Below are 56,742 nucleotides of genomic sequence, written 5' to 3'. Positions count from 1 at the left end.
TTAGGAGCGTTTTCCCAACCCGTTTTACCATATAGCGCCCAATATTCTCCCCGCTCCATTAGAACGATTTCGCGAACGCTCTTCTGAACCGACTGGGGGAACAGCAATGCCCCCTGAGCCAACTTAGCAAGAAAACGAGTTTGCTCCACAGCACTGATTTTGAGTGGGCCATTCAGCCAAAAGGTATCGATGGAAGTACCTATTTCTCCATTTCCGAAATCAAGCCGTGAAAGATTCTCGCTCATACGCGTTAAGCCGATACGCCGAGCCAAACTTTGGTAGATCTGGACATTGGACAGAGTAATCGCATCGCGCAATCCCATATCCTTCTCCCAAGTTTTGAACGGCTGTGGTTGGCCGCCATAAGGCAGAACCTCGTCAACACTTTCTACCGCACCAACTGAAAGTCCGATCAGCGAGTGGGGAATCTTGAACGTTGAAGCCGGAATATAGCGTGTTTCAGCGCGAGCTTTGTCGTAGCCAATTAGCCGTTGCTCAGTGACATCATAGAGAACGAACGTGCCGTTCACGTCGGAGCCTTTAAATATGGCAGCTACTTTGTCGCTTTCTTCCCAATCAACGGCATAGGCTCGAAATGTAAACAGTACAAATACCACAGCGAGTAGGTGCTTCATAATTTCCTTCTGCCTAACAAGTTAATATCCAGGTCGGTATATTTACGCCGAAACTGAGTCAACCACAAGCACAAGCACAAGTTTAAAAATAGCTTGAAACGCTTAAACACTAGGCGGGATAGCGCTCTTTTTGACGTGATAAACAGATCGGGATAATTCCAAAAACCACATATCGAATGACCGAAATATTAGCCTGAACGGACATTTGAAAGACACAATGAATAGACCGGTTAGGATTGGGAACAGCTATTCAATAATTCCCATATTGGCTCATCGCCAGTGTCCGCTTTGCTTATACCGAAACCGGGCAACCATTCAATCCAGTCATTTTTCACGTACCTACCACTTTTACCTTTATTCAAGAGTTTGATAATACGTTCGTTTTATCAAACCCGGGCCTGCACGTCCTGCTGAACTCTAAGCCATTGATTCTGTGGCTTCTTATTGCGGTTTCATAAAACAAAGTTTAAGATATAGTTTCACAATGAGATAATCAAACTTTTTAAAGATTCAGTTGCAGGCAATGCGTGACCAGTGATTCAAAGAAAATAATAGACTCTGGACGTTGGTGAGATTCACCGATTAATGTAATGCTGTTTGGCGTCATACCTTGCACTATCTAGCCCGAATATTTCATAAATTCGCGTGATGATCACGCAGGATTTTGATTAATAGGGAAGTTTTGAGAAGGAATGATGTAGTGATTCATACATCCGACTGAGCAAAATCTTTCTTATTAATCAAAAGGCAAGTGAGGACACGTGCCAATTTATGAAATATTCTGGCTAGTTATAAACAATAGTTGCATTGACTGGTAATGAAGCAAAGAGAATAATTGTAACGAAACAACGCGGCCACATAATCCCGCCTAAATAGGAAATACCATCCATTTAACAATCCTAAAAGCTATTCATTTGGAATTGGAATTTATTCTGTCGTATATTTGCAAATAAAAAAACATTCAAGCGACAAGAAACAAAGACGATTAAAAGTTATTGATTTATAGATATATCCAGCTAGATTACCATTCACTTCTTAAACCACTAATAGGGCGTCCCCATGAACAAGACTGAACTGATTGAAGCCGTTGCTGCTCATTCAAATACCACCAAAGCCCAAACAACTACCCTATTGAACGGATTGCTGGAAGTTATTCAAGATGCCATAGCAAGCGGCAACGATGTTCAGTTAGTGGGTTTTGGCACTTTCTCGATTACAGAGCGTGCAAGTCGTGAAGGCCGCAATCCAGCGACGGGTGTAACCATGACAATTCCCGCCAAAAAGGTCGTTAAATTCAAGCCAGGTAAAGCATTGTCTGACGCTGCAGCATCTGTAAAGAAATCCAATACATCTAAATCAGTAAAGTCCAAGAAAACTGAAAAAAAGAAATAATACGATCAGATAAGTTTTGATTAAAAGAATCCAAGGGATCATTCAGGAAGAACAATTCCCAGGTGAAGGTAATATAAAAAATCACACTGTAGGCTCTGTTAACGGCTACAGTTATTTTATCGAGCAAGCCAAATAAAACCTGAACGACTATTGATCCGTCAATCGAACCAATCTCGGCCAGCGGTCATACATCCAGGCATATTCAAGTGGCGTGCTGATAGTCACCACATAAACCCGGATTTCTTCCTCTCTTGTGGCCAATAATCCTTGAATCGCCATCCGCTTACCCAGTTCTATCCAGTGGGATTGATTGTCAGGGTCTTTTTCCATAAACTGGTCAGCGGTAATTAAAACCGGTCTCGGGCGCCAGGGCTTCCATTTGCCGCTTTTGATGGAATTCAGCCGCGCCCAGCCGCCATTGGGAAATTTACCGATGGCTTCATCCTTGCGCCTGCCCCACGTTACCCAAGTCACATTGCCATCTCGCAAACGCACCGGCAAGCGCGCATCCAGTTGCGGGAAATAAATCTTCTGATCCTGGTATTCAATACCACCGCACATAGGTGCCCCTGCTGCGTAAGTACATAGATTGCTGCAAGAGAAGGAAATTAACCCATTCAGACGACAGCTTCCAGACCGCGCTTTTGCACAAGATGTAACAACTTAAGAGCAGTACCTGTTGGCCGTTTCTGTCCGATCTCCCATTTTTGTACTGTCGAAACACTTGTATTTAGTATGGCAGCAAACACCGCCTGACTAACTCGTGTAGCTTCGCGAATTTGTTTTATCTGTTCCGGTCCCAACGGTTCAATAGGCGGCAAACACAATCGGTCGAATTCGCGCAGCGTAACCTGATCCAACACGCCGGCCTTGTGTAAACCCTTGGCCGTGTCATGTACAGCCTCAAGAATGGTTGATTTGGTTTTGCGCATTGCAATTAACCTCCATTAATTCTCCCGCATGTTGTGCTTGATCGAGCGCCTGTTCTGTCAGTGACAGCAGGTGAACAGCCAACAGCTTTAGCGCTACCTCTTCATCTTTGTCAATGTTGCTACGTTCGTTCTTTGGGAAACCAAATAAGAATATCCAACGGTTTCCTTTGTTGGTGGCGACCAATGTGCGAAAGCCGCTTCTCTTTCCTTGGCCTGGCCGCGCAATTCGTTTTTTCAGCAGCCCATTGCCGAGGTCGGCATCATACAGTCCCTCAGTCATCTCACGCACGGCGGCGCAAAGACTGGGCGAGGTTAATCCTTGTTTGTTTGCCCAACGATCAAACCATCGTGTCTTGTAAATTATCATCCTGTATCTGCCTTAAATATAATATAGCACTCAGTGATATATATAGCAAGCCGAAATCTATAACACAAATCATTTTGAGTGCCTTCGTATATTCAATGAGGATGTCACCTAAAGAAATAACAGCGGATTTATATTACCTGACCAGTGCCCGTTTCTGCTTGATTTCCTGCCGCTTAGGTTCAATAGGCGTTTGTAACTTCGCTAAACTGACCTGTTTAGCTTGCTGAGTTACTTTCTCTACAACCGATCCCACTTGTCGTTTAACGGCCTCAATACCCAGCGCGCTTTTATTGGCCAGATCATTAAAATCATTTAATTTCTGTGCGTCCTGTTCCTCAGGTGCAAAAGTTGGAAATACTGCAGACCCATTCACTAATGCCGCCGCTTCCAATGCTTTTTCCTTACCTGGGTTTTTGCCTAGGGTGGATTCCAGGTGATGATCATCGTCTCCCGCGATAATGATGGGCTTATGTGGATATCGATCATGCAAATCCTGCGCGACTTTTTGCAGGTTACCTGAATCAAACGCAGCGATGACAGGATAATCCAGCGCCTGGGATAGCGTATCTGCGGTGGCATAGCCTTCAGCAATCACAATGGCAGGGAGCGCGTTGATGGCTGCGTCCAATCCCTGGTTTTTATTGCCCACGACATGAAAGTTATTCTCCTTTCTACTACCCGCTGCAAAAAGCTTGGCTCCACCTGCTTGTATCGTTTGCACACTCCAGATTTGTCCGTGAACATCTTGGGCAGCCAGCAATAAATCACCGGCCGTCAGTACAATACTGTCTGGATTTTCCTCGCGCAAAGCCTTGACTTCCTGCCAGTCCTGACCAATTTTAATGATTGAACCGACCGATAAATCATCCGTATTCTGTGGCACGATCTTTAAATCCCCCGGTCTTGCCTGCTTGTCCAGCAAGTAAGGATGCCCGGAATTGGCAGCAGGTGCGTTTGCCAGCAATTCTTTAAGCGCATCAGCAACTTTAATTTGCTGCGCATGTTGTTCGGCTTTTCTGTTCTGCTGCTTGATGGCGGCCTGCGCCACAAGCTCTGCTTTTTGTGCATCCGTTAGGGAATATCCCTTGGCCTTCCAGCGTGTCTCGAAGCTTGTGCGATTGTTCTTGAAATATCCGGCAGGATGTCCATCCAGATGCGCCACATAAAAACCCGATTTCTCACCGGGCTTATCGCCTTCAATTTTAATTCTGTGTTTGTTGCCATCCATCAGCGGATGATTGCCATCAACCAGACAACCTTGAGCTTGCAGTAATTCAGCAAATTCCATGTGAGGATCCATGGCCGGTTCCTGCTGTCTGGAAATATTCTCCGGTAGCCAGCGTTGCAATGTACGAATATCCGCTTTGGGCCCGATATACCAAGCCTTGGCCGTTTTGTCCCAACGCGCGCCCGCGGCCTTTGCCAGGTCTTTTTCTGGATAAGGAACCATCAGGTATTGACGCGTATTGTCATGGTTTTGTTGGCTTGCTCGTTGACGGGTTTGTTGGTTTTGATGCGCTGAAGCGCCTTGCTCGGACCTATCGGCCCTATGTATTTGTTTGCTCTCCCTGTCTTTAATCTGTATTTGATAATCCTGCTCCTTTTGCATTGCAATGGATTCAGCGGATTTGCGTTGTTCCTTAGCTGCTGATATCGTTTCTTCAGTACGATGCGGGTCATGCCGAACACGGTTTTCATGGATGTTGGCGAGCTTGACGGCCTTTTCATACTCGTTTTTTTCAGCAGCGGCATCAATGAGTGCGAGCAGATCCGTCAAATCTCGCGCCTCTCGCTCAGAATCGCAGTCTTTGAGCCATTGGAATGTTCCATCTTCCTGCCTCGCATAAACACCCCAGAATTGCGGCTCGGTATTCAGTGAATGGGCGGATACGATCGACTCATTATCATTTTCATCGGTTTGAATCGTATTACCCTGCACCTGTATCTGTCCATTCCATTCAGCCGCAATTCTAAACCCTAGCCTGTCTTGAGCGACCGCTTCAAACTCCAGATTATCAATGCTGCCGCCTCTCAAAAATTTGAGTTCATCGGCAACCAGCGTGAGGGTATCCTGCTGCTTGCTTGGCATATCTTGTGTCAGATCATTAAACCATTTGATATTGCGAGTAACGATGGTTGCCAATTCAGGTGAGAGGCTCTGTATATCAGTGGCGTTGTTTTGCTGGATTTGATTCATCTTGATTGTCTCCTGCGCATCGATTTCCTGTTGTTGTGAGAATGCCAGTACATAATCCTGGATTTTTTCAGCATCAGCGGCTGCACGAAATATCTCTATGGGATCTTCCTGTAGCACTTTTATCCATGCCTTCACATAAGCGACATGCTGTCCTGGATCATGACCAATCCCCAGCTCACCGCTGAGCAGCATGCTGGCAATCTCGGCGCGCAATTCTTCTTTTGCATAACCTTCGCTACCGAATGGATGCGACAGGTCACGATTGAGGCGCGCTTCATGTCCTGTCCAGTGGCCCAGTTCATGCAGTGCGGTTGCGTAGTAGCGATCCGGTGTTGGAAACTGATGCTTGTGCGGCAGGTGGATACTGTCTGTTGATGGCCGGTAAAATGCATTGTCTGCCTCACCATGGCGAATCACGACATTGGATACTTGTAATATGTGTTCAGCCCGCTCCTGTGGGTCCCAGTCAGGGGCTTTGATAGTGAGTTCTGGCAGATTATCCATCTGTTCGGCATTAAATACGGATGCGTAGAACACTCTGGGGCGCTCCAGCCTGACCTGCTCTTTAATGGGGTTGCCTTCGCTATTTAGAACAGGATTTCCGTTATCATCGGTTTTGATGCGCTCATCAGTAAATTTCCAGTATTGCACGAGCGTGCTTTTTTCACCTTTACGCACCTGTGCGTTAAGAGCTGCTGCTTGCTTATACGTCAGCCAGCGCGGATCAATATGCGATCGACTCATCAAGTTCAGGCTATTAATTCCCCGATAGCGCTTACCCGTAGTTGGATTGACAGGTAATGCGGCCAGCAGATCACCGGGCTTCCACGGCTTTTGCCAGGGTGCGACGCCTTGCTTGAGTTGCTCAATCAGATGCTCGGCGACTTGTTCATGAAAAGCTTTTTTAGCCTCTTTCATCTTCAGCCTCCGCTGGATGATCGATCGTGCTATCCAGCGCATCTTGTTCACTCAAGGCGTCTTCCTTGAATGCGCCCAGCCTTTCCGCTTCTATCGGATCAAACTCAGCCTGGAAGCCCGGTATTTCTGCATCGAGCAGCTTTTCCTGTATGACGGAATCTTTTATGTCAGGATTGTTTGATTCAGCATCCATCTGCGGTCTATTCATGGCGTTGACTCCTTTAATGAGTGATCCCAGGTAAAAACTGGGCGGACAACCTGTTGAATCTGATGACGCTGAATCAGTCCGAAATAGCGTGCATCAAAGGATTGCGGATTCAAATCGGACAGAAGCAGGTACTCAGCATCATCCAGCACGGCTTTAAGCCTGTATTGCGGTAATGGCTGTCCTTCAGCATCTGCTGTTAACTGGGTGCTATGAGGTAACTGTTCACCATTAACTAGAATGCCCGCTTGATCGATGGAAACCGTATCTCCAGATAGCGCAAAGACACGTTTCAGCAGTAACCCATAGCCACCCGGGCAATTCCCTTGATGGATGTAGGATCTATCCTTGGCCATATCAAAAACCGCATGCTGCGGTGGGCAGAAGGCGACATAAGCGCCACTTACAATCGGTTCATCAACGACCCTGTAAAAACCCAATGGCAAGCTTGGCGTAGTATTGATATAAATCCCGCTGACTTTTGCACCCATACTCAGCACAAACAAGCCTACGCTCATTGCCAGAACAGAAACAGCCAGGATTTTGATGGGTTTTTTCATGAAGTTGACTCTCATGCGTTTGGGGTATCTCGCAATCCGGTTAATTGATCGCTGGCGCTGGGCGGGTTAACCTTTGCACGCGCAGTAAATGTTTCATCCTGGAAATACAACGGTTGCGTGCCATAGATGGCAGGAAAACCGGCCACATAAATAATCATGTCGCCAGGGTGGGTGATCTTGCCTTCAGCATCTTTCATGGGGCCGGGCAATCGCATACACTCATCGGGTGTTAATAACGCGCGCTGCGTCTCCTGCAGGGTGCGGGTGATATGTCCATGCATCATCGATGAGCGGCGACCGCTGGTAGTAATCTGCTCTTTGATGACCGTGGTCTGGCCGGTCAGCTTGGATAAATGCTCTGCCGTTTCAATCCGGTTAGGTGCAAATGCGCTCTGGATGTGACAGTTGGAAGTGATCGCTTCATCATGCCCGTAGCCGGTTTCACGGCTTTTGAGCTGATTCAGGTCCTGACAGATCAGATAGGCTTTCATGCCATAGCTTGCGATAAACGCAAGCGATTCCTGAAAGATTTCAAGCTTCCCAAGACTTGGGAATTCATCCAGCATCAACAAAAGCTTGTGTTTGTAATGCGCAGCTGGTTGACTCTCTTTAAACGTTATTCTATCGGCCAATTTTCTGATGATCATATTGATCAAAATGCGGATTAAAGGACGCAATCGCGATTTGTCATTGGGGTGCGACACAATATACAAACTGACGGGATTCTCGTGGTGCATGAGATCACGGATTTTAAAGTCCGATTTGCTGATATTGCTGGCGACGATCGGATCGCGATACAAGGACAAATACGATTTGGCCGTCGACAACACGGAACCCGCTTCTTCTTCAGGGCGATCCAGCATGTCGCGCGCACTCGCTGCGATCACGGGATGACTCTTGCCATCCAGGTAATCCTGCATGGCCATTTCCATCCACAGCTCCCTGATATCGCGATCAGGATCAGAAAGCATCGAGTCGACCGTGGATAATGTGGCGGGAGTTCCTTCTCGCTGCGATTTGTACAGAATATGCAAAATGACACCCACCAGCAATGCCTGGCTGGTCTTCTGCCAGTGAGTTTGTAATCCCTTGCCATCCGGATCAACGATTAAGGTGGTCAGATTTTGAACATCGGCCACTTCCATGCCGCTGCCAATCTGGATTTCATCCAGTGGATTCCAATGCGCGCTCAGCAAAGATGCCGGATCAAAACGCAGCACCTTGTTTTTAGCATGATGCTTTCTCCAACCGGAAGTCAAGGCCCATAATTCGCCTTTGAGATCAGTGATGACCGCGCTCTGAGTCCAGGAAAGCAGGGTCGGTATGACCAGACTGACCCCTTTGCCAGAGCGGGTCGGGGCATAACACAACACATGTTCCGGGCCGCTGTGTTTCAGATAGTGGGTTTTGCCGGAATTATCCCGCCAGCCACCGACATACACCGCATCGCTTTTGTGATTCTTGCCCGTTGCCAACAGTCCTGCGGCCACAATGTCCTGCTTATTCGCCCATCTGGCCGAGCCATGTAACCCCTGATTAGTCCTGGAGGAATTAGCCAGCACCATTTTAATGACCAGCACCAGGATCAAACCGATGCTGGAAAATAAAATACCGAAACCTGCCGCCAAATCAACGATGCTTGAGTACTGGGCATACCATTTATTCGCCCATAGCAGAATTGCCCAAGGTTCATAAATATGAAAAAGGTGTGCGCCTAATTGCGGCTGATAGTTGAACTGGTAGGCAAAATACTGGGTAGCTACCTGGAATCCGCCCGCCAGACACACTACGGATAATAGCCGAACGATGAGCGCGTCCTTCTTAACATTCCTACTGTTTTGAGATAAAAGACTGTTTTTGTTCATCAAAGACCCCTTCTGGGAGTTAAGGCTTGAGATCGTATCCCACCGAGCGGTTGCGTTCTATTTGCCCTGTGCTGTTTCATTAACTGCTGACGGTTTTGTTCCAGTGCCTTGTCATCAAAAGTAATGCGCATTTGGTTTTGTGCTGCCACTTCGGCGATCTGAAGGCGAAACGGTTCCGTTCCATTGATCGCCAGGTGGCTGCCGTACTTATTCATCGCCACTTGTAAAATATCCACCAAGGCATCTTGTGGGGTATCCGGCAGGACGATGAGCCGTTTGCCGTCATCACGGATAGTGGTCGATCCTGCTTTATAAGTGACTGTGCCGATTTTGCTGATCGATTCCACCAAGCCACTCTTGAAGTGGCCATCAACGATAGAACCCTCATCGCTTTGCCTGGCCGATATCTGGTTCCCCTTGAATTGACCGGTTCTTCTCGATCGCAAAATAACCAATGCTTCAGCATGACCATTTTTTGCTTCTTTGGCTAACCAATCCAACCACCCCATTCTGGAATGATTAGCTTTAGAGCGCTGATAGGCTCTTTGGTAATCGTTTTTAATGACTTCGATTCTTGTTTTGAACTGCTGATGCGCGATTGCATACAGTGCTTTCTTTGCCAATCTCCCGGCTTTGATGCTTTTAATGAGGTAGCGCTTGAGTTGGGCTTCCCGTTTGGCGAGTGTGACTAATCGATCTCTGCTGTGTCGCAACAGAGCCCATTGGTTGGTGCGCTGTCTGGCGGAGTCGCTTTGTTCTTGCTGGTATCTTGCATAGAGACTTGAAGACTCCATCCGGTTTTGTAATGGCCTCGGCTGATAGTGTTTGGTGTGATGCAGTAACGATTGCGCAGAGTGTTCACTCGGCACAAAAGCACCCAGTCTTTGGGTCAAATTTCCTTTGGACAAAGATCGATCAACAGAACTGGCTTTAACGGCCACATTATTACTGGCAATCAATACCAACCCATTGCCACGTTCTTTAATTGCAAGGCCATGTCTGGCTAAAACCTGATGTAAATCCTGCCAGCTATCCGATCGCTTGATTTCAGTGAGCGCCTCTCGCTTGATCCAGCCCAATAAACTCTCCACACCCGTTCTGGATTCAATTTCCTGCGCTACTCTGGAAGCTTTATCGTTTAGGGTTTCATGATTAACTGTGGTTAAGCCATATTCCTGTTCGATTTGCTCACAAAGCTTCGCTACCTTGATGTAGTCATAGTAGGGGTTGTGAATGGTGAGGGTTTTGGGGTGAATCTTATTGATTGCGATATGCATGTGCAGGTTATGGGTGTCATCGTGCACCACGCTGAACCGTTGATGACCAGTAAAACCCAAAGCATCGCAAAACCGCTCTTCAATGGCATTCAGATCCGCGTGTAGCAATCGCTCGCCTTCCGGGAAACTCAGCACCAAATGACAGGTCTTATCTGATTTGGCGCGCGTGTTCATTTTCTGGGTGTTTTGTATCTCAATGAGTGCCGCTGTCAGATCATCTGTGTAACAGTTTGCTGCTTGTATTTGACTGATGCGTTCACTCTTGCCTTGAGGATCCGTCAGATACTGTATCAGTGCAGCATAGTTGCTTTTGCGCACACATTTGATGGGTATGATTTTAGCGATCATCGTAATAATTAACCGTTAAGTATGGGTCTTTTTGTTGCTGAGTTCCAGAATCGCATTCAGCATCGCGCTTTGCGTTGTGCGTATGGCAACCAGGGTTGCCTCAATTTCTGCCTTGCTGGTTATTTTTGTCCGGACATCATTGGTCAGCCACATCTTTAATAACCCCCCTGCCCTACCCAGATCGCCGTTAATTGTTAATAGTTTTTCTACTTGCTGATTATCAATGGTGCTCGGCACAAGGTATCCCAGACTCACCTGACGCATGTATTTAGCCACTGACAAACCCGTGTCACGTGCTCTTGTTCTAATTCCCTGCTCTTCATCCCACGTTACAGGCACTCGAAGATGTAACAGCCGCTTTTGAACCATGACCCACCTCAAAAATTATTCTGGCGTTGATAGCCTCGCAGAGCAAGATTCGTTGAGCACAGTCATGTGCGAATAAGACCCGTGTGATGTGAGTTAACTTTTTTAAAAGTTAGCTAACTTCACATATCTTGCCCGGTAGAGTTTGTTTATACGATCCATATTATCATTAAACAAATACATTGCAAACGCATAATATATGGATATACTAATACTTTAATAATACTGTAAAGGGCCTGTAATTTGTCCTTATAGGCATTAAATACAAACAGTTATCAGCAGGAACAAACCAAACAGGAAGTAAATGAATACTCAATAGATACTGTAATAAATTTGAATATTTTTACGCCAAATAACCGTCAGGAATTTGCCATGAGCCCATCGTTATCCGAACGAATCTCTTTGAGAGAGCAGAAAAATCCAGGTCGTAGGAATTTATATGAACCGGCTTTCCTGGCCCTGAAAACAGAAATCAGCCAGGCACTTCATGACGGATGGTCAATGCGACAGATATGGTCGACGCTAAAAGATGAGAAGAAAATCGGTTGTTCCTATCTGTGGTTCAGGAATCTTGTCAAAAGGCACATTTTTGATAAACCGGATGATTTATCTGCAAGGAAGAAGCACAGGCAGCCGGTATCCGGCATGACTCAGGAACGAGAAAGCAATGGCTTTAACTATCGTTCGTCCATTGATAAAGAGGAGTTAATCTGATGGCTAAAATACATATGATTTTGCAAGGCAAAGGCGGTGTCGGTAAATCTTTCATCGCATCGACACTGGCTCAGCACAAGCAGGCCAAAGGAAAAAAGCTGCTTTGTGTGGATACTGATCCCGTGAACGCAACATTCCATGGGTTCAAAAAGCTAAACGTGCGAAAGATCAACGTAATGTCCGGTGATGAAATTGATCCGAGAAAGTTCGACGACTTGATTGAACTTATCAGTAAATCAGAAAGTGACGTCATTATTGACAACGGCGCCAGCACCTTTGTGCCCATGTCGCATTATCTCATCAGCAACCAGATCCCTGCCCTGCTTCCAGACATGGGCCATGAACTGGTTATTCATACGGTCATTACAGGCAGCCAGGCACTGCTCGACACCCTGACAGGTTTTGCGAATTTAATCGGATCCTTTCCAATTGATACGCTGTTTGTCGTTTGGTTGAACCCCTACTGGGGCGAAATAGAAATGGATGGTAAAAGATTCGAGGAAATGAAAACTTATTTGGATAACAAAAACCGCGTGTCGGCCATTATCAGAATCCCTCATTATAAGGCGGATACCTTCGGCAAGGATTTGAGCGAGATATTGCAATCCAAATTAACCTTCAGTGAAGCTCTGGAGAGCAAATCCCTGCCTATCATGGTGCGTCAGCGGCTAAATATCATAAGGAAACAGCTCTTCGCGAACATTGAGAGTGTGGCCGCTGTTTTAACATGACAACGATAGAACGGGATCATTGCAGCAAGATCATTGAGAGGGTCGCTGCCAAACACGGCATTGCCCTCACGAAGGATGATCCGATATTAATGATTCACACCCTCAATGAAATCCTGCTTGAGGAAAATAATAAAGCGCACCAGGTGCTTTTAAATAATTTCCGCTCGACATTGGAAGAAAATATCAGCCTATGGTCGCAGGCTACGGAAAATAAAGCCAATACGCTGCTCCAGGCAAGCTCTCGAAACACCCATCTATTAACCGAGCAAATAATCAATGCTTGTTTTGAGTCAATCGATCAAAAAATCGAATCCGGTTTTAACGAGAAAATAAAAGAGGTATCCACTCTCGCCCAAAGTACCAGGCAAGCAGTCATCCTCAATTTATTGGCCACAGGCCTGTTCTTCATTGCTGTCCTGGTTATGGTACTTGTTTTCTAGGGCTTATCTCATGAGGGTAAAAATTTCAGAGGTTCTGATATGAGTGACACACAGATAATTAATAGTACAATTACGCATGCATCTGCAAGTAAATGTGTACTCCCTCATGCACAATATAAGCTAGTGAAAAAACCACCAGAAAAGTACATCAAAAGCTTTCAGCTTGATCTATTCTCACAATTTGTCACCAATGACAAAAGTGAGGTTTCAAATACCATTGAAATATGGGAAAGCATTCCGAAATATTTTCTGACACCTGCCCAGGTAAAAAAATTAAGAACAGAGACAGGCCATGCTGACCCCTATGAATGGAACTATACGGAGAAAGGCAGCAATTTTACTGTCCGCATTCAACCCGCCTTAATAAAACAAGGGAATAATAAATATCAAGCGTTCTTCCCTGGTATAACTGAAGAACTTGTAGAAGAAGCTTTAAAAAAAATTCTCACTATACAAAATCATGGTATTCATGATGTCAACAAAATCGAAACATGGGTACGGTTTTCTTTAAGAATGGTTTTGAAAGAACTCGCATCCAGAGGTCGTGACCGAAATATTAACCAGATAAAACATGCTATAGAAGTAATGAGTTCTTGTGTAATCACGCTCTCTAAAGATAAAAAAGAAATCTGGAAGGGTTCCATTCTACAAGATCTGGTAACCGTTGGTCGTGAAGAGTATCTGGCCGATACCGACGCACAACATATCGGTAGATTGCCTCTGTTTATTAGCCATGCAATAAATCAGCTTGAATACAGACAGTTTAACTATGATCGTTTGATGAGCTGCGATGAGCAATTAACTCGTTTAATTTACAAGAAATTAATCAATCGTTACCGGCACGCCAATTTTATCAATAACTATCATTTCATGTATTCAGATTTGAAAAGCACCGGGTTATTGCAGCAAAGCAGAGAAATTGATAACAGAAAAAAAGTGCTCTCCGCGTTAGACGAACTTAAAGAAAAGAATATCATAGCAAGCTATGAAACAGACGAACGTAAAAAAAGCCGCGCAATTACAGATGTTAAATACATAATTTATCCATCAAATGAGTTTATTAGTGAACAAAAGGCCGCCAATAAACGCAACAGCGATTCAGATAAACATATCATCGACTCAAACCTAATATCTGTGAATAATTCTTAATAATGTAGTGGTTATGACTCACATTTTGTGGTGGCTATAAGTCACACTTCATTCAAAAAGTGGTGGTCATAACTCACACTATGTGGTGGTTACAATTCACACAACGATTTTTCTAACAAATTCTTACCCATTTCAGCATAAAAAATTCACATTTTTCTGTTCAGAATGGAGGTTATAGCTCACACTTCAACTAAAAAGTGGTGGTTATGACTCACACATTTGGTGGTTATAACTCACACTTATAACAAAATGAGGTGGTTATGACTCACACTACGTAAAAGATGGAGGTTATAGCTCACAATTCGCATATAAAAAGATTGTGTATCTTTATGTTTTAATTACATATTAAATATCGGTAAAAACCACTATTCTTTTCTTCTTTTAATCTTTTATATATTAATCTTTACTTAATCATAGCTGTGAATATGTGGATAACATTTTGGATAACTACAATCCACTAACTGTAAAAATAAATAATTTGAGCAAACATAAAACAAAGAGATAAATCTACACTAATACCCAGCCTATTTCGCACCAGATCGAATCGTATTCGCTCCAATTAAATTAGTTAACCCCCTTCTTCCCCTGCTCTAATATTTAACACCCCAGGGAAAGGTTAAAACGCTTTATTAAACACTTATTAATAATAAACAGCGTATCGTGAGCGCTTTCACTCACAAAAATATTGGGACTGTCTGTCCCAACCCCCGAGAATCTTTAAAAAACGGTGATGTTCCTGTGTGGATTAACATTTCTATTCAATCCATTACAATCAGCTGTTCATTTTCAACGTAAACATCACAAGGAAGCGGACACTTTAATGATTACAAAACGTCCTTTCAGCAAAGGACAATCTTCTACCATCCTCATCGTCAAGCTTGACTACCAAATCGATACCTACATCACGGCTATCCATATTTTGTTGGTTCGCCCAGTCAGCATACGTCCATACATCTGAAAAATTGAGGGAGTAGGTTAGGTCATGTTTGAGGAAGTATTTGATTAACAGCACAAAGTAATTGCTTTTTTCCTCTCGGTGCGTGACGCATTGCGATAGCTCTTGAGCAACTCATGTAAATCTGTCATGTATTCCTCTTCTAAATAATTATTACTGGATTTTATTGAAATTTGACTTGGGGATATTCAATATTTGAATCCGCGATTCATTTAGCACTGCATAAACAAATTTATTCAGAATTTCCAAACAGTTTCTTAAAAATATTCTTTCCATCAAGAGTTTTATTACTCACTTCTGCATAATATATTTTCTAAAGTTTATCTATTTCGATTAAATCATCCTTGTTCCATACATCTATTATTATCCCAGTATCACATTAATATTTAATAGCAACATTATTCATCTAACGACCTTGATATGTACCAGCTTCTAATTTATCATGAAAATATAATTGGAGCTTTTATTCACATATAGAGGGATCTTCATGAGGAATTACGGAGTTAAATCGCGCTTTGCTCAGGAATTCGTTGGTTTTTCCGGATCAAACAAAGCTTTTCGGAATTTGTTTGGCGATCGCGACAGCAACGGTGAACCTTATCATCGCCTTTATACTGCCGAACAGATCAGACAAGCACGACTGAAGCTTTTATCAGCATCCCCTGAAATACCGCACAGTCTTTCTATTCCACCAATCATCAATTGCCGCATGTCAAAGGGAGGAACTGGGAAGACAACTATTGCCGCAAATATCTCCTCCGCTTTAGCATTATTTGGTCATAGAGTATTGATGATTGATGGTGATCCCCAAGCTTCATTGACCAGCATGTTTGGCATTAATTGGGTGACCGAAGAGATTGTTCACATTGGCGAATTGATGCGCCGCCAATACCGCCGAGAGCATGTCAATCTACAGAGCGCTATGCGTCAGATTTACGCAGGAGGCATGTTGGATTTGATTGCATCTGATATTACCTTGGCAGATGCAGACAGCTGGCTTATGGGCGCAACAAATCGTGAAGCAGCTTTTAAGCGCTTACTAGACTCTCAGATGGAGATCCTGACTAATTACGATGTAATCGTTATAGATTCAGCACCAGGAACTACTTTATTGACCAATACGCTAATGTTTGCCAGTAAAACGATTCTAGCCGTAGTCTGGTTAGATGGACAGTCTCTAAAAGCCATGGAAGTCCTTGCTTCAAATATCACAGAACTTAATCGTGCGTTTGCTGGACAGGGTTTTGAGCTCAATGTACATATCGTCGCCAATGGCTATCATCCTAGCTATGGACCACCGAAAGATGCTCTTTCAACTCTTATGACGAAATACCCGAATGAGCTTGACGACAATATCATTCCACACTCTGCTGGTTTTATGCGACAAATGGACTTATTTCAGGAACAAAAAAGTGGGCCTTTAATCGAGCGCGAGCCCTCTTCCGTTGGAGCGCGTGCTATTATCGATTTGACCAAGTCGTTAATTAAGCACTATGGCATTAAATTAAACGGCATTCCCGCTATTCCTATTACAGTAAAAGCCCTATGAACATGAAAAAGAAAGTTCCTCCCAAAGTTAGTGGCCTTGTTCAGAAAGGGAAAATTAATTTCGTTGATCAGTCAATAACAGAACGCCTGCCAGACTTTGTAAACATTGATTCTTTCGATGAAACATCATTTCCTACGGCTTTTTCTGGAAATGTGACGCAAACTAATGTCACTCAAGAAACTGATATCAGTGCACATTCTCTTCACAACGATAATGACTTGGCGTCACAAACAAAATCTAACCAGGATTTTATATTGCGCCCAGATGAAATTGTTCAACAACTATCAATTGATAAAATAAAACGTAGCCCCTACCAACCAAAAAATCGACTTGATGAAGCGCATGTCGCAGATCTTGCTGAAAATATGCGCAATGATGGTCTTCACCAACCGATCTTAGTTCGCCCTATTAGAAATGGTGAATATGAACTCATTGCTGGAGAACATCGCCTAGAAGCTTGTAAGCTTAATGGACTTCAAGCTATTTCGTGCATCGTTCGAAAAATGGACGATAACCAGGCAGCCAGAGCACTACTTTTTGAGAACTTATTTCATCGCGCTCTCTCCGATTTTCAAATTTATCAAGGATTTAAATTATTGCTGAAGATGGGTGCCATACAATCAGTACGAGCGCTAGCAAGAGAGACAGGGTACTCTACTACCCAAATTCAACGTCTTCTGAGTTTTGATCACTTTTCAGAAAAAATTCATGATCTGCTCAATAATCATCATAATCTTATCGGTGCAAATGCTGCGGAAGCTCTTGCAAAACACTGTAAAAATGGACGGGGGGATTTGGTTTTTGATGCCTTATCACTGATTCGAGATGGAAAACTTACTCAAGTACGGGCCTCAGCTTGGATAGAAACGCGCTTTACTACTAAACCGCCACGAACAAGCAGGGTACTTACCCGTGGCTACCATGGCCAAGAATTCTGCACACTTACACGTGATGGCAATCAAATAAAAATTCGTATTGCTCCTGATATCGATTCGTCAGAGCTTGAAGAAGCACTATACGAGACACTACGGCTTAAAGCAGCGCAAGTAGCATCTGAAAAAAGAGAGCAATAATGTGTGGTATGAAAAATCTAGAGGTGTTCCTACTAGGAACACCCCTATCGTTTCTTATCCCTACTTTGAGTCATCACTGTATTAAAACCTATACTTACAGAGGCTCTGTTGCAAAAAAGTATGACGGTTAAAGCCAACTCTCTGGTAGGTTTGATTTATTTTGTGTAAATGCCAAATTATCTTCCAAAGAGACGGATTCCACCTATGAGCCCTTGTCCATATTTGCAGGCATTCACCAGTCCTTTTTTAAACATCTGCATCAGCTCAAACCCTGATGTATCCCCACGAATTTACTCTCTCTCCAATGAATCGAAGTAATCTACTAAAAGGGCTTGCGCCTGCTCCAACATTGAGGCGGATAATTCAAAAACGACATAGCAGCAAGCTATTCTGGCGAGAAAAATAACTGAATAGGGTGAACGACCTTGGCCGCTGTTGACCTTAATGTGTCGCTCGATATCAGTCCCTTTTAAACATATCCCCGTAAGCCAAAGCGCAAAAATGATGAGCGCGGCAATTAATAACAGGTTGGCTCGTCGCAGTGGACGTAAGTTGGTCACGTTGCCCAATGGCGAAACTGCAAAGGCTCGACCCTGGGATACGGCGGTGACACCTTTGCAGTTGGCTCTGGCCAGAGGGCACCGCTGGCTTGCTATGTTGGAATCGGGTGAGGCTAAATCCCTGAAAGAGATAGCTCTCGTGAAGTTATCGACAGTAGTTACGTGAGCCGTATGGTTAACCTGACCACGCTTGCGCCGGATATTGTTACTGCAATCATGGATGATACTTTGCCAGATAACATTATTTTGCTCAATCTGGTGGTTGATCCGCCGGCGTTGTGGGAGGAACAGAGAGAACGGATCAAATGCAGTTCGTTTACATGAATTCTTGTGGCTTACTTTTTATTCCATAAATTTGGTAAAAACTACTGTCTTTAGACTGTGACCTAGACTTTAAATTTGTTGACTCATGCGCGCTTAGCTTGATGCAAGTAGACGGCTTTAGTCGTCGACCCCTAAGTTGCGCTAACCAGTCTACTTTCAGTAGGTGGTAGTTTAGTTCTCCTTCTCAACCTTCCCACGTAACGACTTTCTTTGACTTTGAATGGCTTTATGTTCCAAACGCTTTATCTTGGAAGCTTTGGATGGTTTAGTAGGTTTTCGTGGTTTTATCTGGACAGTGGCGCTTTTGATAATCTCTCGTAGTCGATTGAATGCATCTTCTCTGTTCTTAATCTGACTGCTATACCGCTGAGCCTAAGTGATGAAGCCTTTATATCGAACCGCAAATGAACTGCAGTAGCTACTTTATTTACATTCTGCCCGCCAGAGCCCTGGGCGCGTACCGCCTGAATTTCGATCTCAGTCAAGGGTATGGATATATTGCTTGATATTCTCAACATAATTAATGACTGAATTACCATTTTTTTGGGCGAAGTCAACCGTAACGCCGCGCTCCCGCATTATTTCTTCCAATTGTCAACAGCTGATCGGATAAGCCACATATTAACGGACACATCCAAAGGAGGATACCCCGCTCGAATTGGCTGCTTTTGAATCTATCATCATCGCTTCACTATCTGATTACCTCTAGGAAGGAGATCCAATTTCGGCAGAATTTCAAACTTTGCGACAGAATCACTTAAACATACAATCCTAAAGAATTCCTCTCACTTATCTCGATTCATGGCTATATTGAGAAATTGCAGTAACCGATCGCCATGCGCTTGAATGGCCTCCACCGAGTCGTGAGCCACACCAGGAATGACCCAAAGTTGCACAGCGTCGCTGTAACGGTGGGCGTAGAGGGTTTCGGCAGCGGCTACCGGCACGGTGCGATCCCGGTCTCCGTGTACCAACAATACCGGGCAATGGATAGCTTGGAGAGTATAGAGGGGAGCAATATCGTCCAGCCGATGGCCAATGGTGCGCTCCACGTAACCTATAACCCAGCGGCCAATAGGCCAGTAAGGGATATGATGGACGGCCATTACCTGGCGCATCATTTCGGCGGGATGCACAAAGGCAGCGATGCTGATCACCGCGGCCAGTCCGCGACGATGCGAAGCAACCAGTAGACAGGCAGCAGCGCCTACTGAGTGACCCAGAATCGCCAAGCGTGCCGGATCCGCCTCGGGCTGCTCGATTAGCCAATCCAGGGCATGCTGGAGATCTTCGGCAAAACGCGGCATGGAGGAGAAGGTATCGGAGTCACTGCGACCGTGATTGCGTGCATCCACCAGCAACACACCCAAGCCAGCGCGATGCAGCAGCGGAGCGAAAGGCAACATGTCCTCAGCGTTGCCACCCCAGCCGTGCAGCGCTGCTACTACCGGTTGGGGTCCGGATAACGGAGCCGGGATCAACCAGCCGAATAACTGCTTGCCGCGGGCGGTGGGGATGCGTATCTCACGATAGGCGAGTCCGAGTTCGGCAGGACTGCTCTGCTCGAGCCGGCGCGGAGCACGAAAGCCACGGCGCACCAAGGCCGGAGCAGCGAACCAAGCCAGCAGTATCAAGCTGAACATAAGGGTAAGAGCGATAATCAGAGACACGGTAACTAGGATGCGGCGACAAGGAGATTCATTATTAAAACACAAGCGTGACAATCATCGAAGAGATTACGCAGGATGGGACAACTGCTCTCCTCTTCCAACGCGTCTACACTGTCGCCGGGTTCCATCACGATCATATAACTAGGCAGGTCGTTCAATAGTTCGACCTCACCCTGGCACTGGGACGAGAACGGGTATTTCGCAGAGCATTAATATTTATGTAGACGAAACATTTATCTTCTCGTTTAACTTTAACGAGCAACGTCGACATCTTCCATACGTGGGTGGCGCAGGACTTTTTGCCCAAACTCTTGCCCGCTTGCGTGATCGTCAAGGATAACGCGGTATTCCACAAACGGCAGGATATCAAAACCGCCGTTGCCGATGCTGGGCATACACATGAATATCTTCCATCTTATTCTCCAGACTTTAATGATATTGAACCAAGATAGGCTCAGGCTAAAGCCATCAGAAAAAGAGAAGGTTGCTCCATCGAGCAGCTCTTTGCCGCCTATATAATTTAAATCATTATATATGGGATCAACTATATCAGTGTAAATAAGCGTAAAAATATAAAGCATATGTCTGAAATAATAGCGTTACGTGTTAACGTAACCCCCACTCTGATACTACTTGTGTGTTAATCGAAGCAGTACCCGGGATAGTAAAGCAGGGTCCTATTGAGGAAGTCTAACATGCGGCCACTTGTCTATTTTATATGGGTTTCTCCCGAATAAAGTCAAGTACGGCTTCTTCGATCGGACCAAATTTATTGGGATTGATTATTGAGCGTCATTCTATGGTTTAATTGTTAAATATTTTGTTCATTACGACAAATCAATTATTGGGAGTCTGTCAATGACAAGAATTTTTTCTACATGTAAGTATTTAACTATGCTCCAGAAAATGTTCATTGATAACTCGCTTCTAAAAATGGGCAAGCTATTATTACTGCTGCTGTTATTAATGGGTTTAGTAGGATGTACCAGTTTTGGTAAAGGTGCTATGCAGGCCGTGCTGGAAAAAACTGAGGAAGAAGATACAAGGCGATGCGATGTACGAGGAAAAGCATTCGCAGGTATTGATGCCAGTATCACTAGAACACATGAAGAAACCAGGGGAAAAACTAAAGTGTTGATGACCCATGGCGTGGGTGATCATTTAGCAGGATATTCAACTGAATTTCTTGAAAAATTAGCCAGAGAATTAAAATTAAATGCAACTTCAGCCAACTATATTGATATTAAGCTATCTGCTGCTCTAATTGAAAACCCTAAAGATCTGGGTAATTTACGCATATCGCATTTATTCAATGAGGATAAGAGCAGAGAGTTGATTTTCTATGAACTCACCTGGTCGGATATTACCCGTGGGGAGAAATCGCTGCTATCCTATGATAATTCAGGGGAATATAGTTTTCGTAGAGCCATGCTTAACAGTATGCTGAAAACGTTCAGCAATGACACGGGTCCTGATCCAATCATTTATTTGGGAAAAAGCAGGGAACTGATTCTTGCAGCTTTTGCCCAGGCATTCTGTTGGATGGCGACGCGAGACTGGGAAGATTTGCCTGCAAGCGGTCAGCATATTTGTTTCGGATTAGACGAATCCAGTACGAACCATATCATGTATGATGATTATATATTTGTTTCGCATAGTTTGGGAAGCCGGATCACCATTGATGGTCTGCAACGGATTGCGGCATTATTTGCCAATCCTGAAGAATTTGCAAAGGGTGGTATAAAAGTTACCATGAACCCTGACGGGGGATTCAAAGCGATGATGCCTGATGGTCAAAATGTGAGCGTTTCCTCTACATCGATACAGGCGTTCAAGAATAAACACATTCCAATATTTATGATGTCTAATCAACTTCCAATGCTCCAAATGGGTAGAGAATTGCCGAAAGTGACCGGCCAAATCGCAGAGTATTGTAACCCCTCGGGGTCTAATTACGCTTCTCGAATGTTGAGGGAGACATCAATTATTGCTTTTAGTGATCCTAATGATTTATTAAGTTATGACGTGCACCCCGATTTCAAAGATAAATATTTGGATTCCAGATTATGTCCCACTGTCACCAGCATTATTATCAATATCGCCAAAGTGATCAGTGTCTACGACGTCAAAGGTCTGGCTAATCCCTTTAAAGCTCATGTTGGTTACGATACTGATGATCGGGTTGTCGCTATGATAGCTAATGGGATAGGGGGTCCGAATACATCAGACGTAACTAAGAAAAGATGTGAATGGAGAAAAATGATTGATTAATCGCAATTTCCTGATAAAAAAAGGAGGGTGTCCAACCAAGCTAATATAAACATTGCACTTCTAACTTGAATACACCTTCTACTTGTCAGTTCAGTTTTCAAATCTATCTTTTGGAGCGCATCAGTATCAAGTTGAAACAATAATAACCCAGTTACTAGATTCGTCCGTCCATAGAAATCTGTTGTGGTCAATTAAACCCGGACACTTTATTAACGTGAGTTCGACATAAGGATCACACTACCACAGCTGGAAGAGCTTGAGGAAGTCTGATATTAAGGGAGGGTTTCTTCTCGCGAAAGGTATAAGCCACCAGCCCGGCTATTAGATTAACAAAGAAGTTAACTCGACTGCGATGACGGGAATGCTCGATTTGCGAGATATTTTTCAATTGGTCATTGACACTCTCAATGATCGAGCGTTCACGTAACAGAATTTTGTCAAATAGCGGCAACAGCTTGTTTTTCATGTTCTTGCGTGCCTTGGTAACCAGCTGCACGCCCTGTTCCCAGAGGTGATCAAAGAGCGGCTGCGAGATGTAGCCCCGGCCACCAAAGAGTTTCCCAGACAAGGAGCGCGCCAACTCTGGTACTGGATCACGGTCATCCACATTGCCCGCCGTGATTTTTACCCCTAGCAATTCTCCCTGGTCATTGATGACCAGGTGCAGCTTGAACCCATAAAACCAACCCATGCTGGTCTTTCTCCGGGCAGCAAACTCTGCCATTACTTTATGCGACCCAATGCGGCGATTGTGGCACACACTGATTTTGGTCGAATCAATGAAGCTGATCCCACTACATTGCCCAAAGCGGCTGGTCAGAAAACAGCACAAAGGTACCAGGCTGCCTTGTATCAACTCAACAAAGCGGTTGTAACTCACCAACCCTGGAAAATAACTCCGCTGATAATTCAACACGTCATTCAGGTAATAGTATTTAAACGTCCCGTAACCGGATAGATGAAACCCCACCATGATTGTCATGACTTCACTTAGACACAGCTCCCTTCGGCGACGACGCCGTTTTAGCGATGACCCCGACAAGCGTTGCTCCCACAGCGGCTCAAACTCTTTACAAAAATCGTCAATTGCACAAAAAGATCAATAGTATAGTATCCATCGGAATCTGAATTCCTTTTGCTGCTTTTCTTATCCCGAACTCACGTTTTATTAAGTCTTTTTTTCAAATTCTACTGGTGACATATTACTGATCGTTGTATGAATACGATGAGCGTTATAGTAGACGATATTAGTTGAGTATCCGTCATAGCAATTTGCCTTTCTGCTTATTGAGCTGTATAAGATTGGATTTAATCAGACTATTATCGCCTACCCAGTTAATAATGATCCAGAATGTAGAGGATTTGAAGAACATATCGACAATTTGGTCTCGTTGTTTAGGCCATACTTTGGTCTACGCCCATTTGTATTTTGATGGAACAATGAGAACACTCTTTATATCATTCCTAACTGGTTTAGCTATACGATTCACCGTTTACTGCTTCTTTGTTCATGATGACCGTTTGATGATCCTTCTTTTGATACATTAATGTTACTCACCAATAGCCGCTGAGGCCGATAAACGGGCCGTTCAAGGTTGCTCTGGTCTCCAGTGAGCCTCCCTTATCGACGTTATAGTGCAGGGCTTTATAGCCGACCTCCACAGACATGGGAAGGTTGAAGAGAGTCGTTCGGTAGCCCACTGCTCCCAAGATTGAAGCGGTTAAGGTGACATTCTGTGCCCCAAAACCACCGATATTACCATCCACGAGAACAAACCATTTTGGCGTGAAACTGACCATAAAGCGTCCACCGATCACCGGACTGGTAAACGATTTGCTGGCCGAGAAGTTGCGTTGATCACTCAGCGGACCGGCTTGTTTAATGCTGTTATCCAGCCAAAGGGTACGCCCGCCAGCGTAAACTTCCAGCCAATTGGTTTTCATTTTTCCCATCGAACTGAGTATTTCCGCAGCTGATGGCCCGAGAATCCTGTACGCTATTCCATAATCCATCAAACCCATCTCAGAATCAAGGCCGTTGCTTAATCGATCTAACCGTGGTTTGAGCTGCAAATTCATGTAATTGCCATCTAGGTAAAATCCCAAACGATTGTAGTGCGCCTCCAGTCTTCCCAAGAAGCCCAGTGGAAATCTCCTTGACTCATCGCTGATATCAATGAAGCTTACATCGACCGACCGGCTGGCACGCTCTGCAGAGAAATCACCGTTCACACCCGGGAACCACATGTACTGTGTGAGATTGAAAGTCCACGGATTTATGTAGGCAGAGTCCCTAGCAGGAGGAATTGTTGATATTTGTTCTGCCCGCCCGAAAGTAGAGAACAGAATAGCGCCGAAGAACACGATGACCAGGCGTCGGTCGAATGCTCTTAAAGGATGTGGCATCATTAGCGTTCTCGAAGCTACTTGTAACAAGGGCCTGAGAAAATATGAAGTAGATAAAAGCATGGCCTTGCCAGAATACTGCATCTGTCCGATCCTTTTCACTATTTTGATTCTCTGCATCTTTATTACATTATGTCAGAGAACTGTAAAAATAATGGCATGAAGTATATGAGCTCCTGCATTTTGTGTAAGTTTTTTGTGAGGTATACTGAATTTCACTGAGTCCGAAGTTTTATAAATGAAGAGACTTAAAATGGAGGATATAGATTGAACAATTATTCCGAACACGATATAACCAGAAATTTCGTGAGCAATAGGTCAAGTTTTTTTAAGGAAGTGGATTAACGCTGGTTGAAGTAGCGAAACGACTATCTTTACTCAGAGGAACACTAAAGAATTGGGTTTATGTTGGCAGTCACGGCAAACTTACTGCAGCAGGTAAACAACAGAAGCTACTGATTGAACTTGAACTAGAGGAGTTATCTAGGGGCAAACGTGTACTAGCAGAAATTAAGATGGAGCGAGATTTCATAAAAAAAGTGTGCGGCCTATTTTGCGAAGGAGTCGCGGGGAATACGGCATGATTGGCGCTCTGCGACAACTAATGTTTCTGAGAGCGGCTTTCATTCTTGGGATACTCGTCTGTCTCATATGCGTGAACGGGAGAATATTCGGCTGTAAATAGAAATAATTGTTGCGCACCGACAGTCTATGAAAATAGTATCAATAATATCCCGCACTGCTTGCATATCGGAAAGATTTGAGTTGGGTGATTGTATAACAAGAGCCGTATGTATCGAGAAGTTCACATACAGTTTCGTGAGCAACTGAAGGGTGCGCGGTTCCCTTTCGGCTAACTCGAACTCCTATATAAAACTTCTGGGTGATCTTGATCTTTATAAAACCGAATTAATACATCATCGAAAATTCAAAATACGACTGCAAAAAAATAGGAAATTACGAAATAAATCGAGATTTTTTATTTTTATAGTCAGCAGCGAAAACACGAAAGACTAGACTGCTTATCACCAGTAGAATTTACGGCTCATCCGGTAAATATCAATATTGGTCTAAGAAAATCACTGGCAGTTGCAGTTTCTAAGTTTATTTGATACTAAAATTGGTCAAGTCAAACCCAGGAAACAAAACCGCGTGAATCGCTTCATCACCTCTCTTCTTTTCATAATAAAGTTTTTGGTGTTGCAACGCATCGAAAACCCAGGTGGTTGGTCCCGCTGTTGATCTCACCTTTGCTGCGTAAACCTACCATGTAACGCGAACAATACTGATCTGTGCACAAGAAGGAACCACCGCGATGCACACGTTTTGCCGCACCGGGTTCATTCGGATCCCATGCACTGTCATGGCCCGTCGGATTGTGAGCAATACCACCGGTTTGTGCGAGTTGCGCATAATAATCAGGACGATACCAGTCGCTGACCCATTCCCAAACATTACCAGATACGTCATACAGTCCATAGCCATTTGCCGGGAACTGCGCAACCGGTGCCGTGGAAAGGTAGCCATCGGCGCCGCTGTTATGGCTAGGGAAGCTACCTTGAAAGCTGTTGGTCATCCAACGCCCCTTAATCATAAAATCATCGCCCCAAGGGTAAACCTTTCCGGCAAGACCGCCGCGTGCTGCGAATTCCCATTCGGCTTCGGTTGGAAGTCGCTTTCCGGCCCATCGCGCATAAGCTTCAGCATCTGCAAAGGACACATGCACTACAGGGTGATTTTCGCGTCCTTTGATGGAGCTGCCTGGCCCTTCTGGATGGCGCCAGTTGGCGCCCCTTCACCCAGGCCCACCACCGCAGATGGTTGTCTAAACGAAGCGGTTTGTTTGGCGGTGTGAACAAAATAGAACCAGGCACGAGCATGTCCGAAGGTGCATCAGGAAACTCCTCGGTACTTGGCGCTTTCTCGGCAATAGTCACATAACCGGTGGCTGCCACAAAGCGTGTGAACTGTGCATTGGTCACCTCTGTGCGATCCATCCAGAATCCATCGACGTAAACGCGATGTACGGGGAGGGAATCGTGTGTGGTATGCATGCCAACTTGGTTGTGGTTCATGCTGTTAGGTACCGCCGCACCCATAGAAAATTCGCCACCTGGAATCCACACCATGCCATTAGGAGTGAGGCCAGGTTCCAGATTTGTATTCGGTACGGTTGATCTAAATACCGGTTCTGTTAGCGCCGGCCTGTCAGCGAGCGTTTGATGGAGGAAAGAGAGAATTATTAGACTAAAAGTGGATATAAATATTCTGCGCGCTATCTTTTTTATAGTATGCCGGATAGTAGAAATTTATTTTTTTAGTACATTAACTGCATAGTTAAAGGAAAACCACCAGTTTCTAACAGTGTCAACAACACATCCTTTGCTTGAACAGAGAAGGTGCAGTGCAAAAAATTGAACTAATATTATGGTAGCCTTTCGCTTAACTTGGTATTTCTTCCCTGATATCGTTTGGATAATTTCAATCACAATCAGATACCGGTAGTACAACAAATACTGACAGACCGGAGCCATGAGTTCCAGGCAAAGTTTTATGGGCATGTCGAAGACCTTGGAATTCAGCATGTTTATATCAAACCTCGATCTTCGTAACTAAATGGAAAAGTTGAAGGCTCTCATCGTTCTGATTAGGATGAATTTTATCCACTACATACCTACAAAGAGGATGTTGATCTGGAAAAAAACATGTCGAATGGGAAAAGTTTGATAATTTCTCGCGTCCTCATGACGCTCATCGGGGGGGCTCCCTATGTGAGATCTTGAAAGATAAATTATTATGCTGCTATGATCTGTACAATAGATCTTTGTGCATCACAAAAGGGAAAGACCTTCGGCTCTTATTTATTAAGCTGATTAAGGCTTCAAATCCCACTCTTTTAGTTTCTTCGTAGCTGTCCCAAATTGGCCTAGCTGGTAAACGGCCGCGCCCGCTGGCGAAAAGGTAAACGGCTCAAACGGTTCAGCCAGCATTTGGTCGAGGTATATCTGGGGCGCGAGTCCAGTGCTGACATGTGGATTGAAATGTGTGCCGGAGCTTTTTGGAACAAAGGTCGAGACATATTGAATCAGGGACGGGTCAATGATCGGATCATCGAGCGTGGTGAAGAATGAGGATGAATCCCCGGTTTCCACCGTGAACGGGGATACAGCGGCAATTATGTCTTCTTGCAGCTTGAGCAATTCCGGGGTCGGCCTTACAACGATGCCCGAGAGGCCAAGATCCTTGATCGGGATGTAGTAATATTTGAATGCTTCCAGTTTCATGCCAGTCACATTGACGCCGGCGAGAACCTTACCGACGGCGGTATAGACTTCTTCGAGTTCTGCGGTGCGAACAAAACGCTGAATCATCGTGATGTGTGGACGATGCATCGCATCCAAGACGAACCCTTCCGGGAAGACCGCGAGCAGGCGGGCGTTGTTCGCGCCGGCTTGTTGGAGCATTTTGGCGTCCGGCTCCAGCAATATATCAATAGCCGTAATCGGGGATTGCCCAACTGGAAAAATCTGCTTCCAATCGCTCTTCATACTGACAATGGTCCATCCATTCTTCTGGGCCTGCTCGTAGAGCGCCTGCGTGAAAGCGCCGAGTTTGGGAGCGGGCAATCCTAGCGCCGGACCATAGGCATATTCGCGCGCCGCATCATCGTGCAGTACTAGCAGCATGAACCGCGTGCCGCTGCCGCCCTGCGTGTATTCCAACATCGCTTGATCGCCTACGGAATTTCCGAATGCGGCGATGGGTCGTCGGCCAATGTGCTGATTGATGCTGACGGGCTTATTGTCCTTATCATCGTTGAAGTTCAGTTCCGGCAGGCGCACTAAGACAGGTTCACCTTTACGCATCTCAAACTTCGTCTTGATACTGCTGCCGATAACCTGTTCCGGCGGCACACTATATAATTGCTCGACCCACGTACGCATGAACTCGATACCGCCACCGGAGACGATGAAATTCTTGAAACCATTCGCACGCAAGTAGGCGAGCAGTTCAAGCATTGGCTGATAGACCATCTCGGTGTAGCGCTTGCCGGTTTTCGGATGCCTCGCGGTAGCGATCCAATCTTTTACAATCTGCTCGAATTCCTCTGTGGTCATACCTGCGTGCGTGGCCATGACGAGTTCGAGCGGCACGTGCTCACCGTCGGCAAGCGCGGTTTTCAAATCGCCTTGGAGCAGCGAGGCGAACGGCTCTTTTGTCTTCCATTCTGGATGCTGGGAGCTGATCGCCTTCATGCGGTCAAGGATAAAATACAATTGAACAGGTAGCGGCTGCTCGCACCAAAGCGTGCCATCATTGTCGAAGGTAGCAATACGTTCCGCTGCCGGTGCAAAATCTGGCGAGCCGGGCGTTGTAACCTTCGTTACAAAAGCGATGATGGATTGTTTGGCCGGGCCTTCATTCCAGGACGGTAGCGGATCGCTAGCCAGAGAAAACGTTGTAGTGAAAGCCACTACAAAAACCAATATCGCAGACAAAAATATTTTTATGTGCATATTTTTTCTGATTTTGATTTTCATAATCTTGGCTCTCAATAATAAGCCGAAGCAGAGAAGAACAGGTGCGGCCCATTGATTGAATTACGATCTCAGTTGCCGCCGCTCTTCGACATCTCCTTGATCTGCTTCTGCATTTTCGTCAGATTGAACGAACCTGCTGTTTGGCTCGGTGGATAGTCTTTGAAGGTCATGAGGAACTGGGCGACCTCCGCGACAGCCGGTGTAATGAGGTAAACGCGGTCGATCCACCAGTCATTGTAAGTGTTCGAGTTGTGCTGAGCTTTTTCGAACGGATCGCGGCGCAGATTAAAGATCAGCGGGGCACGCAACTCCACGAACGGTTCACGCCAGAGAGCCATAGTCTTCGCTCGATTTTCCATGAAGACGACCTTCCAGTCCTGATAGCGAACGGCCACAATCTCGCCGATATCATTGACGTAAATAAACTCTTTGCGCGCCGACTCTTTTACCTTGCCGCTCAGGTAATCGTGCTGGTTATACCCATCAATGTAGTTTTTGTACGTGCGGCCGTTGAGTTCGACGCCCTTGAGGAGCTTATCCTTGATGTCTGGTGCACCGGCGACGGCCGCAAAGGTGGGTAACCAGTCCTCGTGCGCTACGATGCCATTGAGCGTCGTGCCAGCCGGGAAATGGCCGGGCCAGCGCACAAATGCAGGCACACGGTAGCCACCTTCCCAGTTCGTGTTCTTTTCACTGCGGAAAGGTGTGGTGCCTGCATCGGGCCAAGAGTTATAGTGCACGCCGTTGTCAGTGGAATACTGAACGATTGTGTTGTCAGCAACGCCAAGGTTATCAAGTAGTTCGAGGAATTGGCCGACGTGCATGTCGTGTTCGACCATACCGTCACTGTATTCATCCTGTCCGGAAATGCCTCGATGCTCAGCCTTCACATGGGTGCGAAAGTGCATGCGCGTGCCGTTCCACCAGACGAAGAACGGCTTGCCGGCTTTGACCTGCTGCGTGATGAAATCCTTAGCGGCCGCGACAGTTTCATCATCGATGGTTTCCATACGCTTCTTGGTAAGTGGCCCAGTGTCATCAATGGATTGACCGCCCTTGCCATCGGCCTTACTGTGAATCACACCGCGCGGACCGTATTTCTTCCGAAACTCCGGATTCTTTGGATAATCTAGATTTTCGGGTTCCTCTTCGGCGTTCAAATGATAGAGGTTACCGAGGAACTCGTCGAAGCCATGCATCGTGGGCAGATGTTCATCACGGTCGCCTAAATGGTTTTTGCCGAACTGACCCGTGGCATAACCTTGGCTCTTAAGAACCGTAGCCATGGTCACGTCGGTCTTCTGCCAGCCTTCCTGCGCGCCGGGCAAGCCGACCTTGGTCATACCGTTACGAAGGGGAACAGCGCCACCAATGAAAGCAGCACGACCAGCGGTACAACTTTGCTGGGCATAGTAATCGGTGAATTCCACGCCTTCTTTGGCAATACGGTCAATGTTTGGAGTTCGATAACCCATCATGCCACGATTATTGTAGCTGATGTTCTCGATACCGATATCATCACCCCAGAGGACAAGGATATTGGGTTTTTTGACATCTTCAGCATGCGTGATGCCACTGATCGCTAACAGGGCTGTGAAAACAACAGCACCGAAAACAGCGCAGTTTTGGTTGAAAAGTTTTAAGTTCATGTTGTCACTCCTCGAATGATCTGATTAAAACTACACGCTGAATACAGGATACTTTGTATTCTGATACTTACAATACACTCATTGTTCAATGGGGAAACATAAAAATAACAAAAATGTTGAGAACAAATAAGCTGTTCATACTTGTGGCAAAATATCTGGCCTGATTATTTGAGGCTGAATGATGGCTCCAGATGAGACAAGCAGATTGGCTGCAGGAGACGAGGAAGAAGGAATTTTAGGATGTGTATGGGAAATTGGAAAAGGAATTCTGACGGAAAGTGGAGGAACCACTAGTGCCTGGAGTTAATAATTGAATGTTTTGCCCGCTACGCAAATCGATATGATGAGATGTACTGTCAAAAATGGAGTCTAATAGGTTAAGCTGCAAGTAGTTTTGAATAGTATCACTGCGTAAATTCCGCTGGCGCAGAACGTCAATCTTACATGCCTAAGTTATGTGGAATATTGAAGGAAATTGTCACCAGAGCCGCAATAACGGCATTTTTAAGCTCAAAAAAATACAACCAATTGATATAACTGTGTGATTTATTAAATTTCTCCCGGCTAGCGTCGTGACCTGCAGATTAGCAGCCAGGGCCTCTATCGAGTGATCAGTTGAGACTTTTGCACCATTTCCAGTCCAATGATTGCCGTAGTAATCTGGCAAGAAGATTGCCATGAACGCACATCTTCTCAATGCAACGGTTTCCTTTCCCTACCAATGCTGAAAATAAACCACTTGATTAGTCCGCGCGTAATTGATTGATTTACAATAGGTAAAAAATACAAGCTTGTGGACTTCGTTCCTGCAAGACGGGTAGGGGTGGAGAGAATAATGGCGCAAAGAGAGAAAAAGTGAGTGAATTTGTGCGATTTACGGAATCTATAAAGCCCGCAAGAATCCGCATGAATCGCGTGAACACGCGAGAGTAGACACAAAAAAACCAACCAGATGAAGGGTTGGTCTTTGGTATTGGTGGAGACGTCGGGAATTGAGCAGAAGTCCACAATTGCTTTGACATTTCAATAATCAGCTGGGGAATAGCAGAGCTAGAAGCGCGCGTGGCTACGGCTTTCCAATCTTTAACAACTGCATTGAGGCATCAACCGGCCATTGGATCGAATCCACCCGGATAGCCGCTTTTGACCGGAAGCAGTCATTTCAATGAAGCTTATTGTCAATCCTTATTCAATTCTATTCCTGAATACGTCAGAATAAATCCAAACTTCTTCATTTTGTGATTATATTTTGTGTATTTTTCTGTTGTTAGCCGTATCTATCTTAATCAGATTCAATTTCTCTTGGGCGTCGTACTGAATAGAAACATTCTTACCAATGGGTGGGGGGGAGTTAAATAATTCCAGTTTGTGTGATATGAATTCCTTGTTTACTTGTTGATAAACAAGACCTTCTTGTTTGTCAATAAAAAGAATTAAACCTTCATAGCCTTTATTATTTGTTACAGCCATTTTTGCCAAATAAATATTATAGATACCTGGCTTGATACCTTCCTCAGCTTTTTTAATTAATCCGGTAGTCCTCCATTCATTATCATTAAAGTTCTGAAGGATCTTCTGTCCGTTCATGATCAGGAGGCGTAGTTTCATTTGGATAAATTGAGATAAACTTCTTGAATGATCATTTCCAGGTCAAATTCTTTCTTGTTTACGCCAAAAAAGAAGGCGGTCAGATTAAAAGCACCGCGACCTGTTCCATCAAAGTCGCCGTCTTTCAATGAATCTAAGATAGAGTGAAAAAGATCTTTGCACTTCTGACCGGCAATAAAGTAGGCTTTTAGCGTATCGGAAATCATTGTTTTTTGCGCATCAGATAGTTTTCTCATGATGTCTTGGGGTTGATGCGTTCTTTTCTTTAGACGTACATAAATATAGATGAGCAGTTGATCGGCGGGGGATTTATGGCTGCGTTCTTTTTTTTCTGCTTGGGTCTCAAGACTATCTGTAGCGGGGTAAGGCGCTTGGCGCGTTAATTCTTCCACAATACTTTTTTCATCGACCTTTGATTCCAGAAATTTCCTGAACTGTTGTATTTTAGAGCGCGTAATGTCTTCTGGTCGGCTGTACTTCAACCAATCGACCAGTTCCAATGGATAGGTTTTGAATATCTTTTTCAGATTAAATATGGCGGCTATATCTGTCAAATTCCCGGAATTAAACAGCTCGGCAATAGGATCGGGTAAATCCAGCGCCGCTGCATGCAATGATACATAGGAAGCAGATTTGCCGATACTCTTGCCTATCTGTTCATGGGTCTTACCGGCAGCAATCTCACGCCCGATATAATCAACGATTTCACGTGAAGTCAGATTATCACGCTGCAAATTTTCGACTACCTGATCCGCCAGACTGTAATCGGCATCAATATAGGCGGGTATTGATTTAAGCTCCGCACTTTTACTGGCGCGATATCTTCTGGCGCCATGATTGATAATATAGGTTCCCGGTTTGTCCGGATTAGGCCGTACGGATATGGGCGTTTTTACCCCCCGCAATTTAATCGTTTCTGTTAATTCAGCTAGGGATGCCGGATCAAATATTTTTCTGGGTTGTGTGACATCTTCAATAATCAAATCAAGCGGGATCTGACTTGCGCCCAATACGGCAGGTGCTTTATTCGCGTCTTCAGATAAAGTTTTCTTTATGACCATTGATTTAATGCTTACTTTATTTTAAAAAGTAATTCCTTGGATTACAGCATTCTGTAACGATTAGATGCAATATATCATGACTGTCATTCCTCCCAATTTAAGTGAAGAGGGGGTTATCTTCTCAGTTAAAGATAACTTGCTCAAAGCAAGCAAAGGAACCGACAGAAACATAATCAAAAATGCCCTCCTAAGTCAATATATTGATCTGGTTATGAGTCAGAATAAAAACATCGCGACCAGGCGTTATTCTATCTGTTTTGAATATTTATTTGACTGGGGAATGGTATATTTTACCCATGGTCATGAGCCCTATCCTTAATACAATAATGGGTATTAGATATAAAATAAACTAGAGGGCAAATACTTAACGGTTAAGGGAACGGCAATTACGCTATGTATAATTTAATTCTAACCACAAACATTTTAAGGATTCTGCGCGAGAAGAAACTAACAAAATCTCAGCTGGCAGAAAAGGCAGGCATTTCAATCTCTTTTTTTACTGAACTGACCAATGACAAAGCCAATCCATCACTCAGAATCATAGAAGCGATTGCCAAAGCGCTCGATACGCCGCTGCCACTGTTGTTTGACAATTCGGATATGAGCGCAGCAGAACGAGCCATCTTGGCAGAGGGCAGTGCCGGACATCTGGCCAAGGGGTTTGTCTGGAAGGGCGCTATATTGAGTGAGTTTCAGGCGTACCAGGTCGCGCAGTGGGATCGTGAAAACCGGGAAATCATAAAGAAATTAAAATGAAACAATAGAAATAGATTGTATAGTATTAATTATTGTTATATTGTAGTGTGCAATATTTATTTATTGCTGCGCCGATATAACCATGTCAGATCAATTAACCAACATCACAACCGTTAGAGACCGGGCAAAGAGCAAGCTGGAGCGTGATGCAAGGGAAATACTGTCTGCATTGCAAGATCCCGAAACGGTTGAAATCATGGTCAATGCCGATGGTCGTATCTGGCAAGAGAAGCTGGGTCAAAAGATACAACATATCGGAAATATCCAGGCTGCCCAGGTTGAGGCGGTCATCAAAACGGTAGCGGGTTTCCACGGCAAGGAAATCAATCGATTCAATCCGATGATCGAGGGTGAATTTCCCCTCGATAATTCACGCTTTGCCGGTCAATTACCCCCCATTGTTACCGCGCCCACTTTTGCCATACGTAAAAAAGCCATCCAGATTTTTACGCTCGAGCAGTATGTGGAAACCGGCGTGCTGTCGCCAAAACACGCTGAAGTGATTAAAGATGCCGTGTGCAAGCATCGCAACATTTTGGTTGTTGGTGGCACGGGGTCAGGTAAAACGACCTTGATCAATGCCATCATCAATGAAATGGTTCTCAATGACCCGGATGAGCGCATCTTCATACTCGAGGATACCGGCGAGATCCAATGCGCTGCCCAGAACTTCGTCCAATATCACACCACGCTCGATGTCGACATGACGCAACTGTTAAGAACAACCTTGCGTATGCGTCCGGATCGCATTCTGGTGGGTGAGGTCAGGGGAGGGGAGGCACTGGATTTGCTGGATGCCTGGAACACCGGTCATGAGGGCGGGGCTGCCACATTGCACGCCAATGATGCGATGTCAGGACTCACCCGCCTGGAATCCCTTATTTCACGCAATCCTTCCGCACCGAAAGAGATCATGCCATTAATCGCGGAGGCGGTTGATAGGGTGGTCCATATCACGCGCACGCCGCATGGCAGACAAATCCAGCAAATTATCGAAGTACAAGGTTTTAAAAAAGGAAGTTACCAAATCAACAAGCTGTAACCATTTCATAGGAACCGGTCAATGAAGCTAATTCGTATCAAGGGTGTCTCTCCATTCAGTGGTTTGTTCTCAGCCGCTATTTTTTTCGTTCTTCTATTCTCAGTTGAAAACGCACAAGCAACCGTTGGCGCGGGGGGTGCGCTTCCCTATGAAACCTGGCTGGTTAGTCTCAGAAACTCCGTTACCGGCCCCGTTGCGTTTACCTTGTCGATCATCGGCATCGTGGTGGCAGGCGGCATTCTGATCTTTGGTGGCGAGCTCAATGCTTTTTTCCGTACCTTGATTTTTATTGTGCTGGTTATGGCGTTACTGGTGGGCGCGAACAACATCATGACCAATTTATTCCAGGGCGCGGTTATTCCGGGTGAGCCCTCCCAGACAATCTTTGAGTCAGAAGCCGACATCGTTCAAAGTTAGCCAAACAGGAGGCCGCTATGGCACTACGAACCCTACCTATCCGCCAATCGGGAAACCGCCCTAATCTGTTTATGGGCGGTGACCGCGAACTGGTCATGTTTTCTATCCTGATTGCAGCCACATCGATCTTCGTGGCCATGGAAATCAAGGCCACGATCTTTGGGTTCGTGCTGTGGTTTTTTGCGCTGTTTGCACTGCGACTGATGGCAAAAAATGATCCGCAATTGCGCCATGTGTATCTGCGCCAGATTCAATACAAAAAATACTATCCGGCGCGCAGCACCCCTTTTTATGACAATACGCTCACACAGGAGAAACGGCACTCATGATTGCCGCTATTGCCATTTTCATCGCAGTTTGTGGTGCTTTGTTGCTTCTGATGCTGTTTCTGCGTATTCGTGATGCGGGAAAAGAATTAAGACTGGATAAACATCGCTGAAAAGAAATGGGTTTTGCCGATCTGCTGGTGTATGCAGCAGTGGTGGAAGATGGCGTGATTGTCGGTAAGAACGGTGCATTAATGGCCGCCTGGATATTCTGTGGCGATGATACCGCCAGCAGTACCGATATTGAGCGTGAGCGCGTGTCGTTTCGCATTAACCAGGCATTATCCCGTTTGGGCAATGGCTGGATGATCCATGTGGATGCCATCCGCAAACCGGCGTTAGCTTATTCAGACAAAGCCTTATTCAATTATCCTGACCTCATTACCGCTGCCATCGATCAGGAGCGGCGCAATCTGTTTGAACGCATCGGCGCCCTATACGAGAGCTGCTTCATCGTATCACTGACCTATCTGCCGCCTATGCTGGCGCAGCGCAAGTTCGTTGAACTCATGTTTGATGATGACAGTCAGGAACCCAGTCGGAAAGCCAGAACACAAGGATTGCTGGAATATTTCCAGCGCGAGTGTGCCAACTTTGAATCCAGGTTATCCAGCGTATTTCATCTGTCGCGCTTAAAAAGCCGCAAGCTGGTGAATGAAGAGAGTACCACCCTCACACAGGATGATTTTCTACAGTGGCTGCAATTATGCATTACCGGCCGGGATCATCCGATAGTGCTGCCTACCAATCCAATGTATCTGGATACCTTGCTCGGTGGTCAGGAAATGTGGGGCGGGGTCGTACCTAAAATTGGCCGCAATTTCGTTCAGGTGGTATCGATTGAAGGATTTCCGCTGGAATCCTCGCCTGGCATGTTGAATCTGCTGTCTGAATTGCCAGGGGTGTACCGCTGGTCATCGCGGTTTATCTTTATGGATACGCATGAAGCGGTCAACCATCTGGAGAAATACCGCAGACGGTGGAAACAAAAAATCCGGGGCTTCTTTGACCAGGTGTTTAACCTGCAAAGCAGCCACATCGATGAAGACGCACTCAATATGGTTGATGATGCGCAGTCCGCCATTGCTGAAACCCATAGCAGCTTTGTCGGCCAAGGCTACTATACCAGTGTGGTTGTGCTGATGAGGGAAGACCGGGCGGCGCTGGAAGCGGCCGGACGCAGGGTTGAGAAAGCAATCAATCATCTGGGCTTTGCTGCACGGGTCGAGACGATCAACACCATGGATGCCTATCTAGGTAGCCTGCCAGGCCACGGGGTTGAGAATGTGCGCAGACCCCTCATCAACACTATGAATTTGTCGGATTTATTGCCGGTCAATACCATCTGGACAGGTAAGCCAACAGCGCCTTGTCCGATGTATCCGCCCAATTCACCGCCCTTGATGCACTGTGTCACGCAAGGGGCAACCCCTTTCCGGCTGAATCTGCATGTACGCGATCTGGGCCACACCTTTATGTTCGGTCCCACCGGAGCGGGTAAATCCACGCATCTGGCGTTGATTGCCGCGCAATTGAGGCGTTACCAGGGCATGTCGATTTTTTGCTTTGACAAGGGGCTATCGATGTATCCGTTGACCCGCGCAGTGGGGGGGCAGCATTTTACGGTGGCAGGGGATGATGAATCACTGTCTTTTTGCCCCTTGCAGTTCTTGCACACCAAGGGAGACCGTGCCTGGGCGTTGGAATGGATTTGTTTGATGGTGGAGCTCAATGGCATCACCGTTACGCCTTTGCAGCGCAACGAAATCAGTCAGGCCATCGCCAATATGCATCAAAGCGGTTCAAAAACCTTGTCAGATTTTCTAGTGACGATCCAGGATGAAGCCATACGTGAGTGTCTTCGGCAATACACCATTGACGGCATGATGGGGCACTTGCTCGATGCTGAGCAGGATGGATTAAATTTGTCGACCTTCACCACATTCGAGATCGAAGAATTGATGAATCTCGGTGAGAAATACGCGCTACCGACTCTGCTGTATCTGTTTCTGCGTATCGAGCGCAGCCTGCATGGTCAGCCTTCCGCCATCATTCTGGATGAAGCCTGGTTGATGCTGGGCCATCCGGCGTTTCGCGCCAAGATTCGGGAATGGCTCAAGGTCATGCGTAAAAACAATTGTCTGGTGTTGATGGCGACACAAAGCCTGTCGGATGCGGCCAGCAGTGGCATTCTCGATATCATTGTCGAATCCACTGCCACCAAGATATTTCTACCCAATGTATTTGCACGCGATGAAGAGGCCTCAGCACTCTATCGGCGCATGGGTCTCAATTCACGCCAGATTGAGATTCTGGCTTCTGCCATTCCCAAACAGCAATATTACACCGTGTCCGAGAACGGCAGGCGACTCTATGACCTGGCACTCGGTCCATTGGCGCTCGCTTTTGTGGGATCCACGGATAAAGAATCGATTGCAGCTATCAAGAATCTATATGAGAAGTATGGCGACAAGTGGGTTCAAGAATGGTTGGCGATCAAAGGATTAACGTTGTCTGATTATGGAGTTGCCGCATGAATAGGATCATTGAGCTTTTCAGATTAAAGCCGGATGCGGCTGACCCTATGCATGTTAATGACGGTGTGATGGCAGGGGGGCGTCGCTCTAGCGAAAACGAAAATCCTTATCTGTCAGCGCGGCGCACCTGGAATGACCATATGCGCGAGGTTCATGCCTCGCGCAATATGTGGCAAATGCTGGCACTCCTTTGTTTATTGATTGCGCTGGCAGGGGTAGGGGGGGTCATTGCTATCGGCAGTCAATCCAAATTCATCCCCTATGTGGTGCAGGTCAATCAATTGGGGGAAGCGATCGCGGTTTCGCGTGCGGATATCGCTGCGGTGGCCGATCAGCGTGTGGTCTATGCATCGGTTGCCGCATTCATCAATGATCTGCGCATGGTGACACCGGATATCGCCTTGCAACGGCGCGCCATCTTTCGTGCGTATGCCATGCTGTCCAATAACGATCCCGCCACGGCGAAAGCCAACGAATGATTCAATAGTCATGAGGCAAGCAGTCCTTTCAAACGTGCGGAAACACAGACGGTGAGTATTGAAATCATATCGGTGATTCCCCAATCGCCGGAGACCTGGCAGGTCGACTGGCTGGAAAAAGTCTATGACCGGCAAGGGCACTTAACCGAGCCACCTTTCAAGATGCGTGCTTTGCTTAGAGTCTATAACAAGCCGACCACACAAAGCACGACGGAAGAACAGATCCGAAATAACCCGCTGGGCATTTATATCCAGGATTTCTCCTGGTCGAAACAAACATAAATGGATCACTCATCATGACGCCGTTACGCTCTTTAAGTGCGCTGAGCACGCTGATTCTTTCCATTGGACTTGCTGCACCAGGCTATGCTAATGGCCTGTCTGAAGCGTATTTCACCGATAAGAATCCTCAATTAACCCCACAGGAACGTGCCGCCATTGATCTGGCCAAGAAATGGCAGGCAGTTAATCCCAGCGGCATAAAGCCGGTTGCTGGGCCGGATGGATCAATTCGTTTTCTGTTTGGTTCACAGCAACCCAGCATCGTCTATGCCGTATTGCAGGTATGCGATATCGAATTGCAGCCGGGTGAGCAGGTTAATTCGATTCATCTGGGCGATCAGGCGCGCTGGCTAATAGAACCGGCAGTAACCGGCCAGGGTTCTACGGAGGTACAACATTTGATTGTCAAACCAATGGATGTGGGCCTGGAAACATCCTTGGTAGTGACCACCAACCGGCGCACGTACCACATGCGTCTCAGATCCCATCGGCGTGATTTCATGCCGAGAGTCAGTTTCATTTATCCGGAAGATACCTTGGCTAAATGGGATGCGATTAGAAATAAGGAAAGCCATGCCAGGGACATCAAAAAATCACGCACCTTTCCTGAAACCGGAGAATATCTGGGCAATCTGGATTTTGCGTATGCGGTGTCTGGCAATGCTGCCTGGAAGCCGCTGCGTGTCTATAACGATGGCCAGAAAACCATCATACAAATGCCTGCCATCATGGCGCAGACAGAAGCACCGACTTTGCTGCTATTGAGCAAGGAAGGCGGCATTTTTAGTGGTGATGAAACAGTGACGGTGAATTATCGTTTGCAGGGCGATCGCTATATTGTGGATACCGTGTTCGATAAGGCTATTTTAATTGCGGGTGTGGGCGGTAATCAGAGCCGGGTCATGATTACGCGGGGGAATTGATCATGCGATTCAGTACTTTAATTCTTGCCTTGTCCCTGCTATTGCTTCAGGTCGGCTGTGCAACGCAACCCTATGGCAATTTTATTCAAAATCCGTCACTCGCAACCAGCAAAGCGATGGCCGATGATGTGACCGCCCAATTAATGCGCCTGTATCCGGCGGCCAATACGCAGTTTAATCTGAGTCATACGGTTAATAATCCGTTTGGTCATGCCTTGATAGAAAATCTTCGTCTCGAAGGGTTTGCGGTTCAGGAAGCGACTCAGCAACTAATTCAGCGGCAAAAATTGGCTGCGCCTCATCAGTCCGAAACTGAGCCGCAGAAAGGTTTGATCCTGAGTTATGTCATTGACCGGTCGGGTGATTTGTATCACATCAAACTCATGATTGATGATATGCGCTTGTCGCGTGCATTCATGGTGCAAGCTGACAGTATTCATCCTGCGGGTCTTTGGGTCAGAAAAGAATAGGGGGTAGGGGTGATGTCAACCAATTCAAGACTCCTGTCGCCTGATTCATCCCCGGATGGGGTCGCAAGAAGCGCAGGTGTGCGGCGTGTCAATAACCTCCCGATTGTCATCTTTGGCGCGATCATGCTGATATTCATGCTGCTCATGATGATGGTTGCCATGAATCGTGCTACTGAGCGCGGTCATTTTGATCCCGATGGGAACAAAGATGTCCAATCGAGCCATTCCTTTGCCTCACTCATCGCCAAAGACTATGTTGGCGGCATCATCGAATCTAAAACTCCACCGGTGATTCCAGAACCCTCTAAATCATCGATGCAGGGGATCATCATTGAGCGACCATCGGATCTGGATAGGCCGCCTTTGCCGCCATCAGTTAATGCATCCGATCTATCGCTTCAAGCGGATATTGCACATATTCGGATGCTGAAACGCCAGCAACTGGAAGAAGCGATCAAGGCCAAAACAAATGTGAATGTGGTGGCACCCAGAAGTACCGGATCATCGCCGGATTTAACCGGCACGGGTACACCTGAAACACGTGAGGAAATGCTGGCCAAATTGGCGTCAGTGCGTCAACAGATGGATGCAAATCTGCGTGAAGATCCAACGGTTGCCTATCATGCGCGTCTGGCGCAGTTGAGACGGGATGGGGAAGCAAGTGTGGCCGGAGGATCAGGGGTAGGCGGTGAACACAGGGACGATGAGAGCCCTCGTTTGCTGGATGACGATGTTAGTGTGCAGACTCAAGATTATTCACGCTTTGATTCAGCGAGTGGCGAGGAACGCTGGAAATTGAAGAGCGAAATGCAAAAACCTGCATCACCTTATATTCTGCAAACAGGATTTGTAATACCGGCAACCTTGATATCCGGTATTAATTCCAGCCTGCCGGGGCAGATCATGGCGCAGGTCAGTCAGCATATTTATGATTCCCCGATTGGCAAATGGCGTTTGATTCCACAGGGATCCAGGCTAGTGGGCACCTACTCCAGCGAAGTCGAATTTGGTCAGGCACGTGTGCTGGTCGCCTGGCAGCGCATCATCTTTCCGGATGGAAAAACCATGGATATTGGCGCCATGCCGGGTGCTGACGGAATGGGTTATGCTGGATTTCAAGATCAGATCAATAACCACTACCTGCGCATCTTTGGTTCAGCCCTGGTTATGTCGGCCATTGTCGCCGGTTCAGCATACAGCCAGCGTGATTCAGGGGGTGCGTTCGGGCGGCAAAACGCCGGTAGCATCATGAGCCAATCGCTGGGCCAGCAATTGGGATTGGTAGCTGCCAATCTTATTCGCAAAAACCTGAATATCTCACCTACACTTGAAATCAGGCCGGGTTATCGCTTCAACATCATCGTTACCAAAGACATAAAGTTCTCTCAACCGTATCAAGCATTTGATTATTAAAACAGGAGTGATCAAACATGAGAAACAGACAAAAGCTAGCTGCTCAGTTGATCGGAATGCTATTAATGCTGGGTAATGCCGGTTATTCATCGGTTATCAAAGCAGGTGGAATGGCTGTCATTGATATGGCAAATGTAAAACAAACCATCGTTACCGCCATCGAGAATGTCGAACAGACACTGAAGCAAATAGAGCAGTATAAGACTCAGCTGATGCAATATGAAAACATGATCCGTAATACGATAGCTCCACCTGCCTATCTCTGGGCACAAGCGCAATATTCGATGAACAAGCTAATCTATCTGACCAATACCATACGCTATTATGAGCAACAGCACGGCGGACTGGATGGTTATATGCAGCGGTTTCGCAATGTTGAATATTATCGTAGTTCACCTTGTTTTGATTTGCAGGGAAAATGCAACGATACCGCCTGGAAGCTGCTGCAGGACGGACAAAATACCCGTACGGATGCGCAAAAAAATGCTAATGATTCGCTCTTGCGCGGCTTGAGCGAACATCAGAATCAGATCCCACTGGATGCCGCTCACCTGCAAGTCTTGCAACAAAGAACCGAGTCTGCCCAGGGACAAATGGAAGCCCTGCAATATGCCAATCAATTGGCCGCGTACCAGGCCAACCAGTTGCTGCAAATTCGTCAAATGCTGATTGTCCAGCATAATGCCACCAATACGCAAAGTCAGGCCGAAGTAGATCAAAAGGCCATGCAACAGGCCGCGCGTGAGGCAGCGACCAAGCGATTAAGTCCTGAGATATTACCTGCTGGTAGGAATTGGTCTGTAAGAGATGCCTTTTAAAACACTAATCTGAGGAGAGAATGATGAAAAAGAGTGATTTGAGTATTGCAGTGATCTGTTTATTGTCTTTACTGCTGTTGTCAGGGTGTTATAAGGATGGTGATGGCAAGCTTGAATTGAATGAGCCTAAGAAAGAATTAAGTGAAATGCCGGAAAGAAAGGGTTGGTCTGTTAGAGACGCAGAAGGCTTTGATAAGTAAGAATAGATCAAATTCTGGCAAATTAACCAGGGAGACATATAAATGCACAGGATGAATCTAGGCACTTTTATAATCATGATGTTTATGATCTGTTTGTCTACCGGAGCATTTGCTGAACTGGCCTATATTGACCCAGCAACCAATCAGAGCGTGCTAGATCAGGTTGTTCAAAAGTTTGGTGGCAAAGTTAAGTCTTGGCAGAACATTATCCAGGGTGCAGCTGAGCGATTGTTCTGGTCGTTGGTACTGATTTCAATGGTTTGGACATTTGGCATGATGCTGTTGCGTAAAGCCGATATAGGGGATTTCTTTGCTGAGTTCACTCGTTTTATTATCTTCACAGGTTTTTACTTCTGGCTGCTGACCAATGCCGTATCAGGCCATAACATCGCTGGTACTCTTATTATGTCGATGGAGGATTTGGGTAGGAGTGCGGCCAGTTTGCCGGGTGGAGCTAGTCATTCTAGCATTGTAGATACAGGCATTTTAATCTGGAACCAGGCCACGAAAAATCTTTCATTTATGCAACCAATGGACAGTTTAATAGCTGTCATCATATCGTTGGTTATTTTAGTCATCTTGGCGGTAATTGCAGTAAACATGCTGTTCTTGCTAATTTCATCCTGGGTATTGATGTATGCGGGCATCTTCTTTCTGGGATTTGGGGGTGCCCGCTGGACATCCGACATCGCCATAAACTACTTCAAAACGGTTCTGGGTATTGGAATACAGTTATTTGTAATGTTATTGATTGTTGGTATTGGCAGTGATCTGTTGTCCAGCTTTTACGCCAAAATGGGGAAAAATGTTCTGAATTATGAAGAATTGGCAGTTATGCTGATTTTTACGATTGCATTCTTTGTATTAATTTCCAGGTTGCCACTGCTGCTCGCTGGCATTGTAACTGGCAGTAGCATAGGCTCTGCTGCCGGAATTGGCAGCTATAGTCCAGGTGGTTTTATGGCAGCGACTAGTACCGCTGCAACCGTTGCATCTTATGGTGGAACACTGGCAGCTGGTCGACTGACAACAGCAAGAAGTGCGGGGTCGGATGCTTTACGTAGTGCAATTGAAAAGGGCCAGGCTCAAGAATCAGCGGGTATAAACAATATTTCGCAGGGAGGGGGTAAATAATGGATAGGGCACTTAAGCGATTCGCTCAATGATGGATTTGCCACCAGATATGGAAGAAAGAGTAGCGTGCTCAATTACAGCCGCTATCAAGTATGAAATACCCGCCAATATCCTGCTGGCGATAGCCGAAAAAGAGGGGGGAAAACCGGGTCAATGGGTGCGTAACAGTAATGGTACTCACGATGTTGGCTCGATGCAGTTTAATACCGCGTATCTTCAAGATTTATCCAAATATGGCATTACGCCTGATCATGTAGCAAGTCCGGGTTGTTATGCCTATGATCTGGCCGCTTGGCGAGTGCGTTTACATATCAAAAATGATAAAGGCGATATCTGGACAAAAGCGGCGAATTATCATTCTCGGACTCCAAAATATAACGTCAAGTATCGTGCCGATTTGATTGCCAAAGCTGCTAAATGGGCTGACTGGCTAGAAAATCGCTTTATCACGGAAAACAATAAAATGCCTGGCGTTTATACGGATTAAGTGGTCGCGATAGGAATGCCGGTTACCCGGCATTCCTATCGCGACCTTTTGGGTAGGCACCTGTCCAAGTCATCGACGAAAACCACAAACCCGATGCCCAACTCATCGAGCAGATCCTCTAATGCTTCCCGGGGCGATTCAGTTTTTGGAGGGTTTAGGGTTCTGTCACATTGACGGAGTACTAAGGTAGGCTGATTTTGATATAGGTTCAAAATAAAAAATAGTGAAGCCAACACCACTTAAAATTGCTTCATAAAAGCCAATTTATTGTCATACAGCTACACCAAATAATCTTCCTACTGCCGCAGTTAAACTCATTGCGAGGGCTCCCCAGAATGTAACTCTGATAGCACCGATAGACATAGTTGCTCCTCCTGCGAGTGCGGCAAGACTACCCAAAGATGCCAGAAATATGAGTGACGATACCGCAACTATGGGTATGAGCTGAGTACTTGACACATTCCATGCGATCAATAATGGTAACGCAGCGCCAATAGTAAATGTACCCGCAGAGAAAAATGCTGCTTGCATGGGACGGGCTCTAACACTTTCTGCTAAACCTAGCTCATCTTTTGCATGTGCTCCTAATGCATCATGCGCCATTAGCTGTTCTGCCACTTGTTTTGCCAAATTTGAATCAAGCCCTCTTTCTTCATATATATTTGCAAGTTCCTGCAGCTCAAATCCGTAATCATCGCTTAATGACTTTCTCTCAAGTTCAAGATCTGCCTTTTCTGTGTCTGATTGAGAGCTTACCGATACATATTCGCCTGCAGCCATAGACATTGCGCCGGCAACTAAGCCAGCAACTCCAGCAAGAAGTATGTCTGTATGCGCGGCATGCGCCGCTGCAACACCTATAACAAGACTTGCAGTTGAAACGATACCATCATTTGCACCGAGAACGGCAGCGCGTAACCATCCTATACGATGTGATCTATGTATTTCGTGGTGACTCATATCGTTGTGCTTATAGTTATCAATAATTAATGGTATCAATGAATCTGAATTTTGTTAGTATGAAATTGTATTGATCATATTTTTTTATTGTGTTTTCCAAGCCTGACTATATAACGAAAATAGAAATCATTGAAAGCCTCTAAATTACGTTTTAATCAAGTGGAGATTGCATGCAATGCAAAAGCTTAGCTTTAACGTTCTGCTTACATTCCTGTTTAATACAAGCAGCTTAATGGCTCAATCTCCGGTGCCAGTGAACAAAAGCGAGAAAAACCAAGTTAGAGAAATTGTTCGGCATGTTATAGAATCTAATGATGAATTTGTTAAGAAATTGCCACCGGGTTATTTCACTGAACTTATTCACGGGCAAAAACCTATAGCAACGATGGTGACCTGCGCTGACTCCCGATTACACACATGCACTTGATATCCACCCTGACGGAGACCTTTTTTTGGTTCATAATATTGGCAATCAAGTTTCAACCGCTGAAGGATCGATTGAATATGGTATTCGTCATCAGCATACCCCAGTATTATTTATTATAGGACACTCATCTTGTGGAGCCGTTGAAGCTGCCATGTCAAAGCCTGCACATCTTGAGCCTTCAATTTGGCGTGAATTAGATACGATCAAGGTTGCTGGCAATAAATCTGATGATCATGCACAGGTTAAGGAAAGTGTTAAGTCAAATGTGAATCATCAGGTCTCGACCGCCTTAAAGAAATATGCAACAGAAGTCAAAGAAGGCCATTTGACTATCATTGGAGGTGTTTATGATTTTCGCAACGACTACTCTCAAGGCAGTGGTCGTCTTGTCTTGATTAACGTTAATGGAGAAACAAACCTGGCGGAAATTCAGAAAATGCAAATGGTTAATGATTAATGCCATGCAACAGTCACTTAAAAATATCCGCAACATCCTCATTTACACATTTGTTATCTCACTGATTTCCATGGCGTATTTTATTTACGCCTACTCGGTTCACCCGATTCCTGAAGAACGGGAAACATTCCTAACCGAGATCGGTGAAGGTTTTGGTAAAGCTGGTTTGGCACTATTAGCATTTATTTATTTCCGCACCTTTTTGAAACTGCTGTTAGGTCAAGGAAAATTGGCACAACGCCTGCTCCCAGACTATACATCACCAATCGATTCATCCTACGTCAATCGATTATTAACATGGATGAATCGCACGCATATTTATTTCGGTATCGCTGCTGTAGCGATCATTCTACTGCATATTTCAATGATGGGATTTTCGCGCTACAGTCACATCCTTTTCTTTCCTGCCTTGCTGGCTTTGGTTGTCTGGCAGGGAATCTTTGGCCTGTTTCTGACTTTGCATTACACACCAGCTGAGCTAAAGAAATTTTCTCATTTGGTGCATGCACAGTTTATCACCGGCATTGCCATTGGCGCTTTTGCTTTTTTTGGGCATATATTGATTGATCATTGACAAAGAAGGAATGTATGTCAATGACGGATCAAAAAATTTAAACTTGATGAACCAGAGTGCCTCTTAATTCAGGCAACCATCTGTCCAAATTGGTTTGATGACATATAATTTTCAAATCAGCGTCAACGCTTGGATTTCTCTGTGAGCTTAATGGCAAATTTATACTTGTAATGCATTTTTTTAGGTAATTTGCTCAAAGTTAGAAATTATATGCAACTCATTGTTCATTCTGGATATTGATGCAATGGATATCTAAGGAAGAGGGCTGGCATGGTTAAAACAAACATTAGGGTACTTTTGGGGATGCTCTGTCTGGTCTCCACTCTGGGCCTTGCCGCTACACCTGATTTTGGATCAAATGGTCTCAAAGATCTGGATATCCAACAAACAAAACTACTGGCTAATGGTGAAATTGTCTTTACCATTACCAATTTGGCCACACAAGAACACTCTGGATCGATCGAGGCCGCCGTTATTTTTAATCAAACCCCTGAACAGACTTGGAACTTGCTTTCCCGCGCTGAAGATCAAGTTAAATACCTCAGAGAGCTCGAAGAGGTCAAAGTCATTGCCAAGAGTCCTTTGCATGACACGATCGAGTTCAAGGTAAGGTTCGCATTCTTGACCTTTATCTACCGCGCGAACCTTACCTTTGATAAAGTGGGTCTTAATTTCTTTTGGAGCCTGGATCCAAGGTTCAACAATGACCTGGTAGAACTGCGCGGCTTTTGGCGCTTCTATCCGTATGATCAGGGTAAAACACTGGCACGCTACGGCTGCATAATTTCTTCGAAGAATATCCCAACCTTTATCGAAAATATGTTCAAGAAAGGCATCATCGCACGTTCGCTGGTTAGCATGAAAAAGTATGTCGATTCAGGTGGCAAGGATGTTCTGCCCAATATTTAGCTCTAACTGAATAGAGAATTACTGCATAGAAATTAGTACTATCATTGTATCAGCTTGAGTTGGTTAAACTTCATTGAATCAAACAGCAATATAAATTAGCACTATACTCAATGCATATTACTGTATTTAATTTGATACAGAATATATTTTCTTCAATGTTGATGAAATCGATAGTCAGCGGTAGCATACTGAGGGTGAATCTATGGATAGTTTCAACAATTCAATCCGTATTACTCTGACTGGGACAGAAATAACCCTCGTCTTTAGCATGTTGTTTCTGACTGGTTGCATCGCGATGGGAACCAGATCAACTGCACAGGAAGATATTGCTGCGGCAAGCTGCCGAGCTTTATACCAAGAAGTTGATGCTGTGATTGACACTGCGGATGTACGCGATCACGGTTCATCACTGGTTCATGGGTTTCCTTACTTTCGCACGACACGCCTACTGGCTTCGTTCAATCATGAATTAAACGATGAATCGCCACAGTGGTTAGCATGGATTGGTCACATGGCTGATCTTGACGCTCAGGCGCGTGCATTAGAGTTGCGCAATCTACCTCCCTCAGTGTTAGTTCAGAGAAAAGACACTTTGCTTCATGAACTCAACAGGTGTCGCGATTTATTGATAACGATCGATCTTGTGAAGCCGGAGCACCGTGCTCGACTGCGCGATATTGCCCACGTCCCAGATGATTATGTCTCCTGGTGGCAGGCACTTGGTCTTTACCCGCTCACCGCACCCATTGTTGCTGCTGGAATATCTGCGTGGCATAGTAAAACACGTGATATCTTCGCGACACCGCTCGCATTGCTGCCGGTTACTGGCAAACTGGTGCGCTGGAAACCGCTACCCACCGCTATCACTGCAGCAACAGATGCCTCATCACTCAATAACCCCTTCAATGCCCAGGAAATCAGTGGAGTTCTTTATCGCTCACGTGATCCATTGGGAATTCCATTGCCGACGTCTGTTGAACTAGATAAGCTGTTCGACAAGTATGCTCCAGTATGGGAAGTTGATATAGTGGATGGAAATGATCTCATTGGCTTGATACGCTGGGAGAATGGACCAACAGTAGACACTGCTCACCCAACAATTTATCGCAAGGTTTCACACACTCGCTTTGGCAATCAAGTGTTGCTGCAGCTAAATTACATTGTTTGGTTTCGAGCACGACCGGGTAGTGACATTTACGCCGGCCAACTCGATGGTATCAACTGGCGAGTAACCCTAGGACCTAATGGCGAGCCATGGCTTTACGATGCCATACATAACTGCGGTTGCTATCACGAATTCTTCCCGAGTCATCAGCTACGCTTGCGTAAAGATCTTCCTTCCTCCTATTTTGAATCGCCACTGCTGCCGCAATCAGCACCCGAGCAACAGCCGCTGGTGCTGCGCATTGCTCACCACACACATTTTATCCAGCGGATTTACCATGACAATGTAGAGAGTGATCAATCATCGACGATACAAGCGAGCCATCCGATGCTATCTGAGGATTATGATGTACTGCGCTCTCTGCCTTCTAGTGAAGGGTATCGCAGCTTGTTTGGCAAATATGGCCTGGTTGCCGGAACAGAGCGATTTGAACGTTTTCTTCTATGGCCAATGGGTATCCGCTCGCCAGGTGCAATGCGCCAATGGGGGCGTCATTCCACCGCTTTCAATGGGCGTCGTCACTTTGACGATGCCTTTCTCATCGAATCGCTATTTGAGAGGACACAATAAAAAATGAAGAAGTTTTTATTGTGGATAGCAATCTGCCTGCCAACAATAGCTTGGTCAGGAGATGAACGTGTCGATATTGCCCGCTTTTCACGAGGTGATATGAATGGCTGGCAGAAAAAGTCTTTTTCTGGAGAAACCCGTTATTCTCTGGACAATTCGGATGGACAACTTGCTTTACGTGCTGACAGCAGTGCTACCGCTTCGGGGTGCTATCGCGAGGTAAGCGTCGATCTTAATAAAACTCCTATCCTTAACTGGATATGGAAAGTGGGCGGCATATTGACCGGTAACGATGAGCGTACCCGCGCGGGTGATGATTATCCTGCGCGAGTTTATGTGGTATTTTCTGGTGGCGTGATGTTCTGGCGCACGCGCGCCATCAATTACGTGTGGTCGAACCAACAGCCGATCGACAGTCGTTGGCCCAATGCTTTTACCGATCATGCGCACATGATCGCAATAGAATCAGGTTCTGATCGGGTCGGCCAATGGGTCAGTGAACGTCGAGACGTACGTGCCGATTACCGTCGTGCATTCGGTGAAGAACCAGGCCACGTCGATGCTGTGGCCATCATGACTGATACAGACAACACAGGTGCAGTTGCTACCGCATGGTATGGTGATATCTGGTTTGCTGAGAAATAACTCAGAGCCTGTATTCTTTGCAGGGTCAATCAGTTAGATTGAATGTGCAAAATTACAAACCGGCATTATTCTTACCCAGCCTAATTCAATTGATATGTGAGTAGCGCACGGACATTGATAAAAGGATCATTCCGGCTAGAAGTCGCCGGAGGGCGTTGATGTGTCAACACTTTTCCGGACATACAGCTAAGCAGCATTTTGCTGTACCTCGAATTCAACGGGCGATATATATCCATTAGCTGAATGTAATCGCTCCCGGTTATAAAACACTTCGATATATTCAAACACAGCCTGTTTAGCTTCTTCCCGAGAATGAAACGTTTGCTGATGGATCAATTCGGTTTTTTAAGGTATGGAAGAAGCTTTCCGATACGGCATTGTCCCAACATTGCGCGCAAGGTTCTGTGCTGGTTAACCAATTCATGAAGACGGTCATAATCCGCATTTAAGTCCAAACGTAATACACTACAAGCCAGGATGCTCCACAGGGTCATGCCAGGACGACCATTGCGCTTATTCACCTTGGGGGCAATGTCACTTTCCAGTAATGTAAAAACTTTCTGGCGCAATGCTTCGTTCAGGTACAGGTGCTGTAATCCGCGCAGTATCTTCGGAATGTCATCTCGTGATCGCAAATCAAATTTGATTTGCGATACGTCAATTTCACCCAACTCCATCTGGGCATTTCGGACTACGCTCATTTGATTTCCTCTCGAACGAAGTTTGTTTTTGAGGACGATATTTTCGTCCAATTTCAATCGAAGTTTAAAGCTGCTTTGCTTAAAAATGGGCCGAAACCAGCCAAAAACGTCAGTTCGACTCAATTTCTCAGAAATCTTCATTCCTGAAATTAACCGCTACTGGTTGTTTTTTATAGAAACTTAGAGTTTTCTGGCTGGTACTACATATCTTATCTTATGCATTTCAGATTGAAGGTTTTCCGCCCTATTTGAGTAGTCTGCCTTCGTTTCCAAATAATCTAGTCAGATCATTTACTGTAAGTCAGCGTAGTTTAATGATTCTTTGCATTCAAAGATAGAAAGCTTGACAAACTTTTGTGTCCTTGTATGTTATTTGATCGGGGTAACATTTCAGCGAGATTTCCATGAGAATTCATAAATTGTCTCCGCTCGATGCCGTCGCGAGCCTGAAGAGCACCGCAGCAGGTCTGAGCCGCGCCGAAGTCGAACGTCGGCTGCACGAATTCGGCCGCAACGAGGTGGAGAAAGTGGCCCGCGGATCGGTGTGGCTGCGCCTCATCATGGAATTCTCAACTTTCTTTTCTGTGATCCTGTGGGTTGCCGCGGCGCTGGCTTTCTTCGCTGAATGGAGCGAGCCCGGTCAAGGCATGGCGAAAGTAGGCTACGCCATCGTGACCGTGATCCTGGTGAGCGGGCTATTTTCCTTCTGGCAGGAGTATCGCGTCGAACGAACGCTGGCGGCGTTGCGCAAACTGCTGCCACAACAGGCCCAGGTATTGCGCGAGGGCAAAGTCACCCGGGTGCCGGCGGAGCAATTGGTGCCAGGAGATATCATCCACTTGGAGCAGGGCAATAACGTCCCCGCAGACTGTCGGCTGATCGAGGCATTTGGCGCACGAGTCAATAACGCCGCCGTCACGGGTGAATCGCTGCCCAAAGCGCGGGAGGCCGAGCCATCCGAAGTGGATGAGTTGATCGACAGCAAGAACGTCGTGCTCGCCGGAACCTCGATGGTGTCCGGGCAGGCCAAGGCGGTCGTCTTCGCCACCGGGATGCACACCGAATTCGGCAAGATCGCGCATCTCACCCAAACGGCTGGGGAGGAGGTATCACCGCTGCGCAAGGAGATCGCACACTTAAGCCGCCTGACCGCAATCCTCGCGGTGCTGATCGGTCTCGTATTCTTCTCGCTCGGCTGGATGATCGGCATCCCTTTCTGGAAGGCCTTTATTTTCACGATCGGCATCATCGTCGCCATGATGCCGGAAGGCCTGCTCCCCACGTTGACCTTGGCGCTCGTGCTGGCCACTCAACGCATGGCAAAGCGAAACGTCCTCATTCGCTATTTGCCCTCGGTCGAGACACTCGGCTCCACGACAGTTATTTGTACCGATAAGACCGGTACGCTAACCCTAGGTAATATGATGGTTCGGCGACTCTATCTTGGTAAAATTTTCCATTCACCTACTGAGCTAAAAGAAAAAAAAGACCTTGTAGAACTCTACCAACCTTTTTTCCTGACAGCCTTGATGTGCCATGATCTGAAGGAAGCAGAGGGTCACGGAAAATTGACCTTCCTTGGTGATCCCATGGAAGTCGCGCTGGTAGAAATGGCGTTGAACCTAAATGCTGAGCTTCCTGTTTGTCCGAAGTTGGACGAGATTCCATTCGAGACCGATCGCATGCGATTGTCCACCATCCACCAAGCACCTGAAGGTGCTGCCCTTTATTGCAAAGGTGCACCCGAGTCGGTGCTTCCTCTTTGCCAGCATACTATCATCGAAGGCAAGATTCAGCCCCTTGATGCTGAGGCAAAGGCAAACATCGTCCAAGCTCAGGATGCGATGGCGCAGCAAGGCCTACGTGTGCTAGCGTTTGCTTACAAAAAATTGGCTGTGAGTTATGATCGGGAGAAGCTGGAGGAGGCCCTGGTTTTTACTGGGCTGGTGGGGCTGGAAGATCCACCCAGGCCAGAGGTGCCGGAGGCACTCCGCAAATGCCAAGAGGCCGGGATCAAAGTAATCATGGTTACCGGCGATCACCCCCGGACCGCCACGGCGATCGCCCGTGAAATCGGGCTGGTGAAGTCTGACAGTCCGACGATCATTACTGGCGAGCAGCTCAGACGATTCTCAGTCATCCAACTTCAGCTTGCCTTGGACGCTCAAGAGGTCATCTTCGCGCGAGTGGTCGCCGACCAAAAGATGCGCATCGTGGAGGCGTTGAGGAAGAAGCAACAGATCGTGGCGGTCACGGGCGACGGCGTCAACGATGCGCCGGCGCTGAAGGCTGCACATATCGGCATCGCCATGGGCATTGCCGGCACGGATGTGGCGAAGGAAGCGGCCGACATGGTGCTGCTGGACGACAACTTCGCCAGCATCGTGAACGCCGTCGAGGAGGGGCGCGCCGTATTCGAAAATATCCGCAGATTTCTTACTTACGTTCTGGTTCACAATGTTGCCGAGTTGATCCCTTACCTTGGTTTCCTACTCTTCAAGATTCCACTGGCATTGACACCGATTCAAGCGTTGTCTATCGACATGGGGTCTGACACGCTGACCGCTCTCGGCCTTGGTGCTGAAAGACCCAATCCTCAGATCATGCGTCGTCCCCCTCGTTCACAAAATGAAAGACTAATGAACTGGTCCTTGGTATTTCGCGCCTATTTCTTTTTGGGACTAATCGAAGCAACTGCCGCCATGGCTGCCTTTTTCTTTGTGCTCAACAGTGCTGGATGGGCGTACGGGCAGAATCTGCCAACCCAGGATCCCATGTACATGGAGGCCACTACCGCTTGCTTGAGCACCATAATCGTAATGCAAATCGTGAATGTGTTCCTATGCAGAAGTGCCACTAGATCAGTTTTTTCAACTGGACTTTCTGGTAATACGCTGATTATTGTGGGTGTAATATTGGAAATTGCAATTCTCTTGTTGATCAACTATACGCCTTGGGGAAATTCTTTCCTTGGTACGGCATCCATTGGAAATGAGGTTTGGGGGTTCATTATTCTTTTCGCGGCAGTGATGTTCCTCTTGGAGGAGCTGCGCAAGTGGCTTGCGCGCAAAAGGCTACTCAATCTAGCTCCCCGAAATGGTATATGAATCTCCCCAAATTAGCCGGTCGATTTGGCCAAGTGTTGTCATTGGAAGTGTGTCATTTCTAGGATATACAGAAAGTAGCTTTTTTTCTTTGTCCTTAACTTTAACAATATGATCATCTGTTGTTATCTAGTATCAAAACATATTAATTACGAAACATAATGCTGCTGCATTTTTTGATCCGCATCCTGCCGAATGAACATCCACTCGATCGATCGGCGCTCGGCATTACGCCGCTGTTGCCAGGTATCCGCCTCAGCAGTGAGCGCGTCGCGGTCGTGCCGGCGTCGATCCAGACACTGCCTATCAAGGATGCCGATCTCGATCTCCGCCATGTTGAGCCCAGCTGGCGTGTTTCGGGGTGTAGTGGAATACGACGCGACGCAGCAGCACCTCTGCCTCCTCAATACCAAGCACTTCCTCGAAACAACGACGAAAGTGGGTGTTGAGGTTATCCATGACCAAGTGAACGCAGTGCGCCTTGGCGTACACCTGCTCAAGCAAGTGTCGGACAAAGGAGACGAAGTCGGTCTTGGCGCGCTGCGCTGTGACGATGACCGTGCGCGTACCTCCTTTGGGTTCGACTGCTACGAACAAGTTACATGTTCCAGCGCAACAAACGCTCATTGAGGATGGCTTGCTGGTCGATTTCCCGGTAAATGCCTTGATTTTCCAGTTTATAGATTTGCTCTTGTAAATCTATCCAAAGTGGATGCAATGGCCAGCGCGAGCGGTTGCTGTCATCAGTCTTTTCTCGCAAGGTTGAATGTTCTGTGACCAAATAACGCAGTGCATCGCCTTGACCATCTTGCAGGTCAGCAAAGGTACGAATACCGAAACGCTTAAGTATGTCTTTTCTGACCTGCCATTCGACGCGCCAAACATTTTCAGCAATACCCCACAACTCAAAAAACCATGACTTTCCGCTTTGTTCTTCTATTTCCGCTACTTTATCGTAAATTCTCAGAACAACATCGGATTCACCTAGTTTAAAGGTTTGTATTTTTCCGTCCTTGCGGTATTGCGTATCTTTGGTGGAAAGAGAAACAAAGTTATCCTCATCGAAATCGATAACCGGCAAGTGATAATCAAAGCTGAAATCAACATGTGAAAGCCCTTCCGGTTTCAATGGCATCAAACCAAGTCTTTCAGCCCATTGCATGAATCGCTGATGCATCGCTATTGCACCTTCACGCCATAGGGCAAGGCTGCAGAATTTGACAAAGAAGGATGGATTATTGAATTCGCCAAAGGAAATGGTGAAATCTTGGTTGCTAATCACAAAAGGAAAACCGTATGAACTGCCGTAAGGCTGCAGCAAAAACTCGATGCCGCCCAGATTGATCACTTTAGGTTCTGGCTGTTTCAATTGACGCAAGGCTTCTTTTTCAAGGTTTTATGTGAAATACCGTGGGTAAGTAAACTGAAGCTTTCCACATAAGAAATAAATCATATTAATGAAGTTGTTAGTATTTCGGTATCCTCTGGCGCGCCGTTTGGCAAGTTGAATCTTGTTATTGATGCCCTCGAGAATGCCATTGGTCAGACGGGATTCAACAAAGTGAATAATCCCGTTCCAATGGGAGATAACAGTTTTAGCAAAAACCTGGAAAGCTGGAATGCTGGCTTGATTGACTTCATCGCACCACTGTGTAAGAAAAGCGTGTGCACTGTGTTTGTCTGGCATGCTCCATAGATCATTGAACAGTGTTTTGAGGCGGTAGGCCTCTCCCAAAGTAGGATAGAGGCGAATCATGTTGGTTAATTGTTGCTGTTGTGTTTTTGAGAGCGACTCAGGGTTTCTCAGGAAAGTATATTTGTGGCCTTTAAGCGCATCTTGCTCTCTGCGCTCAGCTTTACGCACCGCATCCATCGCCTCATTGAGCAGTTTGATGTGATGTGGTTCCCACTGACTGGACAACCTGAAAGAAAATTAAGCTCTAACACTGTAGTTAATCAGGTTTAGGCCACCCGCCTGATTCTTTGATCATTGTAGTAGACTTCATCTGGCGTAAGACTGTCAAGGCCTTGATGAAAACGCTCTTGGTTATACCAATCAAACCAAATGATTAAATTTCTCTTTACCTCACTCTACTTTAGACATTCACCCACCACCCTTGCGTCGCCTGAGCGGTGATACAAGCTGGGAATGAAACGAGTGAGATTGATATTATTTGCTGGTG

General features: G+C 45.9%; 59 protein-coding genes and 6 pseudogenes (1 of these 65 only partly in view). 34 read left to right on the top strand and 31 right to left on the bottom strand.

Annotated elements, in window-relative coordinates; all coding sequences use genetic code 11:
• Window positions 1–635: the 5' portion of a class D beta-lactamase gene (gene blaOXA / locus BLP80_RS07335; RefSeq protein WP_090541831.1), read on the bottom strand. Its footprint begins 148 nt before the window's first position; only the first 635 of its 783 coding nucleotides appear in the window; it begins with the start codon at window positions 633–635; its stop codon lies off the left edge, out of view.
• Window positions 636–1,694: 1,059 nt separating this feature from the next.
• On the opposite strand from blaOXA, the gene BLP80_RS07330 reads away from it, so the two are divergent.
• On the top strand, window positions 1,695–2,027 hold the full coding sequence (locus BLP80_RS07330) for an HU family DNA-binding protein (protein ID WP_090541829.1): 333 nt from the start codon (window positions 1,695–1,697) through the stop codon (window positions 2,025–2,027).
• 147 nt (window positions 2,028–2,174) lie between these two features.
• Here the strand turns inward: BLP80_RS07330 and BLP80_RS07325 are convergent, their stop codons facing one another.
• The 9 genes from BLP80_RS07325 to BLP80_RS07285 all read right to left on the bottom strand — a co-directional run bounded on the left by BLP80_RS07325 (window position 2,175) and on the right by BLP80_RS07285 (window position 11,065).
• Entirely contained in the window at window positions 2,175–2,588 is a 414-nt protein-coding gene (locus BLP80_RS07325) for a hypothetical protein (RefSeq protein WP_090541827.1), read from the bottom strand.
• Between the two features lie 56 nt (window positions 2,589–2,644).
• The gene (locus BLP80_RS07320) at window positions 2,645–2,959 is read right to left on the bottom strand and encodes a helix-turn-helix domain-containing protein (RefSeq protein ID WP_090541825.1); all 315 of its coding nucleotides are present in this window, start codon (window positions 2,957–2,959) and stop codon (window positions 2,645–2,647) included.
• Window positions 2,931–3,326 carry a type II toxin-antitoxin system RelE/ParE family toxin gene (locus tag BLP80_RS07315; RefSeq protein WP_090541822.1) on the bottom strand — a complete coding sequence of 132 codons (396 nt, stop codon included), beginning with the start codon at window positions 3,324–3,326 and terminating at the stop codon, window positions 2,931–2,933. Before BLP80_RS07315 ends, BLP80_RS07320 begins: the two co-directional genes overlap by 29 nt.
• A 133-nt stretch (window positions 3,327–3,459) precedes the next feature.
• On the bottom strand, window positions 3,460–6,441 hold the full coding sequence (locus BLP80_RS07310) for a zincin-like metallopeptidase domain-containing protein (RefSeq protein ID WP_090541820.1): 2,982 nt from the start codon (window positions 6,439–6,441) through the stop codon (window positions 3,460–3,462).
• Window positions 6,428–6,649, bottom strand: a complete 222-nt coding sequence (locus BLP80_RS16510) for a conjugal transfer protein TraD (RefSeq protein WP_090541818.1) — start codon at window positions 6,647–6,649, stop codon at window positions 6,428–6,430. The genes BLP80_RS07310 and BLP80_RS16510 overlap by 14 nt, the downstream gene beginning before the upstream one ends.
• Window positions 6,646–7,206, bottom strand: a complete 561-nt coding sequence (gene traF / locus BLP80_RS07300) for a conjugative transfer signal peptidase TraF (RefSeq protein ID WP_090541816.1) — start codon at window positions 7,204–7,206, stop codon at window positions 6,646–6,648. Before traF ends, BLP80_RS16510 begins: the two co-directional genes overlap by 4 nt.
• A gap of 11 nt (window positions 7,207–7,217) precedes the next feature.
• Window positions 7,218–9,071 (bottom strand): type IV secretory system conjugative DNA transfer family protein, encoded by a 1,854-nt coding sequence (locus BLP80_RS07295; protein ID WP_090541814.1) that lies wholly within the window; start codon window positions 9,069–9,071, stop codon window positions 7,218–7,220.
• Entirely contained in the window at window positions 9,071–10,696 is a 1,626-nt protein-coding gene (traI, locus tag BLP80_RS07290) for a TraI/MobA(P) family conjugative relaxase (RefSeq protein ID WP_090541812.1), read from the bottom strand. Before traI ends, BLP80_RS07295 begins: the two co-directional genes overlap by 1 nt.
• Before the next feature lie 15 nt (window positions 10,697–10,711).
• Window positions 10,712–11,065, bottom strand: coding sequence for a plasmid mobilization protein (locus BLP80_RS07285; RefSeq protein WP_090541810.1), 354 nt, complete (start codon window positions 11,063–11,065; stop codon window positions 10,712–10,714).
• Window positions 11,066–11,395: 330 nt separating this feature from the next.
• Between BLP80_RS07285 and BLP80_RS07280 the strand changes: the two genes are divergently transcribed.
• From BLP80_RS07280 to BLP80_RS07265, 4 genes are read left to right on the top strand one after another with little or no spacing between them, the layout of a single operon-like run.
• Entirely contained in the window at window positions 11,396–11,776 is a 381-nt protein-coding gene (locus BLP80_RS07280; protein ID WP_256324999.1) for a TraK family protein, read from the top strand.
• Window positions 11,776–12,507, top strand: a complete 732-nt coding sequence (locus BLP80_RS07275; protein ID WP_090541806.1) for a nucleotide-binding protein — start codon at window positions 11,776–11,778, stop codon at window positions 12,505–12,507. Before BLP80_RS07280 ends, BLP80_RS07275 begins: the two co-directional genes overlap by 1 nt.
• Entirely contained in the window at window positions 12,504–12,947 is a 444-nt protein-coding gene (locus tag BLP80_RS07270; RefSeq protein WP_090541804.1) for a conjugal transfer protein TraM, read from the top strand. Before BLP80_RS07275 ends, BLP80_RS07270 begins: the two co-directional genes overlap by 4 nt.
• Window positions 12,948–12,986: 39 nt before the next feature.
• On the top strand, window positions 12,987–14,096 hold the full coding sequence (locus tag BLP80_RS07265) for a hypothetical protein (RefSeq protein ID WP_090541802.1): 1,110 nt from the start codon (window positions 12,987–12,989) through the stop codon (window positions 14,094–14,096).
• Window positions 14,097–14,913: 817 nt separating this feature from the next.
• On the opposite strand, the gene BLP80_RS16635 is transcribed toward BLP80_RS07265, so the two are convergent.
• Window positions 14,914–15,108 (bottom strand): restriction endonuclease, encoded by a 195-nt coding sequence (locus BLP80_RS16635; protein WP_090541800.1) that lies wholly within the window; start codon window positions 15,106–15,108, stop codon window positions 14,914–14,916.
• A 397-nt stretch (window positions 15,109–15,505) separates the two neighbouring features.
• Here BLP80_RS16635 and BLP80_RS07255 point away from each other — a divergent pair, with 397 nt between their 5' ends.
• The 4 genes from BLP80_RS07255 to BLP80_RS16225 all read left to right on the top strand — a co-directional run bounded on the left by BLP80_RS07255 (window position 15,506) and on the right by BLP80_RS16225 (window position 18,557).
• On the top strand, window positions 15,506–16,600 hold the full coding sequence (locus BLP80_RS07255; protein ID WP_143002249.1) for a ParA family protein: 1,095 nt from the start codon (window positions 15,506–15,508) through the stop codon (window positions 16,598–16,600).
• Complete coding sequence (locus BLP80_RS07250) at window positions 16,597–17,673, top strand: ParB/RepB/Spo0J family partition protein (protein WP_090541796.1); 1,077 nt, start codon at window positions 16,597–16,599, stop codon at window positions 17,671–17,673. Before BLP80_RS07255 ends, BLP80_RS07250 begins: the two co-directional genes overlap by 4 nt.
• A gap of 504 nt (window positions 17,674–18,177) precedes the next feature.
• Window positions 18,178–18,399: a hypothetical protein gene (locus BLP80_RS16230; protein WP_256324997.1), complete on the top strand. Its 222-nt coding sequence runs from the start codon at window positions 18,178–18,180 to the stop codon at window positions 18,397–18,399.
• A 5-nt stretch (window positions 18,400–18,404) separates the two neighbouring features.
• Complete coding sequence (locus BLP80_RS16225; protein WP_256324996.1) at window positions 18,405–18,557, top strand: hypothetical protein; 153 nt, start codon at window positions 18,405–18,407, stop codon at window positions 18,555–18,557.
• Between the two features lie 171 nt (window positions 18,558–18,728).
• Here the strand turns inward: BLP80_RS16225 and BLP80_RS07240 are convergent.
• A pseudogene (locus BLP80_RS07240) lies at window positions 18,729–19,075 on the bottom strand (aminoacyl-tRNA hydrolase).
• A gap of 267 nt (window positions 19,076–19,342) precedes the next feature.
• Window positions 19,343–20,227: an alpha/beta hydrolase gene (locus BLP80_RS07235; protein WP_256324995.1), complete on the bottom strand. Its 885-nt coding sequence runs from the start codon at window positions 20,225–20,227 to the stop codon at window positions 19,343–19,345.
• 284 nt (window positions 20,228–20,511) lie between these two features.
• Here BLP80_RS07235 and BLP80_RS07230 point away from each other — a divergent pair, with 284 nt between their 5' ends.
• Both BLP80_RS07230 and BLP80_RS07225 read left to right on the top strand, forming a co-directional pair.
• Window positions 20,512–20,679, top strand: a complete 168-nt coding sequence (locus BLP80_RS07230) for a transposase (protein WP_371128815.1) — start codon at window positions 20,512–20,514, stop codon at window positions 20,677–20,679.
• A gap of 406 nt (window positions 20,680–21,085) precedes the next feature.
• Window positions 21,086–22,498 carry a hypothetical protein gene (locus BLP80_RS07225; RefSeq protein ID WP_218120404.1) on the top strand — a complete coding sequence of 471 codons (1,413 nt, stop codon included), beginning with the start codon at window positions 21,086–21,088 and terminating at the stop codon, window positions 22,496–22,498.
• A gap of 232 nt (window positions 22,499–22,730) precedes the next feature.
• On the opposite strand, the gene BLP80_RS07220 is transcribed toward BLP80_RS07225, so the two are convergent.
• From BLP80_RS07220 to BLP80_RS15905, 5 genes are all read right to left on the bottom strand, one after another.
• Window positions 22,731–23,585, bottom strand: coding sequence for an IS982 family transposase (locus BLP80_RS07220; protein ID WP_090541792.1), 855 nt, complete (start codon window positions 23,583–23,585; stop codon window positions 22,731–22,733).
• A gap of 81 nt (window positions 23,586–23,666) precedes the next feature.
• Window positions 23,667–23,744 carry an IS3 family transposase gene (locus tag BLP80_RS16630; protein ID WP_371128816.1) on the bottom strand — a complete coding sequence of 26 codons (78 nt, stop codon included), beginning with the start codon at window positions 23,742–23,744 and terminating at the stop codon, window positions 23,667–23,669.
• 308 nt (window positions 23,745–24,052) lie between these two features.
• Window positions 24,053–24,904 carry a hypothetical protein gene (locus BLP80_RS07215; RefSeq protein ID WP_143002248.1) on the bottom strand — a complete coding sequence of 284 codons (852 nt, stop codon included), beginning with the start codon at window positions 24,902–24,904 and terminating at the stop codon, window positions 24,053–24,055.
• Window positions 24,905–26,084: 1,180 nt separating this feature from the next.
• Window positions 26,085–26,657, bottom strand: coding sequence for a formylglycine-generating enzyme family protein (locus BLP80_RS15910; RefSeq protein ID WP_218120405.1), 573 nt, complete (start codon window positions 26,655–26,657; stop codon window positions 26,085–26,087).
• Window positions 26,605–26,979, bottom strand: a complete 375-nt coding sequence (locus tag BLP80_RS15905; protein WP_256324994.1) for an SUMF1/EgtB/PvdO family nonheme iron enzyme — start codon at window positions 26,977–26,979, stop codon at window positions 26,605–26,607. The genes BLP80_RS15910 and BLP80_RS15905 overlap by 53 nt, the downstream gene beginning before the upstream one ends.
• On the opposite strand from BLP80_RS15905, the gene BLP80_RS15625 reads away from it, so the two are divergent.
• Entirely contained in the window at window positions 26,957–27,127 is a 171-nt protein-coding gene (locus BLP80_RS15625) for a hypothetical protein (RefSeq protein WP_176754301.1), read from the top strand. The two genes, BLP80_RS15905 and BLP80_RS15625, sit on opposite strands and share 23 nt — an antisense overlap.
• A 650-nt stretch (window positions 27,128–27,777) precedes the next feature.
• Here the strand turns inward: BLP80_RS15625 and BLP80_RS07200 are convergent.
• Both BLP80_RS07200 and BLP80_RS07195 read right to left on the bottom strand, forming a co-directional pair.
• Window positions 27,778–29,445: an HAD family hydrolase gene (locus tag BLP80_RS07200; RefSeq protein ID WP_218120402.1), complete on the bottom strand. Its 1,668-nt coding sequence runs from the start codon at window positions 29,443–29,445 to the stop codon at window positions 27,778–27,780.
• Between the two features lie 68 nt (window positions 29,446–29,513).
• Window positions 29,514–31,094 (bottom strand): arylsulfatase, encoded by a 1,581-nt coding sequence (locus BLP80_RS07195; protein ID WP_090541786.1) that lies wholly within the window; start codon window positions 31,092–31,094, stop codon window positions 29,514–29,516.
• 178 nt (window positions 31,095–31,272) lie between these two features.
• On the opposite strand from BLP80_RS07195, the gene BLP80_RS16220 reads away from it, so the two are divergent.
• Window positions 31,273–31,401, top strand: coding sequence for a hypothetical protein (locus tag BLP80_RS16220; protein ID WP_256324993.1), 129 nt, complete (start codon window positions 31,273–31,275; stop codon window positions 31,399–31,401).
• A 935-nt stretch (window positions 31,402–32,336) separates the two neighbouring features.
• Here the strand turns inward: BLP80_RS16220 and BLP80_RS07185 are convergent.
• Window positions 32,337–32,702: a KfrB domain-containing protein gene (locus tag BLP80_RS07185; RefSeq protein ID WP_090541782.1), complete on the bottom strand. Its 366-nt coding sequence runs from the start codon at window positions 32,700–32,702 to the stop codon at window positions 32,337–32,339.
• On the bottom strand, window positions 32,699–33,763 hold the full coding sequence (locus BLP80_RS07180; RefSeq protein ID WP_090541780.1) for a ParB/RepB/Spo0J family partition protein: 1,065 nt from the start codon (window positions 33,761–33,763) through the stop codon (window positions 32,699–32,701). The genes BLP80_RS07185 and BLP80_RS07180 overlap by 4 nt, the downstream gene beginning before the upstream one ends.
• Before the next feature lie 76 nt (window positions 33,764–33,839).
• Between BLP80_RS07180 and BLP80_RS07175 the strand changes: the two genes are divergently transcribed.
• The 14 genes and pseudogenes from BLP80_RS07175 to BLP80_RS07115 all read left to right on the top strand — a co-directional run bounded on the left by BLP80_RS07175 (window position 33,840) and on the right by BLP80_RS07115 (window position 45,047).
• Complete coding sequence (locus tag BLP80_RS07175) at window positions 33,840–34,082, top strand: hypothetical protein (protein WP_090541778.1); 243 nt, start codon at window positions 33,840–33,842, stop codon at window positions 34,080–34,082.
• A gap of 74 nt (window positions 34,083–34,156) precedes the next feature.
• Window positions 34,157–34,519: a helix-turn-helix domain-containing protein gene (locus BLP80_RS07170; protein WP_090541776.1), complete on the top strand. Its 363-nt coding sequence runs from the start codon at window positions 34,157–34,159 to the stop codon at window positions 34,517–34,519.
• An 82-nt stretch (window positions 34,520–34,601) separates the two neighbouring features.
• Window positions 34,602–35,561: a P-type conjugative transfer ATPase TrbB gene (gene trbB / locus BLP80_RS07165; RefSeq protein ID WP_090541774.1), complete on the top strand. Its 960-nt coding sequence runs from the start codon at window positions 34,602–34,604 to the stop codon at window positions 35,559–35,561.
• A gap of 21 nt (window positions 35,562–35,582) precedes the next feature.
• Window positions 35,583–35,978 (top strand): TrbC/VirB2 family protein, encoded by a 396-nt coding sequence (locus BLP80_RS07160; protein ID WP_090541772.1) that lies wholly within the window; start codon window positions 35,583–35,585, stop codon window positions 35,976–35,978.
• 17 nt (window positions 35,979–35,995) lie between these two features.
• Window positions 35,996–36,307 (top strand): conjugal transfer protein TrbD, encoded by a 312-nt coding sequence (locus tag BLP80_RS07155; protein ID WP_090541770.1) that lies wholly within the window; start codon window positions 35,996–35,998, stop codon window positions 36,305–36,307.
• Window positions 36,308–36,423: 116 nt separating this feature from the next.
• The gene (locus BLP80_RS07150; protein ID WP_256324992.1) at window positions 36,424–38,841 is read left to right on the top strand and encodes a VirB4 family type IV secretion/conjugal transfer ATPase; all 2,418 of its coding nucleotides are present in this window, start codon (window positions 36,424–36,426) and stop codon (window positions 38,839–38,841) included.
• Window positions 38,838–39,602 (top strand): annotated as a pseudogene (locus tag BLP80_RS07145) (VirB8/TrbF family protein). The gene BLP80_RS07150 and the pseudogene BLP80_RS07145 overlap by 4 nt, the downstream one beginning before the upstream one ends.
• Window positions 39,603–39,616: 14 nt before the next feature.
• On the top strand, window positions 39,617–40,525 hold the full coding sequence (gene trbG, locus BLP80_RS07140) for a P-type conjugative transfer protein TrbG (protein ID WP_090541768.1): 909 nt from the start codon (window positions 39,617–39,619) through the stop codon (window positions 40,523–40,525).
• A 2-nt stretch (window positions 40,526–40,527) separates the two neighbouring features.
• Window positions 40,528–40,995 carry a conjugal transfer protein TrbH gene (locus BLP80_RS07135; RefSeq protein ID WP_090541766.1) on the top strand — a complete coding sequence of 156 codons (468 nt, stop codon included), beginning with the start codon at window positions 40,528–40,530 and terminating at the stop codon, window positions 40,993–40,995.
• Between the two features lie 12 nt (window positions 40,996–41,007).
• Complete coding sequence (locus BLP80_RS07130) at window positions 41,008–42,408, top strand: TrbI/VirB10 family protein (RefSeq protein WP_090541764.1); 1,401 nt, start codon at window positions 41,008–41,010, stop codon at window positions 42,406–42,408.
• 17 nt (window positions 42,409–42,425) lie between these two features.
• The gene (trbJ, locus tag BLP80_RS07125; protein ID WP_090541762.1) at window positions 42,426–43,226 is read left to right on the top strand and encodes a P-type conjugative transfer protein TrbJ; all 801 of its coding nucleotides are present in this window, start codon (window positions 42,426–42,428) and stop codon (window positions 43,224–43,226) included.
• A 23-nt stretch (window positions 43,227–43,249) separates the two neighbouring features.
• A complete protein-coding gene (locus tag BLP80_RS15150; protein WP_176754305.1) occupies window positions 43,250–43,426 on the top strand; it encodes a hypothetical protein in 177 nt (58 codons plus the stop codon).
• Between the two features lie 75 nt (window positions 43,427–43,501).
• Window positions 43,502–44,560, top strand: a complete 1,059-nt coding sequence (gene trbL, locus BLP80_RS07120; RefSeq protein ID WP_256324991.1) for a P-type conjugative transfer protein TrbL — start codon at window positions 43,502–43,504, stop codon at window positions 44,558–44,560.
• A gap of 28 nt (window positions 44,561–44,588) precedes the next feature.
• Window positions 44,589–45,047 (top strand): lysozyme family protein, encoded by a 459-nt coding sequence (locus BLP80_RS07115; RefSeq protein WP_090541758.1) that lies wholly within the window; start codon window positions 44,589–44,591, stop codon window positions 45,045–45,047.
• 35 nt (window positions 45,048–45,082) lie between these two features.
• Here BLP80_RS07115 and BLP80_RS16625 read toward each other — a convergent pair whose 3' ends face one another.
• Window positions 45,083–45,283 (bottom strand): P-loop NTPase fold protein, encoded by a 201-nt coding sequence (locus BLP80_RS16625; protein WP_143037919.1) that lies wholly within the window; start codon window positions 45,281–45,283, stop codon window positions 45,083–45,085.
• 34 nt (window positions 45,284–45,317) lie between these two features.
• Window positions 45,318–46,007, bottom strand: coding sequence for a VIT1/CCC1 transporter family protein (locus tag BLP80_RS07110; protein WP_090541756.1), 690 nt, complete (start codon window positions 46,005–46,007; stop codon window positions 45,318–45,320).
• A gap of 175 nt (window positions 46,008–46,182) precedes the next feature.
• Between BLP80_RS07110 and BLP80_RS07105 the strand changes: the two genes are divergently transcribed.
• The 6 genes from BLP80_RS07105 (at window position 46,183) to BLP80_RS07080 (ending at window position 50,754) form a co-directional block, all read left to right on the top strand.
• Window positions 46,183–46,434 carry a hypothetical protein gene (locus BLP80_RS07105; protein ID WP_090541754.1) on the top strand — a complete coding sequence of 84 codons (252 nt, stop codon included), beginning with the start codon at window positions 46,183–46,185 and terminating at the stop codon, window positions 46,432–46,434.
• Between the two features lie 25 nt (window positions 46,435–46,459).
• Window positions 46,460–46,891, top strand: coding sequence for a carbonic anhydrase (locus BLP80_RS07100; protein WP_176754304.1), 432 nt, complete (start codon window positions 46,460–46,462; stop codon window positions 46,889–46,891).
• A 4-nt stretch (window positions 46,892–46,895) separates the two neighbouring features.
• A complete protein-coding gene (locus BLP80_RS07095) occupies window positions 46,896–47,465 on the top strand; it encodes a hypothetical protein (RefSeq protein ID WP_090541838.1) in 570 nt (189 codons plus the stop codon).
• Window positions 47,466–47,735: 270 nt separating this feature from the next.
• Complete coding sequence (locus tag BLP80_RS07090; protein WP_090541750.1) at window positions 47,736–48,374, top strand: SRPBCC family protein; 639 nt, start codon at window positions 47,736–47,738, stop codon at window positions 48,372–48,374.
• 202 nt (window positions 48,375–48,576) lie between these two features.
• Complete coding sequence (locus tag BLP80_RS07085) at window positions 48,577–50,109, top strand: hypothetical protein (RefSeq protein ID WP_090541748.1); 1,533 nt, start codon at window positions 48,577–48,579, stop codon at window positions 50,107–50,109.
• A 3-nt stretch (window positions 50,110–50,112) separates the two neighbouring features.
• Window positions 50,113–50,754, top strand: coding sequence for a DUF3047 domain-containing protein (locus BLP80_RS07080; protein WP_090541746.1), 642 nt, complete (start codon window positions 50,113–50,115; stop codon window positions 50,752–50,754).
• 186 nt (window positions 50,755–50,940) lie between these two features.
• Here BLP80_RS07080 and BLP80_RS07075 read toward each other — a convergent pair.
• Both BLP80_RS07075 and BLP80_RS07070 read right to left on the bottom strand, forming a co-directional pair.
• Window positions 50,941–51,142: pseudogene (locus BLP80_RS07075) on the bottom strand (IS3 family transposase); the annotation flags it as partial.
• Window positions 51,135–51,455 (bottom strand): annotated as a pseudogene (locus BLP80_RS07070) (ISNCY family transposase); the annotation flags it as partial. The pseudogenes BLP80_RS07075 and BLP80_RS07070, both read right to left, overlap by 8 nt.
• A 404-nt stretch (window positions 51,456–51,859) precedes the next feature.
• Between BLP80_RS07070 and BLP80_RS07065 the strand changes: the two are divergent.
• Window positions 51,860–54,562 (top strand): cation-translocating P-type ATPase, encoded by a 2,703-nt coding sequence (locus BLP80_RS07065; protein WP_090541743.1) that lies wholly within the window; start codon window positions 51,860–51,862, stop codon window positions 54,560–54,562.
• A gap of 146 nt (window positions 54,563–54,708) precedes the next feature.
• Here the strand turns inward: BLP80_RS07065 and BLP80_RS07060 are convergent, their stop codons facing one another.
• The 5 genes and pseudogenes from BLP80_RS07060 to BLP80_RS16615 all read right to left on the bottom strand — a co-directional run.
• Entirely contained in the window at window positions 54,709–54,966 is a 258-nt protein-coding gene (locus BLP80_RS07060; protein ID WP_176754300.1) for a hypothetical protein, read from the bottom strand.
• Window positions 54,866–55,186, bottom strand: coding sequence for a transposase (locus tag BLP80_RS16620; protein WP_090541739.1), 321 nt, complete (start codon window positions 55,184–55,186; stop codon window positions 54,866–54,868). Before BLP80_RS16620 ends, BLP80_RS07060 begins: the two co-directional genes overlap by 101 nt.
• Window positions 55,158–55,928 carry a hypothetical protein gene (locus tag BLP80_RS07050; protein ID WP_176754302.1) on the bottom strand — a complete coding sequence of 257 codons (771 nt, stop codon included), beginning with the start codon at window positions 55,926–55,928 and terminating at the stop codon, window positions 55,158–55,160. Before BLP80_RS07050 ends, BLP80_RS16620 begins: the two co-directional genes overlap by 29 nt.
• A 27-nt stretch (window positions 55,929–55,955) precedes the next feature.
• Window positions 55,956–56,459 (bottom strand): annotated as a pseudogene (locus BLP80_RS07045) (transposase); the annotation flags it as partial.
• A 62-nt stretch (window positions 56,460–56,521) separates the two neighbouring features.
• Window positions 56,522–56,635 (bottom strand): annotated as a pseudogene (locus BLP80_RS16615) (hypothetical protein); the annotation flags it as partial.
• Window positions 56,636–56,742 lie beyond the last annotated feature (107 nt).

Origin of the sequence: Nitrosomonas sp. Nm132 (assembly GCF_900100485.1) — a bacterium.
In the GTDB taxonomy this organism is placed as follows: domain Bacteria; phylum Pseudomonadota; class Gammaproteobacteria; order Burkholderiales; family Nitrosomonadaceae; genus Nitrosomonas.
Note: the sequence above shows the minus strand (reverse complement) of the source record. Positions and strands in the feature narration are given on the sequence as shown.

What these genes read in the sequence shown, in the direction of transcription:
- BLP80_RS07175 (WP_090541778.1), top strand. Translation starts at nt 33,840, where the DNA reads ATGACTGTCATTCCTCCCAATTTAAGTGAAGAGGGGGTTATCTTCTCA.
- BLP80_RS15905 (WP_256324994.1), bottom strand. Translation starts at nt 26,979, where the DNA reads ATGAACCACAACCAAGTTGGCATGCATACCACACACGATTCCCTCCCC.
- BLP80_RS16230 (WP_256324997.1), top strand. Translation starts at nt 18,178, where the DNA reads ATGAGCGCGGCAATTAATAACAGGTTGGCTCGTCGCAGTGGACGTAAG.
- BLP80_RS07320 (WP_090541825.1), bottom strand. Translation starts at nt 2,959, where the DNA reads ATGCGCAAAACCAAATCAACCATTCTTGAGGCTGTACATGACACGGCC.
- BLP80_RS07285 (WP_090541810.1), bottom strand. Translation starts at nt 11,065, where the DNA reads ATGGTTCAAAAGCGGCTGTTACATCTTCGAGTGCCTGTAACGTGGGAT.
- BLP80_RS07155 (WP_090541770.1), top strand. Translation starts at nt 35,996, where the DNA reads ATGGCACTACGAACCCTACCTATCCGCCAATCGGGAAACCGCCCTAAT.
- BLP80_RS07295 (WP_090541814.1), bottom strand. Translation starts at nt 9,071, where the DNA reads ATGAACAAAAACAGTCTTTTATCTCAAAACAGTAGGAATGTTAAGAAG.
- BLP80_RS07330 (WP_090541829.1), top strand. Translation starts at nt 1,695, where the DNA reads ATGAACAAGACTGAACTGATTGAAGCCGTTGCTGCTCATTCAAATACC.
- BLP80_RS16220 (WP_256324993.1), top strand. Translation starts at nt 31,273, where the DNA reads ATGATGGCTCCAGATGAGACAAGCAGATTGGCTGCAGGAGACGAGGAA.
- BLP80_RS15625 (WP_176754301.1), top strand. Translation starts at nt 26,957, where the DNA reads ATGCCAACTTGGTTGTGGTTCATGCTGTTAGGTACCGCCGCACCCATA.
- BLP80_RS07170 (WP_090541776.1), top strand. Translation starts at nt 34,157, where the DNA reads ATGTATAATTTAATTCTAACCACAAACATTTTAAGGATTCTGCGCGAG.
- BLP80_RS07180 (WP_090541780.1), bottom strand. Translation starts at nt 33,763, where the DNA reads ATGGTCATAAAGAAAACTTTATCTGAAGACGCGAATAAAGCACCTGCC.
- BLP80_RS07090 (WP_090541750.1), top strand. Translation starts at nt 47,736, where the DNA reads ATGGTTAAAACAAACATTAGGGTACTTTTGGGGATGCTCTGTCTGGTC.
- traI (WP_090541812.1), bottom strand. Translation starts at nt 10,696, where the DNA reads ATGATCGCTAAAATCATACCCATCAAATGTGTGCGCAAAAGCAACTAT.
- trbL (WP_256324991.1), top strand. Translation starts at nt 43,502, where the DNA reads ATGATGTTTATGATCTGTTTGTCTACCGGAGCATTTGCTGAACTGGCC.
- BLP80_RS07110 (WP_090541756.1), bottom strand. Translation starts at nt 46,007, where the DNA reads ATGAGTCACCACGAAATACATAGATCACATCGTATAGGATGGTTACGC.
- BLP80_RS07310 (WP_090541820.1), bottom strand. Translation starts at nt 6,441, where the DNA reads ATGAAAGAGGCTAAAAAAGCTTTTCATGAACAAGTCGCCGAGCATCTG.
- BLP80_RS07160 (WP_090541772.1), top strand. Translation starts at nt 35,583, where the DNA reads ATGAAGCTAATTCGTATCAAGGGTGTCTCTCCATTCAGTGGTTTGTTC.
- BLP80_RS07080 (WP_090541746.1), top strand. Translation starts at nt 50,113, where the DNA reads ATGAAGAAGTTTTTATTGTGGATAGCAATCTGCCTGCCAACAATAGCT.
- BLP80_RS07215 (WP_143002248.1), bottom strand. Translation starts at nt 24,904, where the DNA reads ATGCCACATCCTTTAAGAGCATTCGACCGACGCCTGGTCATCGTGTTC.
- BLP80_RS07325 (WP_090541827.1), bottom strand. Translation starts at nt 2,588, where the DNA reads ATGTGCGGTGGTATTGAATACCAGGATCAGAAGATTTATTTCCCGCAA.
- BLP80_RS07115 (WP_090541758.1), top strand. Translation starts at nt 44,589, where the DNA reads ATGATGGATTTGCCACCAGATATGGAAGAAAGAGTAGCGTGCTCAATT.
- BLP80_RS07130 (WP_090541764.1), top strand. Translation starts at nt 41,008, where the DNA reads ATGTCAACCAATTCAAGACTCCTGTCGCCTGATTCATCCCCGGATGGG.
- BLP80_RS16225 (WP_256324996.1), top strand. Translation starts at nt 18,405, where the DNA reads ATGGTTAACCTGACCACGCTTGCGCCGGATATTGTTACTGCAATCATG.
- trbB (WP_090541774.1), top strand. Translation starts at nt 34,602, where the DNA reads ATGTCAGATCAATTAACCAACATCACAACCGTTAGAGACCGGGCAAAG.
- BLP80_RS07095 (WP_090541838.1), top strand. Translation starts at nt 46,896, where the DNA reads ATGCAACAGTCACTTAAAAATATCCGCAACATCCTCATTTACACATTT.
- BLP80_RS07250 (WP_090541796.1), top strand. Translation starts at nt 16,597, where the DNA reads ATGAACATGAAAAAGAAAGTTCCTCCCAAAGTTAGTGGCCTTGTTCAG.
- BLP80_RS07315 (WP_090541822.1), bottom strand. Translation starts at nt 3,326, where the DNA reads ATGATAATTTACAAGACACGATGGTTTGATCGTTGGGCAAACAAACAA.
- BLP80_RS07265 (WP_090541802.1), top strand. Translation starts at nt 12,987, where the DNA reads ATGAGTGACACACAGATAATTAATAGTACAATTACGCATGCATCTGCA.
- BLP80_RS07105 (WP_090541754.1), top strand. Translation starts at nt 46,183, where the DNA reads ATGCAAAAGCTTAGCTTTAACGTTCTGCTTACATTCCTGTTTAATACA.
- trbG (WP_090541768.1), top strand. Translation starts at nt 39,617, where the DNA reads ATGACGCCGTTACGCTCTTTAAGTGCGCTGAGCACGCTGATTCTTTCC.
- BLP80_RS15150 (WP_176754305.1), top strand. Translation starts at nt 43,250, where the DNA reads ATGAAAAAGAGTGATTTGAGTATTGCAGTGATCTGTTTATTGTCTTTA.
- BLP80_RS07085 (WP_090541748.1), top strand. Translation starts at nt 48,577, where the DNA reads ATGGATAGTTTCAACAATTCAATCCGTATTACTCTGACTGGGACAGAA.
- BLP80_RS07065 (WP_090541743.1), top strand. Translation starts at nt 51,860, where the DNA reads ATGAGAATTCATAAATTGTCTCCGCTCGATGCCGTCGCGAGCCTGAAG.
- BLP80_RS07275 (WP_090541806.1), top strand. Translation starts at nt 11,776, where the DNA reads ATGGCTAAAATACATATGATTTTGCAAGGCAAAGGCGGTGTCGGTAAA.
- BLP80_RS07270 (WP_090541804.1), top strand. Translation starts at nt 12,504, where the DNA reads ATGACAACGATAGAACGGGATCATTGCAGCAAGATCATTGAGAGGGTC.
- BLP80_RS16510 (WP_090541818.1), bottom strand. Translation starts at nt 6,649, where the DNA reads ATGAATAGACCGCAGATGGATGCTGAATCAAACAATCCTGACATAAAA.
- trbJ (WP_090541762.1), top strand. Translation starts at nt 42,426, where the DNA reads ATGAGAAACAGACAAAAGCTAGCTGCTCAGTTGATCGGAATGCTATTA.
- BLP80_RS07135 (WP_090541766.1), top strand. Translation starts at nt 40,528, where the DNA reads ATGCGATTCAGTACTTTAATTCTTGCCTTGTCCCTGCTATTGCTTCAG.
- BLP80_RS07200 (WP_218120402.1), bottom strand. Translation starts at nt 29,445, where the DNA reads ATGAAAATCAAAATCAGAAAAAATATGCACATAAAAATATTTTTGTCT.
- BLP80_RS07225 (WP_218120404.1), top strand. Translation starts at nt 21,086, where the DNA reads ATGACAAGAATTTTTTCTACATGTAAGTATTTAACTATGCTCCAGAAA.
- BLP80_RS07185 (WP_090541782.1), bottom strand. Translation starts at nt 32,702, where the DNA reads ATGAAACTACGCCTCCTGATCATGAACGGACAGAAGATCCTTCAGAAC.
- BLP80_RS07150 (WP_256324992.1), top strand. Translation starts at nt 36,424, where the DNA reads ATGGGTTTTGCCGATCTGCTGGTGTATGCAGCAGTGGTGGAAGATGGC.
- traF (WP_090541816.1), bottom strand. Translation starts at nt 7,206, where the DNA reads ATGAAAAAACCCATCAAAATCCTGGCTGTTTCTGTTCTGGCAATGAGC.
- BLP80_RS07195 (WP_090541786.1), bottom strand. Translation starts at nt 31,094, where the DNA reads ATGAACTTAAAACTTTTCAACCAAAACTGCGCTGTTTTCGGTGCTGTT.
- BLP80_RS16620 (WP_090541739.1), bottom strand. Translation starts at nt 55,186, where the DNA reads ATGAGCGTTTGTTGCGCTGGAACATGTAACTTGTTCGTAGCAGTCGAA.